This window comes from Serratia montpellierensis (assembly GCF_020858655.1).
Taxonomy (GTDB): domain Bacteria; phylum Pseudomonadota; class Gammaproteobacteria; order Enterobacterales; family Enterobacteriaceae; genus Serratia; species Serratia montpellierensis.
Genome location: NZ_VOSN01000005.1, coordinates 995,243 through 1,049,354, shown reverse-complemented (window position 1 = coordinate 1,049,354; position 54,112 = coordinate 995,243). Strand labels below are relative to the sequence as shown.

At 60.6% G+C, this 54,112-nt stretch carries 61 protein-coding genes and 1 tRNA gene (1 of these 62 only partly in view); 39 read left to right on the top strand and 23 right to left on the bottom strand.

The genetic code is table 11. The features are described 5' to 3' along the window. Positions 1-172, bottom strand: partial view of a peptidoglycan meso-diaminopimelic acid protein amidase gene (gene dpaA, locus FUU19_RS10485; protein WP_060432495.1) — the beginning only. 596 nt of this gene lie to the left of the window's left edge; only the first 172 of its 768 coding nucleotides appear in the window; the start codon lies at positions 170-172; the stop codon falls past the left edge of the window. A 554-nt stretch (positions 173-726) separates the two neighbouring features. Between dpaA and FUU19_RS10480 the strand changes: the two genes are divergently transcribed. The 10 genes from FUU19_RS10480 to FUU19_RS10435 all read left to right on the top strand — a co-directional run bounded on the left by FUU19_RS10480 (position 727) and on the right by FUU19_RS10435 (position 9,264). After that, the gene (locus tag FUU19_RS10480; RefSeq protein WP_230490035.1) at positions 727-2,076 is read left to right on the top strand and encodes a Na(+)-translocating NADH-quinone reductase subunit A; all 1,350 of its coding nucleotides are present in this window, start codon (positions 727-729) and stop codon (positions 2,074-2,076) included. A gap of 4 nt (positions 2,077-2,080) precedes the next feature. Further along, positions 2,081-3,322, top strand: coding sequence for an NADH:ubiquinone reductase (Na(+)-transporting) subunit B (locus FUU19_RS10475; protein WP_060432499.1), 1,242 nt, complete (start codon positions 2,081-2,083; stop codon positions 3,320-3,322). Next, on the top strand, positions 3,312-4,106 hold the full coding sequence (locus FUU19_RS10470) for a Na(+)-translocating NADH-quinone reductase subunit C (RefSeq protein WP_025301668.1): 795 nt from the start codon (positions 3,312-3,314) through the stop codon (positions 4,104-4,106). Before FUU19_RS10475 ends, FUU19_RS10470 begins: the two co-directional genes overlap by 11 nt. Continuing rightward, positions 4,099-4,728, top strand: a complete 630-nt coding sequence (locus FUU19_RS10465) for an NADH:ubiquinone reductase (Na(+)-transporting) subunit D (protein WP_004930232.1) — start codon at positions 4,099-4,101, stop codon at positions 4,726-4,728. Before FUU19_RS10470 ends, FUU19_RS10465 begins: the two co-directional genes overlap by 8 nt. Before the next feature lie 6 nt (positions 4,729-4,734). Continuing rightward, positions 4,735-5,331 carry an NADH:ubiquinone reductase (Na(+)-transporting) subunit E gene (gene nqrE / locus FUU19_RS10460; protein ID WP_004930235.1) on the top strand — a complete coding sequence of 199 codons (597 nt, stop codon included), beginning with the start codon at positions 4,735-4,737 and terminating at the stop codon, positions 5,329-5,331. 15 nt (positions 5,332-5,346) lie between these two features. Further along, positions 5,347-6,570: an NADH:ubiquinone reductase (Na(+)-transporting) subunit F gene (gene nqrF, locus FUU19_RS10455; protein WP_060447681.1), complete on the top strand. Its 1,224-nt coding sequence runs from the start codon at positions 5,347-5,349 to the stop codon at positions 6,568-6,570. Beyond that, entirely contained in the window at positions 6,571-7,602 is a 1,032-nt protein-coding gene (locus FUU19_RS10450) for an FAD:protein FMN transferase (protein ID WP_230490036.1), read from the top strand. It abuts the gene before it with no gap. A gap of 7 nt (positions 7,603-7,609) precedes the next feature. Further along, complete coding sequence (nqrM, locus tag FUU19_RS10445; RefSeq protein ID WP_004930244.1) at positions 7,610-7,837, top strand: (Na+)-NQR maturation NqrM; 228 nt, start codon at positions 7,610-7,612, stop codon at positions 7,835-7,837. A gap of 469 nt (positions 7,838-8,306) precedes the next feature. Next, on the top strand, positions 8,307-8,840 hold the full coding sequence (locus tag FUU19_RS10440; RefSeq protein WP_206196042.1) for a type IV secretion protein Rhs: 534 nt from the start codon (positions 8,307-8,309) through the stop codon (positions 8,838-8,840). Between the two features lie 4 nt (positions 8,841-8,844). After that, entirely contained in the window at positions 8,845-9,264 is a 420-nt protein-coding gene (locus FUU19_RS10435) for a putative T6SS immunity periplasmic lipoprotein (protein WP_230490037.1), read from the top strand. A 66-nt stretch (positions 9,265-9,330) separates the two neighbouring features. Here FUU19_RS10435 and FUU19_RS10430 read toward each other — a convergent pair whose 3' ends face one another. Beyond that, entirely contained in the window at positions 9,331-10,227 is an 897-nt protein-coding gene (locus FUU19_RS10430; RefSeq protein WP_230490038.1) for a glycerophosphodiester phosphodiesterase family protein, read from the bottom strand. A 183-nt stretch (positions 10,228-10,410) separates the two neighbouring features. Here FUU19_RS10430 and dinB point away from each other — a divergent pair, with 183 nt between their 5' ends. Then, a complete protein-coding gene (dinB, locus tag FUU19_RS10425) occupies positions 10,411-11,472 on the top strand; it encodes a DNA polymerase IV (RefSeq protein ID WP_141970804.1) in 1,062 nt (353 codons plus the stop codon). 41 nt (positions 11,473-11,513) lie between these two features. Here dinB and pepD read toward each other — a convergent pair whose 3' ends face one another. Next, positions 11,514-12,974, bottom strand: a complete 1,461-nt coding sequence (gene pepD / locus FUU19_RS10420) for a beta-Ala-His dipeptidase (protein WP_197790738.1) — start codon at positions 12,972-12,974, stop codon at positions 11,514-11,516. Between the two features lie 338 nt (positions 12,975-13,312). Between pepD and gpt the strand changes: the two genes are divergently transcribed. From gpt to FUU19_RS10385, 7 genes are all read left to right on the top strand, one after another. After that, positions 13,313-13,771, top strand: coding sequence for a xanthine phosphoribosyltransferase (gpt, locus tag FUU19_RS10415; protein WP_025301674.1), 459 nt, complete (start codon positions 13,313-13,315; stop codon positions 13,769-13,771). 141 nt (positions 13,772-13,912) lie between these two features. Further along, complete coding sequence (frsA, locus tag FUU19_RS10410; RefSeq protein WP_230490039.1) at positions 13,913-15,160, top strand: esterase FrsA; 1,248 nt, start codon at positions 13,913-13,915, stop codon at positions 15,158-15,160. 60 nt (positions 15,161-15,220) lie between these two features. Continuing rightward, on the top strand, positions 15,221-15,622 hold the full coding sequence (gene crl, locus FUU19_RS10405; RefSeq protein WP_004930258.1) for a sigma factor-binding protein Crl: 402 nt from the start codon (positions 15,221-15,223) through the stop codon (positions 15,620-15,622). Between the two features lie 239 nt (positions 15,623-15,861). After that, entirely contained in the window at positions 15,862-16,965 is a 1,104-nt protein-coding gene (gene proB / locus FUU19_RS10400; protein WP_047572529.1) for a glutamate 5-kinase, read from the top strand. Between the two features lie 9 nt (positions 16,966-16,974). Continuing rightward, entirely contained in the window at positions 16,975-18,228 is a 1,254-nt protein-coding gene (gene proA / locus FUU19_RS10395; protein WP_060425303.1) for a glutamate-5-semialdehyde dehydrogenase, read from the top strand. A gap of 182 nt (positions 18,229-18,410) precedes the next feature. Further along, positions 18,411-18,486: transfer RNA gene (locus FUU19_RS10390), tRNA-Thr, on the top strand. A 194-nt stretch (positions 18,487-18,680) separates the two neighbouring features. After that, a complete protein-coding gene (locus tag FUU19_RS10385) occupies positions 18,681-18,899 on the top strand; it encodes a TM2 domain-containing protein (RefSeq protein WP_015376761.1) in 219 nt (72 codons plus the stop codon). A gap of 51 nt (positions 18,900-18,950) precedes the next feature. Here FUU19_RS10385 and FUU19_RS10380 read toward each other — a convergent pair whose 3' ends face one another. Further along, on the bottom strand, positions 18,951-19,484 hold the full coding sequence (locus FUU19_RS10380) for a hypothetical protein (RefSeq protein WP_063990859.1): 534 nt from the start codon (positions 19,482-19,484) through the stop codon (positions 18,951-18,953). Positions 19,485-19,983: 499 nt separating this feature from the next. Between FUU19_RS10380 and FUU19_RS10375 the strand changes: the two genes are divergently transcribed. After that, positions 19,984-21,081 (top strand): hypothetical protein, encoded by a 1,098-nt coding sequence (locus tag FUU19_RS10375; protein WP_230490040.1) that lies wholly within the window; start codon positions 19,984-19,986, stop codon positions 21,079-21,081. 3 nt (positions 21,082-21,084) lie between these two features. Here FUU19_RS10375 and FUU19_RS10370 read toward each other — a convergent pair whose 3' ends face one another. The 5 genes from FUU19_RS10370 to FUU19_RS10350 form a co-directional block, all read right to left on the bottom strand. Further along, a complete protein-coding gene (locus FUU19_RS10370) occupies positions 21,085-21,789 on the bottom strand; it encodes a hypothetical protein (RefSeq protein WP_197833129.1) in 705 nt (234 codons plus the stop codon). A 16-nt stretch (positions 21,790-21,805) separates the two neighbouring features. Further along, complete coding sequence (locus FUU19_RS10365; RefSeq protein ID WP_230490041.1) at positions 21,806-22,981, bottom strand: hypothetical protein; 1,176 nt, start codon at positions 22,979-22,981, stop codon at positions 21,806-21,808. Next, entirely contained in the window at positions 22,978-24,264 is a 1,287-nt protein-coding gene (locus tag FUU19_RS10360) for a hypothetical protein (RefSeq protein ID WP_230490042.1), read from the bottom strand. The genes FUU19_RS10365 and FUU19_RS10360 overlap by 4 nt, the downstream gene beginning before the upstream one ends. A gap of 53 nt (positions 24,265-24,317) precedes the next feature. Further along, a complete protein-coding gene (gene cybB / locus FUU19_RS10355; RefSeq protein ID WP_230490343.1) occupies positions 24,318-24,842 on the bottom strand; it encodes a cytochrome b561 in 525 nt (174 codons plus the stop codon). A 269-nt stretch (positions 24,843-25,111) separates the two neighbouring features. Next, positions 25,112-26,713: an ABC transporter substrate-binding protein gene (locus tag FUU19_RS10350; protein ID WP_060659907.1), complete on the bottom strand. Its 1,602-nt coding sequence runs from the start codon at positions 26,711-26,713 to the stop codon at positions 25,112-25,114. A 174-nt stretch (positions 26,714-26,887) separates the two neighbouring features. Between FUU19_RS10350 and FUU19_RS10345 the strand changes: the two genes are divergently transcribed. Next, positions 26,888-27,469, top strand: coding sequence for a flavin reductase family protein (locus FUU19_RS10345; RefSeq protein WP_049295110.1), 582 nt, complete (start codon positions 26,888-26,890; stop codon positions 27,467-27,469). Here FUU19_RS10345 and FUU19_RS10340 read toward each other — a convergent pair. Continuing rightward, positions 27,466-27,846: a winged helix-turn-helix transcriptional regulator gene (locus FUU19_RS10340; protein ID WP_230490043.1), complete on the bottom strand. Its 381-nt coding sequence runs from the start codon at positions 27,844-27,846 to the stop codon at positions 27,466-27,468. The two genes, FUU19_RS10345 and FUU19_RS10340, sit on opposite strands and share 4 nt — an antisense overlap. A gap of 84 nt (positions 27,847-27,930) precedes the next feature. Between FUU19_RS10340 and FUU19_RS10335 the strand changes: the two genes are divergently transcribed. After that, positions 27,931-28,698: an NAD(P)H-dependent oxidoreductase gene (locus FUU19_RS10335; protein ID WP_230490044.1), complete on the top strand. Its 768-nt coding sequence runs from the start codon at positions 27,931-27,933 to the stop codon at positions 28,696-28,698. Here the strand turns inward: FUU19_RS10335 and FUU19_RS10330 are convergent. Beyond that, entirely contained in the window at positions 28,695-28,943 is a 249-nt protein-coding gene (locus FUU19_RS10330; protein WP_019454278.1) for a hypothetical protein, read from the bottom strand. The two genes, FUU19_RS10335 and FUU19_RS10330, sit on opposite strands and share 4 nt — an antisense overlap. A gap of 193 nt (positions 28,944-29,136) precedes the next feature. Here FUU19_RS10330 and FUU19_RS10325 point away from each other — a divergent pair, with 193 nt between their 5' ends. Further along, positions 29,137-29,541: an Exc2 family lipoprotein gene (locus FUU19_RS10325; protein ID WP_230490045.1), complete on the top strand. Its 405-nt coding sequence runs from the start codon at positions 29,137-29,139 to the stop codon at positions 29,539-29,541. Between the two features lie 108 nt (positions 29,542-29,649). Beyond that, positions 29,650-30,291, top strand: a complete 642-nt coding sequence (locus FUU19_RS10320; RefSeq protein ID WP_230490046.1) for a DsbA family protein — start codon at positions 29,650-29,652, stop codon at positions 30,289-30,291. A gap of 35 nt (positions 30,292-30,326) precedes the next feature. Here the strand turns inward: FUU19_RS10320 and FUU19_RS10315 are convergent, their stop codons facing one another. Beyond that, positions 30,327-31,049 carry an acid phosphatase gene (locus FUU19_RS10315; protein WP_230490047.1) on the bottom strand — a complete coding sequence of 241 codons (723 nt, stop codon included), beginning with the start codon at positions 31,047-31,049 and terminating at the stop codon, positions 30,327-30,329. 222 nt (positions 31,050-31,271) lie between these two features. On the opposite strand from FUU19_RS10315, the gene feaR reads away from it, so the two are divergent. Continuing rightward, positions 31,272-32,171 carry a transcriptional regulator FeaR gene (gene feaR / locus FUU19_RS10310; RefSeq protein WP_025301689.1) on the top strand — a complete coding sequence of 300 codons (900 nt, stop codon included), beginning with the start codon at positions 31,272-31,274 and terminating at the stop codon, positions 32,169-32,171. 33 nt (positions 32,172-32,204) lie between these two features. Here feaR and FUU19_RS10305 read toward each other — a convergent pair whose 3' ends face one another. Further along, on the bottom strand, positions 32,205-33,704 hold the full coding sequence (locus tag FUU19_RS10305) for an aldehyde dehydrogenase family protein (protein WP_141970780.1): 1,500 nt from the start codon (positions 33,702-33,704) through the stop codon (positions 32,205-32,207). 159 nt (positions 33,705-33,863) lie between these two features. After that, positions 33,864-34,502, bottom strand: a complete 639-nt coding sequence (leuE, locus tag FUU19_RS10300) for a leucine efflux protein LeuE (RefSeq protein WP_004940625.1) — start codon at positions 34,500-34,502, stop codon at positions 33,864-33,866. A 237-nt stretch (positions 34,503-34,739) separates the two neighbouring features. On the opposite strand from leuE, the gene ada reads away from it, so the two are divergent. Further along, positions 34,740-35,795 carry a bifunctional DNA-binding transcriptional regulator/O6-methylguanine-DNA methyltransferase Ada gene (ada, locus tag FUU19_RS10295; RefSeq protein ID WP_127146290.1) on the top strand — a complete coding sequence of 352 codons (1,056 nt, stop codon included), beginning with the start codon at positions 34,740-34,742 and terminating at the stop codon, positions 35,793-35,795. A gap of 78 nt (positions 35,796-35,873) precedes the next feature. Then, the gene (locus tag FUU19_RS10290; protein WP_230490048.1) at positions 35,874-36,494 is read left to right on the top strand and encodes a 2OG-Fe(II) oxygenase; all 621 of its coding nucleotides are present in this window, start codon (positions 35,874-35,876) and stop codon (positions 36,492-36,494) included. On the opposite strand, the gene tehB is transcribed toward FUU19_RS10290, so the two are convergent. After that, positions 36,489-37,352, bottom strand: coding sequence for an SAM-dependent methyltransferase TehB (gene tehB, locus FUU19_RS10285; RefSeq protein WP_230490049.1), 864 nt, complete (start codon positions 37,350-37,352; stop codon positions 36,489-36,491). The two genes, FUU19_RS10290 and tehB, sit on opposite strands and share 6 nt — an antisense overlap. A gap of 178 nt (positions 37,353-37,530) precedes the next feature. Between tehB and FUU19_RS10280 the strand changes: the two genes are divergently transcribed. Further along, entirely contained in the window at positions 37,531-38,634 is a 1,104-nt protein-coding gene (locus FUU19_RS10280; protein WP_304622310.1) for a DUF1615 domain-containing protein, read from the top strand. A 53-nt stretch (positions 38,635-38,687) separates the two neighbouring features. On the opposite strand, the gene FUU19_RS10275 is transcribed toward FUU19_RS10280, so the two are convergent. Next, complete coding sequence (locus FUU19_RS10275; protein WP_173889192.1) at positions 38,688-40,367, bottom strand: alpha-keto acid decarboxylase family protein; 1,680 nt, start codon at positions 40,365-40,367, stop codon at positions 38,688-38,690. A gap of 673 nt (positions 40,368-41,040) precedes the next feature. Here FUU19_RS10275 and FUU19_RS10270 point away from each other — a divergent pair. The 4 genes from FUU19_RS10270 to FUU19_RS10255 all read left to right on the top strand — a co-directional run bounded on the left by FUU19_RS10270 (position 41,041) and on the right by FUU19_RS10255 (position 43,197). Then, on the top strand, positions 41,041-41,469 hold the full coding sequence (locus tag FUU19_RS10270; RefSeq protein ID WP_197833120.1) for an adenine nucleotide alpha hydrolase family protein: 429 nt from the start codon (positions 41,041-41,043) through the stop codon (positions 41,467-41,469). Between the two features lie 208 nt (positions 41,470-41,677). Next, the gene (pagP, locus tag FUU19_RS10265; protein WP_141970761.1) at positions 41,678-42,268 is read left to right on the top strand and encodes a lipid IV(A) palmitoyltransferase PagP; all 591 of its coding nucleotides are present in this window, start codon (positions 41,678-41,680) and stop codon (positions 42,266-42,268) included. Between the two features lie 126 nt (positions 42,269-42,394). Continuing rightward, positions 42,395-42,883, top strand: coding sequence for a YjjA family protein (locus FUU19_RS10260; RefSeq protein ID WP_148875740.1), 489 nt, complete (start codon positions 42,395-42,397; stop codon positions 42,881-42,883). A gap of 50 nt (positions 42,884-42,933) precedes the next feature. Next, on the top strand, positions 42,934-43,197 hold the full coding sequence (locus FUU19_RS10255) for a putative hemolysin (protein ID WP_019454261.1): 264 nt from the start codon (positions 42,934-42,936) through the stop codon (positions 43,195-43,197). Between the two features lie 35 nt (positions 43,198-43,232). On the opposite strand, the gene FUU19_RS10250 is transcribed toward FUU19_RS10255, so the two are convergent. Together FUU19_RS10250 and FUU19_RS10245 are read right to left on the bottom strand one after the other, a co-directional pair. Then, positions 43,233-43,850: a hypothetical protein gene (locus tag FUU19_RS10250; RefSeq protein WP_230490050.1), complete on the bottom strand. Its 618-nt coding sequence runs from the start codon at positions 43,848-43,850 to the stop codon at positions 43,233-43,235. 105 nt (positions 43,851-43,955) lie between these two features. After that, a complete protein-coding gene (locus FUU19_RS10245; protein WP_197833116.1) occupies positions 43,956-44,645 on the bottom strand; it encodes a ZIP family metal transporter in 690 nt (229 codons plus the stop codon). Between the two features lie 138 nt (positions 44,646-44,783). Between FUU19_RS10245 and FUU19_RS10240 the strand changes: the two genes are divergently transcribed. Together FUU19_RS10240 and FUU19_RS10235 are read left to right on the top strand one after the other, a co-directional pair. After that, positions 44,784-45,566, top strand: coding sequence for a DeoR/GlpR family DNA-binding transcription regulator (locus FUU19_RS10240; protein ID WP_230490051.1), 783 nt, complete (start codon positions 44,784-44,786; stop codon positions 45,564-45,566). 2 nt (positions 45,567-45,568) lie between these two features. Beyond that, complete coding sequence (locus FUU19_RS10235; protein ID WP_197833114.1) at positions 45,569-45,958, top strand: VOC family protein; 390 nt, start codon at positions 45,569-45,571, stop codon at positions 45,956-45,958. Here FUU19_RS10235 and FUU19_RS10230 read toward each other — a convergent pair whose 3' ends face one another. Beyond that, positions 45,959-46,867: a LysR family transcriptional regulator gene (locus FUU19_RS10230; RefSeq protein ID WP_033634044.1), complete on the bottom strand. Its 909-nt coding sequence runs from the start codon at positions 46,865-46,867 to the stop codon at positions 45,959-45,961. Between the two features lie 125 nt (positions 46,868-46,992). Here FUU19_RS10230 and FUU19_RS10225 point away from each other — a divergent pair, with 125 nt between their 5' ends. The 5 genes from FUU19_RS10225 (at position 46,993) to FUU19_RS10205 (ending at position 49,965) form a co-directional block, all read left to right on the top strand. Further along, a complete protein-coding gene (locus tag FUU19_RS10225) occupies positions 46,993-47,874 on the top strand; it encodes a pirin family protein (protein WP_141970749.1) in 882 nt (293 codons plus the stop codon). A 114-nt stretch (positions 47,875-47,988) separates the two neighbouring features. Next, positions 47,989-48,615, top strand: a complete 627-nt coding sequence (gene ycaC, locus FUU19_RS10220) for an isochorismate family cysteine hydrolase YcaC (protein ID WP_025301704.1) — start codon at positions 47,989-47,991, stop codon at positions 48,613-48,615. Between the two features lie 154 nt (positions 48,616-48,769). After that, positions 48,770-49,099 (top strand): hypothetical protein, encoded by a 330-nt coding sequence (locus FUU19_RS10215; protein ID WP_230490052.1) that lies wholly within the window; start codon positions 48,770-48,772, stop codon positions 49,097-49,099. 75 nt (positions 49,100-49,174) lie between these two features. Continuing rightward, positions 49,175-49,627, top strand: a complete 453-nt coding sequence (locus FUU19_RS10210; RefSeq protein ID WP_141970746.1) for a thiol-disulfide oxidoreductase DCC family protein — start codon at positions 49,175-49,177, stop codon at positions 49,625-49,627. Positions 49,628-49,713: 86 nt separating this feature from the next. Continuing rightward, positions 49,714-49,965 (top strand): hypothetical protein, encoded by a 252-nt coding sequence (locus FUU19_RS10205; protein WP_025301707.1) that lies wholly within the window; start codon positions 49,714-49,716, stop codon positions 49,963-49,965. On the opposite strand, the gene FUU19_RS10200 is transcribed toward FUU19_RS10205, so the two are convergent. From FUU19_RS10200 to FUU19_RS10190, 3 genes are all read right to left on the bottom strand, one after another. Continuing rightward, the gene (locus FUU19_RS10200) at positions 49,956-50,504 is read right to left on the bottom strand and encodes a GNAT family N-acetyltransferase (RefSeq protein WP_141970744.1); all 549 of its coding nucleotides are present in this window, start codon (positions 50,502-50,504) and stop codon (positions 49,956-49,958) included. The two genes, FUU19_RS10205 and FUU19_RS10200, sit on opposite strands and share 10 nt — an antisense overlap. 94 nt (positions 50,505-50,598) lie before the next feature. Then, positions 50,599-51,345 (bottom strand): DUF2076 domain-containing protein, encoded by a 747-nt coding sequence (locus FUU19_RS10195; RefSeq protein ID WP_141970741.1) that lies wholly within the window; start codon positions 51,343-51,345, stop codon positions 50,599-50,601. Positions 51,346-51,470: 125 nt separating this feature from the next. Next, positions 51,471-52,256, bottom strand: a complete 786-nt coding sequence (locus FUU19_RS10190; protein ID WP_230490053.1) for a helix-turn-helix transcriptional regulator — start codon at positions 52,254-52,256, stop codon at positions 51,471-51,473. 117 nt (positions 52,257-52,373) lie between these two features. Here FUU19_RS10190 and FUU19_RS10185 point away from each other — a divergent pair, with 117 nt between their 5' ends. Next, positions 52,374-53,144, top strand: a complete 771-nt coding sequence (locus FUU19_RS10185; RefSeq protein WP_141970737.1) for a class I SAM-dependent methyltransferase — start codon at positions 52,374-52,376, stop codon at positions 53,142-53,144. A gap of 57 nt (positions 53,145-53,201) precedes the next feature. On the opposite strand, the gene aqpZ is transcribed toward FUU19_RS10185, so the two are convergent. Then, a complete protein-coding gene (gene aqpZ, locus FUU19_RS10180) occupies positions 53,202-53,897 on the bottom strand; it encodes an aquaporin Z (RefSeq protein WP_033647364.1) in 696 nt (231 codons plus the stop codon). Positions 53,898-54,112 lie beyond the last annotated feature (215 nt).

Here is a 54,112-nt window from a genome sequence, read left to right as displayed (position 1 = left end):
TTCGGGCATACAATTCCAGCTTGCGTTCCTCTTTGAAGATCTGAATATAGACCGGCGAACCCAATAATTGCTGTTTAACTACCGGCGCTTCGGGTACCTGCTCGCTGGCGCTGCAGGCCGTGATCATCGGCATAGAAACAAGCATCGCAAACAACAGCGCGATTTTGCTCATTATTATTCCTGCTTATATTTATCTGCCGGCGCAATTGAGCTTGGCCAGCATGCCACTGATTATTGTTTTTACTGCTGCAAAACACCGCCAGATTACCAGCGCGTTTATTTTTAGCAATACGTGATATGTATAAAAAAACGACAAAGCTCGATAAAAGTGAAATGACCGGCAGATTTTAACGATAAGTAGTGAAAAACAGGCGAAATTTAATTGCGTTTGCTTGACCCAAGTCACGACGGAACGCAGAACAATGTTGCGAACAATGTTAATATTCTCTCTTCAATTTAACGCACTGTGGCGATTGAAGCGGCAAGAGTTATTGCATATAACCCGGCCGTTTTGATGGTTATTTGGCTACAGGCCGTTAACACATCGACTGTCGCGCAAACAACGGAAAAGGGGAATCAAGGGAATGCGCGTTACCCCGTATTTTCACTGCGAGAAAGTTCATGTTGGGCGTGCCGCCGTGCGCACTGCCCGGCAATCCTGGCATCGTCAGCACCCGCCTCTGGGGCCGGGCAGACGTGTAAACCCAACTACATCGTATAAATCCTATGATTAAGATCAGAAAAGGGTTAGATCTGCCGATAGCCGGGGCTCCGGTTCAGGCGATCCAAGATGGCCCGAATATTCAGCATGTCGCCCTGCTTGGGGAAGAGTATGTCGGAATGCGTCCCTCCATGCTGGTGCAGGAAGGCGATACCGTTAAGAAAGGCCAGGCGTTGTTCGAAGATAAGAAAAACCCCGGGGTTTTCTTCACGGCTCCCGCCAGCGGCCGCATCGCTGCGATTAACCGCGGCGAGCGGCGCGTATTGCAATCGGTGGTGATTGCGCTGGAAAACGGCGGCGACGATCAGCTCGAGTTCGCGCACTACCCGCTGGGGGAATTGGCCCAGTTGCCGCGCGAACAGGTCGAGAGCGAACTGATCGCCAGCGGCCTGTGGACCGCGCTGCGCACCCGCCCATTCAGCAAAACGCCGAGCCCCGGCAGCGAACCGCGCGCCATTTTCGTCACCGCGATGGATACCCAGCCGTTGGCCGCCGATCCGCAGGTGATCATCGCCGAGCAGCAGGCGGCGTTCAACGCCGGGCTGGTGGTCTTGGCGCGTCTGACGGCGGGCAAGGTACACGTATGCCACGCCGCCGGCGCCTCCGTTGGCCAGCAGAGCGGCCCGCAGATCGCCTACAGCGAATTTGCCGGCCCGCATCCCGCCGGGCTGGTGGGCACCCACATTCACTTCCTTGAACCGGTTAGCCTGAAGAAAACCGTTTGGCACATCGGCTACCAGGACGTCATCGCCATCGGTACGCTGTTCACCACCGGTCAGCTCGATACCCGCCGGGTCGTGGCGCTGGCCGGGCCTCAGGTGGCGCAGCCGGCGCTGCTGCGTACCCGCCAGGGGGCCAGCCTCGAGGAGCTGACCGCCGGCCGCCTGAAAGACGGTGAGAACCGGGTGATCTCCGGTTCGGTGCTGAACGGCATGCACGCCGCCGGGCTGAACGCCTGGCTCGGCCGCTTCCACTCGCAGGTGTCGGTGCTGGAAGAAGGGCGCGACAAAGAGCTGTTCGGTTGGATCGTGCCGTCGCCGAACAAGTTCTCCATCACCCGCACCACGCTGGGCCACTTCCTGAAGAACAAACTGTTCGCCTTCTCGACCACCACTAACGGCGGCGAGCGCGCCATGGTACCGATCGGCAACTACGAGCGGGTGATGCCGCTGGATATTCTGCCGACGCTGCTGCTGCGCGATCTGCTGGCGGGCGACAGCGACAGCGCGCAGGCGCTGGGCTGCCTGGAGTTGGACGAGGAAGATCTGGCGCTGTGCACCTTCGTTTGCCCCGGCAAGTATGAGTACGCGCCGGTGCTGCGCGAGGTGCTGACCAAGATTGAGCAGGAAGGATAACCCGATGGGCCTGAAGAATTATTTTGAGAAGATAGAGCATCACTTCACGCCGGGCGGCAAACTGGAAAAGTGGTATCCGCTGTATGAAGCGACTACCACGGTGTTTTACACCCCCGGTACGGTGACGCGCGGCGCTTCGCACGTGCGCGACGCCATCGATTTGAAACGCATGATGATCCTGGTGTGGCTGGCGGTGTTCCCGGCGATGTTCTGGGGCATGTACAACGTCGGCCAGCAGGCGATCCCGGCGCTGCACCATCTGTACAGCGGCGACGCGCTGCAACAGGTGCTGGCGGGTGACTGGCATTATCGCCTGGCGCAGTGGCTCGGCGCCTCGCTGGCGGCTGACGCCGGCTGGGTCAGCAAGATGGTGCTGGGCGCCTGTTACTTCCTGCCGATCTACGCCGTGGTGTTTGTCGTCGGCGGCTTCTGGGAAGTGCTGTTCGCCATCATCCGCAAACATGAGGTCAACGAAGGTTTCTTCGTCACCTCTATCCTGTTCGCGCTGATCGTGCCGCCGACCCTGCCGCTGTGGCAGGCCGCACTGGGCATCACCTTCGGCGTGGTGGTGGCCAAAGAGATCTTCGGCGGCACCGGGCGCAACTTCCTCAACCCGGCGTTGGCCGGCCGCGCCTTCCTGTTCTTCGCCTATCCGGCGCAGATCTCCGGCGATCTGGTGTGGACCTCTGCGGACGGTTTCTCCGGTGCGACGCCGTTGGCGCAGTGGAGCGCTGGCGGGGCGCACAGCCTGAGCAACGTGGCCACCGGCCAGTCCATCAGCTGGATGGACGCCTTCCTCGGCAACATTCCCGGCTCCATCGGTGAAGTCTCCACGCTGATGATCCTGATCGGCGGGGCGATAATCCTGTTCGGCCGCGTGGCCTCCTGGCGCATCGTCGCCGGCGTAATGCTCGGCATGGTGGCTTCCGCCCTGTTGTTCAACGCCATCGGTTCGGACACCAACCCGATGTTCGCCATGCCGTGGTATTGGCATCTGGTGCTGGGCGGCTTCGCCTTCGGCATGATCTTTATGGCGACCGACCCGGTTTCCGCCTCCTTCACCAACAAGGGGAAATGGTGGTACGGCATTCTGATCGGCGTGATGTGCGTGCTGATCCGGGTGGTCAACCCCGCCTATCCGGAAGGCATGATGCTGGCGATCCTGTTCGCCAACCTGTTCGCACCGCTGTTCGATTACCTGGTGGTGCAGGCCAACATCAAGCGGAGAAAAGCCCGTGGCGAATGAAGCGAAAAACGACGGCATCGGTAAAACGCTGCTGGTAGTGCTGCTGCTGTGTCTGGTGTGTTCAGTGGTGGTGGCGGGCTCCGCCGTCGGCCTGAAGTCCAAACAGCAGGAGCAAAAGCTGCTCGATAAGCAGCGCAATATTCTCGACGTAGCCGGCCTGTTGCAGCCGAAAATGGAGAGCGAGCAGGTCAAGCGCTTATACAGCGAACGCATCGAACCGCGCCTGGTGGATCTGAACAGCGGTGAGTTTGTCGCCGGCAAGGCGGCGGCGTTCGATCTGGGCGCCGCGCTGCGCGACGACGCCAAAAGCGTGGCGTTGCCCGCGGGCGACGATCCGGCCGGCATCAAGCGCCGCAGCAACCAGGCGGAAATCTACCTGGTGCGTGACGAAAGCGGCCAGGTGAACAAGCTTGTGCTGCCGGTATACGGCACCGGCCTGTGGTCGATGATGTACGCCTTCGTGGCGCTGGATAACGACGGCAACACGGTCAAGGGCATCACCTACTACGACCAGGGGGAAACGCCGGGGCTGGGCGGTGAGGTCGAGAACCCGTCCTGGCGCCAGCAGTGGGTCGGCAAGCAGCTGTTCGACGACAACGGACAGCCGGCGATCCGCGTGGTGAAAGGCGGTGCGCGTCAGGGGGATGTGCACGGGGTGGACGGCCTGTCCGGCGCCACGCTGACCTCCAACGGCGTGCAGCATACGTTTGATTTCTGGTTGGGCGAGCACGGCTTCGGCCCGTTCCTGAAAAAAGTTCGTGAAGGAGCGCTGAAAAATGGCTGATTCCAAAGAGATAAAGCGGGTCCTGTTGGGGCCGCTGTTCGACAATAATCCGATCGCCCTGCAGGTGCTGGGCGTCTGTTCTGCGTTGGCAGTGACCACCAAGCTGGAGACGGCGGTGGTGATGACCATTGCGGTGACGCTGGTCACGGCATTCTCCAGCTTCTTCATCTCGCTGATCCGTCACCATATTCCCAACAGCGTGCGCATCATCGTGCAGATGGCGATCATCGCCTCGCTGGTGATCGTGGTCGATCAGCTGCTGCGCGCCTATGCGTTCGAGATCTCCAAGCAGCTGTCGGTGTTCGTCGGCCTTATCATCACCAACTGTATCGTGATGGGGCGCGCCGAGGCTTATGCCATGAAGTCGCCGCCGATCGAGAGCTTTATGGACGGCATCGGCAACGGGCTGGGCTACGGGGTGATCCTGGTGCTGGTCGGTTTCCTGCGCGAGCTGATCGGCTCCGGCAAGCTGTTCGGCGTCCCGGTGCTGGAAACGGTGCAGAACGGCGGCTGGTACCAGCCGAACGGCCTGTTCCTGCTGGCGCCGAGCGCGTTCTTCATCATCGGCCTGCTGATCTGGGTGCTGCGCACCCTGAAGCCGGCGCAGATCGAAAAGGAGTAAAGGCCGATGGAACACTATATCAGCCTGTTTGTGCGCGCGGTGTTCGTCGAGAACATGGCGCTGGCGTTCTTCCTCGGGATGTGTACCTTCCTGGCGGTGTCGAAGAAGGTTTCGACCGCCTTTGGTCTGGGCATCGCGGTGACCATCGTGCTCGGCATTTCGGTGCCGGTGAACAACCTGGTCTACAACCTGATCCTGCGCGACGGCGCGCTGGTGGAAGGCGTCGATCTGAGCTTCCTCAACTTCATCACCTTCATCGGCGTGATCGCGGCGCTGGTGCAGATTTTGGAGATGATCCTCGATCGCTTCTTCCCGTCGCTGTATAACGCGCTCGGCATCTTCCTGCCGCTCATCACCGTGAACTGCGCCATCTTCGGCGGCGTGTCCTTCATGGTGCAGCGCGACTATAACTTCGCCGAATCGGTGGTGTACGGCTTTGGTTCCGGCACCGGCTGGATGCTGGCGATCGTCGCCATGGCGGGGATCCGCGAAAAACTCAAGTATGCCAACGTGCCGGCAGGGCTGCGCGGCCTGGGCATTACCTTTATCACCACCGGACTGATGGCGCTGGGCTTCATGTCCTTCTCCGGTGTTCAGTTGTAAAGGCGGGAAGAATTTATGGAAATTATTTTAGGCGTAGCCATGTTCACCACCATCGTGATGGTGCTGGTGTTGCTGATCCTGTTCGCCAAATCGAAGCTGGTGAACACCGGCGACATCGCGGTGGAGATCAACGGCGATCTGGATAAGAGCTTCCATGCGCCGGCGGGCGACAAGCTGCTCAACGTGCTCTCCAGCCAGGGGATTTTCGTCTCCTCGGCCTGCGGCGGCGGCGGTTCCTGCGGCCAGTGCCGGGTGGTGATCAAAGAGGGCGGCGGCGATATCCTGCCGACCGAGCTTTCGCACATCAACAAGCGCGAAGCGAAAGAGGGTTGCCGCTTGGCGTGCCAGGTGAACGTGAAGCAGAACCTGAAGATCGAGCTGCCGGAAGAGATCTTCGGCGTGAAGAAATGGGAGTGCGAGGTTATCTCCAACGATAACAAAGCCACCTTTATCAAAGAGCTGAAGCTGAAGATCCCCGATGGCGAGGACGTGCCGTTCCGCGCGGGTGGCTTCATCCAGATCGAAGCGCCGGCGCACGACATCAGCTACGCCGACTTCGAGGTGCCGCAGGAGTATCGCGGCGACTGGGACAAGTTCAACCTGTTCCGCTACCGTTCGACGGTGAACGACACCACGGTGCGCGCTTACTCGATGGCCAACTACCCGGAAGAGAAGGGCATCATCATGCTCAACGTGCGTATCGCCACGCCGCCGCCGAACAACCCGGACGTGCCGCCGGGCATCATGTCTTCCTATATCTGGTCGCTGAAAGCCGGTGACAAGGTGACCATCTCCGGGCCGTTCGGCGAGTTCTTCGCCAAGGACACCGACGCCGAAATGATCTTCATCGGCGGCGGCGCGGGCATGGCGCCGATGCGTTCGCACATCTTCGACCAGCTCAAGCGCCTGAACTCGAAGCGCAAGATCACCTTCTGGTACGGCGCGCGTTCGCTGCGCGAGATGTTCTATGAAGACGACTTCAACCAGCTGCAGGCGGAGAACGAAAACTTCACCTGGCACGTGGCGCTGTCGGATCCGCAGCCGGAAGATAACTGGACCGGCTACACCGGCTTTATCCATAATGTTCTGCTGGAGAACTACCTGAGGAACCACCCGGCGCCGGAGGACTGCGAGTTTTACATGTGCGGGCCGCCGATGATGAACGCCGCGGTGATCAAGATGCTCAAAGATCTGGGCGTCGAAGACGAAAACATCATGCTGGATGACTTTGGTGGCTAAATGCACGCATTGGCGATGAAGAACTGGCTGACGGGCGTGGCGCTGAGCGCCACCCTGCTGCTGACCGGCTGTGGGCCGGAACAGGTGGACCTGACGGGTAAAACCATGGGCACCTCGTATTCGATCCGTTACGTGACCGGTGATGATACGCCGTCGGCGCGCGAGATGCAGGCGGAGATCGACAAACGGCTGGAGCAGGTGAACGACCAGATGTCCACCTACCGGCCGGACTCCGAGCTGAGCCGCTTCAACGCCAGCCGCGACATTGACCGGCCGTTCCCGGTTTCGCCGGCCACCGCTGAGGTGGTGCGCGAAGCGCTTCGCATCAACCGCGTCACCGACGGTGCGCTGGACGTGACCGTCGGGCCGCTGGTCAACCTGTGGGGCTTCGGCCCGGAAGGGCGGCCGGATAAAGTGCCGAGCGAGGCGGAGCTGGCGCACCGTCGCGCCTGGACCGGGGCCGATAAACTGTCGGTGCAGGGCAACGCGCTGGTGAAAAACATCCCCGAGCTGTATGTCGACCTGTCGTCGATCGCCAAAGGATACGGCGTGGACGTGGTGGCGGAGTACCTGCAATCGCAACACGTGCAAAACTACATGGTGGATATCGGCGGTGAAGTCCGCACCCGCGGGCGCAACGGCGAGCAAAAGCCGTGGCGCATCGCCATCGAGCGCCCGACCGCCGGCACGCAGCAGCAGGCGCAGCTGGTGATCCAGCCGGGGGAGATGTCGATCGCTACTTCGGGTGACTATCGCAACTACTTCGAGCAGGACGGGGTGCGCTATTCGCACACCATCGATCCGATCACCGGCCGGCCGATCAACCACCGCCTGGTGTCGATCACCGTGCTGAGCCCGACCTGCATGACCGCCGACGGCCTGTCCACCGGACTGAACGTGATGGGGCCGGAGCGCGGCCTGGCGCTGGCCAATCTGCTCGGCATCCCGGTGTTCATGATCGTGAAAACCGCCGACGGGTTTGAGGAGCGTTATTCGGACGCGTTCAAACCCTACCTGAAAAAGCGTTCGTGAGGTTGCTATGCTGACGGTATTCGCCGCCACCTTCGTGTTGTTCCTGCTGATCGTCGGCGGGATGTCGCTGGGTTACGTGTTCAAACGCAAAAGCCTGCAGGGCAGCTGCGGCGGCATCACCGCATTGGGGATGGAGAAAGTCTGCGACTGCCCGGAGCCGTGCGATGCGCGCAAAAAGCGCGAAGCCAAGGCGGCGCAGCGGCGCGAGCAGCTGGACAAGCACCGCATTCTTTAGCTGTAGCGAAAACCCGGCCTTGGCCGGGTTTTTTATTTGGGGGGGTATTTGATTTTGAATAGGCCAGATTACCGAGTGAACCTCCCACGGAACAGCACAACACCAGGCCAATCGCCAGCAACTCAAAGTTAGCCGACATCTGATCCTCGCCCTCAACGTGGCCAAAAATCCAGTCTGAGAGAAAGGGAAAAGCCATGAGCATGAGGCCAATACCTATTATCGCACCGACAATAATTGCTGCTATCCGTTTCATATCACCTGCCAGAACCAGACTTCTTTTGATTTAAAGAAATCGCTAAAACGCCCATCGTAATCTTTAATTTTGCTCAGGATTAAATCGTAAGGTTGATACATCTCTCATTTTAGAATTATTCGGATCTTCCTGATAGTTCTCAGCAGGTTAGTCTGTTGACCCGGTTGGTTAAAATATCGTCTCATTAGGTTTATTTTGGATTTAGGGAGTTCCAGGATGGGACAACAACAAGAAGGGATAAAACGGGTGTTAACGGTGGGTGAAATTAATTTGGCCCGTTCCGTGTTTGGCAGGTCAGTTTTCTATGAGAAAGTGTTTGTTCACTGCGATAGCTATCTGCCGTTTGGGCTGCAAGCCAGCAGAACGGCGATGGCACCCAACGGAGAAGTCTGGTTTAGACAAGCCTTATATAAGGCTGATTTTTCCACGGCCGCTGCAGGTTTCCAGCATGTATTTATCCACGAAATGAGCCATGTCTGGCAGCACCAAAAAGGCATGTGGGTGAGAACCCGAGGGTTATTGAGTTGGGCTGCTGAATACAAATATCGACTCGATGGTAAACAGCTGTTGCATAACTACTCCATGGAACAGCAGGCTTCAATCATCGCTGATTATTGGTTCCTGAAGAAGTATGGTTACACTATCTGGCTGGGCGCGATTAACAATGGCGTGAATTTTCAGGGCGTAACGGATAAAACGATCGCCAGAAAATACGAATATGCGCTTTCTCAGTTTCTTAAGCAGAGGTAACAGGATGAACCGCATTATTTTGGCTGGAACGCTAACTTTGTTGCTCGCCGGCTGCATGCACATGAACGATCCGAGGCCAAAAAACTACGCGGCCAACGTCACTGTCGTTGATAACCACGTTTGTGTGCGGGTTCAACCAGAAGGGGACGAGCGGTTGGCCGGCGTCGTTATCGAAGAAATCGGCAACGCCAATGCTATCTTCGGCAAGCACTTCGCGGATAACGAGATGCCTGCGGTCACCGCGGCTACGTGCATTCCCGACGATAACTATAAATTCGAAGGCGGGAAGTCTTACGGGGTATCGGTGACGCTGTTGTCGCGGGATAAACGAAGTAATGGTCTTGAGCCTGCCGCCCGGCTATTCGGCGCTGGGTTTAGTGTTCGCAATGAAAATAGCACCATCCAGGTGGTTCCTGCTCGCTAACGGATGTTGAAAGCCATACGGGCATAAGGTGGGATGTCGAACCGCCTTATGCCGTAGCCGGGTTTTTTATTTCGCCTTGCGGAAGCTTTTCGCCTCGGCCGGTGAGTTGACCATCACGCCGTCGGCGCCCAGCGCCAGCGCCTGCTGATACTCTTGCGGCGAGTTGACGCCGAACAGGATGATGTGCGCCGGGCCCTGCGAGCGGAAACAGTCCATCGACTCTTTATCCCAGGTCAGAAACGCCTTCGAACGCCCTTCGCCGAGGGTATATTTCTCCACCACCTCCACCTCGCGCTTCAGCTCCAGTCCGTACCAGCGCGGCTGGCGGTTGTCCGGTTTGACGTCGCACTGGTGCGCCATGGTGATATTGGCCAGCAGCGTGCGGGTTTCGTCGCGGCTTTCGAAGCGCGGGACGGCCGGCGGCAGCGCCTGCAGGTATTTGGCGTCGGTAGAGTAGACGCGGGTGCGATTCAGGCTGTCGGTGCTTTCCAGCGTCGCCAGCAGCGCCTGGCCAAACTGCGCCGGATCGGCGTCCGGGGATTTGATGTCCAGATAGAAGGTGACGTGCGGAAACGCTTTAAGCACGTCGTCGAGCCGTGGAATGCCGATGCCCTGGCCGCGGAACGGGTGCGCATCACCCTTGGCGAAGGCCCAACCGGCGTCGATCTCGGCCAGCTGCGCGGCGGTATAGGCAGAGACCGGGCCCTGCCGGTTGGTCAGCGCTTTCAGGTCCGAGGGGCGATACAGCACGATGACGCCGTCTTTGGATTCTTGCAGGGTGATCCAGATGGCGTCGGCGCCGTTTTTCAGCGCGGTTTCGATGGCGATGCGGGTGTTCTCCGGCGCATCGGCGGTGCCGCCGCGGTGGGCGACGATCGCCGGCGCATGACCGGCGGTGGCGCTGGCCGCCAGCGCGCTCAGCGACAGCGCGGAAGCCAGCAGCAAAGAAGAAAATCTGATCATGTAGGGTACCTTGTCGTTATCGTTGTGGTGAGCCGCACGGGATGGCGGAAATCATACTATTGAAAAATTAAGCTTTTTTAACAACGCGGAAATATCTGGCGGAAACGGTGCTTTCGTCGAATCCTGCGGCCTTGAGCTTTCGGTATCTGACTGTATACTTATACAGTGTTACTGGAGGGTGCGATGCGTAAAATCATTCATGTCGATATGGACTGCTTCTTCGCAGCGGTGGAAATGCGCGACGATCCCAGCCTGCGCGATATCCCGCTGGCGATTGGCGGCAGCGCCGATCGCCGCGGGGTGATCAGCACCGCCAACTATCCGGCGCGGCGCTACGGCGTGCACAGCGCCATGTCCACGGCGATGGCGCTCAAGCTGTGTCCGCATCTCACCCTGCTGCCGGGGCGCATGGCGGCCTACAAAGAGGCCTCGCTGCACATCCGCGAAATCTTCGCCCGCTATACCCCGCTGATCGAGCCGCTGTCGCTCGATGAAGCCTATCTCGACGTGACCGACAGCCCGCAATGCAACGGTTCGGCGACGCTGATCGCCCAGGAGATCCGCCAGGCGATCGCCGACGAACTGAACCTCACCGCGTCGGCCGGCATCGCGCCAATCAAGTTTCTCGCCAAAATCGCCTCCGAGATGAACAAGCCGAACGGGCAATACGTGATCACGCCGGCGCAGGTGCCGGCGTTTTTGCAGCAGCTGCCGCTCAGCAAGATCCCCGGCGTCGGCAAGGTGACCGCCAAGCGGCTGGAGGAAGTGGGGCTTATCACCTGCGCCGACGTGCAGCAATACGATTTGGCGCAGCTGCTCAAGCGCTTCGGCAAGTTCGGCCGGGTGCTGTGGGAGCGCTGTCAGGGCATCGATCGGCGCGAAATCTCTCCTGAGCGGCTGCGCAAATCGGTGGGGGTGGAGCGCACGCTGGCGGAGGATATTCACGACTGGGAAGACTGCGAAACGCTGATTATCGACAAACTCTATCCCGAGCTGGAGATGCGGCTGCGCAAGGTGAAGCCGGATCTGCAGATCGCCCGGCAGGGCGTGAAGCTGAAGTTTCAGGATTTTCAGCAAACCACCCAGGAGCACGTGTTCCCGGTGCTGAACCGGCAGGATTTGCTGGAGGTGGCGCGGCAGGCGTGGCGCGAGCGGCGCGAAGGGCGCGGCGTGCGGCTGGTGGGGTTGCATGTGACGCTGCTCGATCCGCAGCTGGAGCGGCAGCTGGCGCTGTCGTGGGAATAAAAAAGCCGGCGGTCGCCGGCTTTTTGCGTTAAGCGTGCAGATTACGCGCGCTCAGGGATTGCTTTCAGCAGCGAGGTCAGCAGCTTCCAGTACAGGCCGACGCTTTCGATATGCACCTGCTCATCCGGCGAGTGCGGGCCGGTGATGGTTGGCCCGATCGATACCATGTCCATGTTTGGATACGGCTTTTTGAACAGACCGCATTCCAGACCGGCGTGGATCACCATGATGTTCGGCGTCTTGTCGAACAGATCCTGATACAGCTCGCGCACCAGGTGCATCACCGGCGAGTCGGCGTCCGGCTGCCAGCCCGGGTAGCCGCCCTTCGGCGCCACCTTGGCGCCGGCCAACTGGCCCAGCGCGGTCAGCATCTCGACCACGTAGTCTTTGCCGCTGTCGATCAGGGAGCGGATCAGGCAGATGATTTCCGCTTCGTTTTCGCTGGTGGTGACCACGCCGACGTTCAGCGAGGTTTCCACCACGCCTTTCACCGCGTCGCTCATGCGGATCACGCCGTTCGGCGTGCCGTTCAGCAGCGCCAGGAAGCGCTGCTGGCTGTCGGCGCTCAGCGCCTGCGAAGCGCTGGTGGTCGGCTCCAACAGCACGGTGATGTTCTTCTCTTTGGCGGAGAGTTCGTTCTGCAGCACGGTCAGGAACTCCTGGCTCAGCGCTTTCAGCGCGTCGGCCTTGTCTGCCGGTACCGCAACCACCGCGGAGGCTTCACGCGGGATGGCGTTGCGCAGGGTGCCGCCGTTCAGATCCAGCACGCGCAGGTTCAGCGCTGCCGCATGGGCGAACAGGAAGCGCGCCAGCAGTTTATTGGCGTTGCCCAGCCCGACGTGGATCTCGGCGCCGGAGTGGCCGCCTTTCAGGCCCTTGAGGGTCAGCTTCAGGGTTTGGTAACCGGCCGGCACCGCTTCGCGCTGCAGCGGCAGGGTGGTGATGAAGTCGATACCGCCGGCGCAACCCATGTAGATTTCGCCTTCTTCTTCGGAGTCGGTATTGATCAGGATGTCCGCCTGCAGCCAGTTCGGCTGCAGCCCGAAGGCGCCGTCCATACCCGCTTCTTCGGTCATGGTCAGCAGCACTTCCAGCGGGCCGTGCTCAACGCTGTCGTCGGCCAGCACCGCCAGGGCGGAGGCCATGCCGATGCCGTTGTCGGCGCCCAGCGTGGTGCCGCGTGCTTTCACCCACTCGCCGGCGATATAAGGCTGGATCGGATCCTTGGCGAAGTCGTGCACGGTGTCGTTATTCTTTTGCGGCACCATGTCCAGGTGCGCCTGCAGTGCGACCGGCTTGCGGTTTTCCATGCCTTTGGTGGCCGGTTTGCGCAGCAGGATATTGCCGACCTGATCACGCTCGGCGTGCAGGTTCTTTTCTTTGGCCCAGGTGAGGATGTGCTGCGCCAGCGCTTCTTCATGATAAGAAGGGTGTGGGATAGAACAGATCTTGGCGAAAATATCCCACAGCGGCTGTGGCGAAAGCTGAGACAATTCAGACACTATAAGTCTCCTGTGACGGCAGGCTCCGACAGGACGGGCGTGCCGCGCGGTTAAGGTGAGTGGGCATCTGTGCGTCGTGGCACGATCATCAGAGAATATCACTTTATTTCCGGCGGTGCGCGCCCCGTATTGTGCGGTTTAAGCGCTTGATCACACGGCTTCGCGGCGGGAACGTTCGTTTTTTCAGCATCAATCACCGGAAAGCCGCGTGGCGGAAATCACGAGGTTTTCCTCGGTACAGCTGGAATTCAATGCGGCCAGTCTCTATAATCTCGCGCAACCTTTTTTCCCCTGAACTATAAAATAAGCCGCTTCACCGCCGGCTGGGACACGATTCTATGAGCGAAAAATACGTTGTTACCTGGGATATGCTGCAAATGCACGCACGCAAGCTGGCGCACCGCCTGCTGCCTGCCGACAAATGGACAGGCATCATTGCCGTAAGCCGCGGCGGTCTGGTACCGGCGGGCCTGCTGGCGCGCGAACTGGGCATCCGCTATGTGGATACCGTCTGCATTTCCAGCTATGACCATGACAACCAACGCGAAATGAAAGTGCTCAAGCGCGCCGAAGGCGACGGTGAAGGCTTCATCGTGGTGGACGATCTGGTGGATACCGGCGGCACCGCGAAAGCGATCCGCGATATGTACCCGAAAGCGCATTTCGTCACCATCTTCGCCAAACCGGCGGGCCGTCCGCTGGTGGACGACTATGAGGTCGACATCCCGCAGGATACCTGGATCGAACAGCCGTGGGACATGGGCGTCAGCTTCGTTCCCCCGATCGGCGGCCGCTAAGCCTAGCCAGTTCTAAGTCAACGCCCGGTTATGCCGGGCGTTTGCGTTATCTTGGTTTATCCTGCCAGAGTTAGGTACACTACCTCCAGTTAAGTAGGCCTTTTGCGGCCTATCGCCAGATTTACGGAGGCTGTTGTTACCATGGCACAGGCCAACCTTTCTGAAATTCTTTTCAAGCCCAAATTCAAACACCCCGAAACCTCGACGTTGGTGCTGCGCGCGCGCAACAAAGTGAGCGCCGCCATGCATTCCGCATTGGAAGGCGACACCACCGGCAGCTGGTACCGCATGCTGAATCCGCTGCTGTGGGCCTGGCGCGGCGTCAGCCCGATCGAAATCCACGAAGTGCTGGCGCGCATCGCCGCCTCCGACGCCGAGCGCAGCAATCCGCAGCGGCTGGATACCGTGGTGGGCTACCGCAACGGCAACTGGATCTACGAGTGGATCCATCAGGGCATGCAGTGGCAGCAACGGGCGACGGAGCAGCAGGATCCGCTGCTCGGCGGCGAATACTGGCTGAAGGCCGCGAGCCTGTACAGCATCGCCGGTTACCCGCACCTGAAGGGCGACGAATTGGCCGAACAGGCGGAGATGCTCGCCAACCGCGCTTACGAAGAGGCGGCGCTGCTGCTGCCGTATCAGCTGAAAGAGCTAGAGTTTCGCATCGAAGGCGGCGGCAGCGTCACCGGCTTCCTGCACATGCCGGAGAAGGGCGAGGCGCCGTTCCCGACGGTGCTGATGTGCGGCAGCCTCGACACGCTGCAGACCGACTACCACCGTCTGTTCCGCGACTACCTGGCGCCGCACGGCATCGCCATGCTGACGCTCGACATGCCGTCAATCGGTTCTTCGTGCAAATGGAAGCTGACGCAGGACTCCAGCTACCTGCACCAACAGGTGCTGATCCAGCTGGCCTCGGTGCCGTGGGTGGATCATCAGCGGGTGAGCGCCTTCGGCTTCCGCTTCGGCGCCAATGTGGCGGTGCGGCTGGCCTACCTGGAGCCGCAGCGGCTGCGCGGCGTAGCCTGCCTGGGGCCGGTGGTGCATCGCCTGCTGTGCGACAGCAGCACCCAGCTGAACGTGCCGGACATGTATATGGACGTGCTGGCCAGCCGCATGGGCATGGCCAACGCTTCCGACAACGTGCTGAAGGTGGAGCTGAACAGCTACTCGCTGAAAATGCAGGGGCTGCTGGGGCGCCGCTGCCCAACGCCGATGATCTCCGGCTACTGGGAGCGCGATATGCTCAGCCCGAAAGAAGAGTCGCAGCTGATCGTCACCTCCTCGGTGAGCGGCAAGCTGGTCGCCATCCCGCGCACCCCGGTTTACGACAGCTTCCACCGGGCGTTGCTGCAGATGTCCGGTTGGCTGAGGGACAAAATGCGTTAATTAGTTGCTAAATTTTAACAGTTTGTTAAAAAGAGTGGTCTACATTGAGGAGGTTAGAGAATGACGTTACCGAGTGGTCACCCTAAAAGCCGACTAATGAAACGTTTTGCCAGCTTGGGGCCGTACCTGCGTGAAGGGCAATGTGAGAACGACCGGTTTTTCTTTGATTGTTTGGCCGTCTGCGTCAATGTAAAGCCTGCTCCGGAAAAGCGTGAGTTCTGGGGCTGGTGGATGGAGCTGCAGGCGGAAGAGGCGCGCTTCACCTATTCGTACCAATTCGGCCTGTTCGACAAGGAAGGCGACTGGACGGCGCAAAACATTAAGGATGATGAAGTGAACGCCAAGCTGGAAGACACCCTGCGCGACTTCCATCGCCGCCTGGGCGAACTGCTGGCGACCATGGAACTGGGGCTGGAACCCGCCGACGATTTCAAAGAAAAACTGATCAAACTCTCCGCCTGACCCCGTTTGACCACGTATTGTGCTGATTTCGCGTTGTGCCTGTTGGCATAACGCGTCTCTCCTGTTACAAAGACCTTTGCACCCTTATTCTCATCATACCCTATAGCTTTCGAGTTGCGGCTAGGCGGCAAGCGCGGGAATCCCCAGGAGCTTACTGAGGTAAGTGACTGGGGTGAGTGCGTGCAGCCAACAACGCTGCGGCTTGAAAGATGACGGGTATATTATACGGCAGAAATACTATGAACGGCAGCCAGACATTGGTTGTGAAATTGGGCACCAGCGTGTTGACCGGCGGATCGCTGCGTCTGAACCGCGCCCACATCGTCGAATTGGTGCGCCAGTGCGCGCAGCAACACGCCGCGGGCCACCGCATCGTCATCGTCACCTCCGGCGCCATCGCCGCCGGGCGCGAACACCTGGGCTACCCCGAGCTGCCCGCCACCATCGCCTCCAAGCAGCTGCTGGCAGCGGTAGGGCAGAGCCGGCTGATCCAGCTGTGGGAACAGCTGTTCTCCATTTACGGCATTCACGTCGGGCAGATGCTGCTGACGCGCGCCGATCTGGAAGACCGCGAGCGCTTCCTCAACGCGCGCGACACCATGACGGCGCTGCTGGACAACCGCATCGTGCCGGTAATCAATGAGAACGACGCCGTCGCCACCGCCGAAATCAAGGTGGGCGACAACGATAACCTGTCGGCGCTGGCGGCCATTCTGGCCGGGGCCGACAAACTGCTGCTGCTGACCGATCAGCAGGGCCTCTACACCGCCGATCCGCGCAACAACCCGCAGGCCGAACTGATCCGTGAAGTGCACGGCATCGACGACGCGCTGCGCGCCATCGCCGGCGACAGCGTCTCCGGTCTGGGCACCGGCGGCATGGGCACCAAGCTGCAGGCAGCCGACGTGGCCTGCCGCGCCGGCATCGACGTGGTGATCGCCGCGGGCAGCAAGCCGGGCGTGGTGGCGGACGTGATCGAAGGCAAGCCGGTGGGCACCCGTTTCCACGCGTTGGAAACCCCGCTGGAAAACCGCAAGCGTTGGATCTTCGGCGCGCCACCGGCCGGTGAGATCACCGTCGACGACGGCGCGGTGGAAGCGATGATGGCGCGCGGCAGCTCGCTGTTGCCAAAGGGCATCCGCGAAGTGAAGGGCGACTTCTCGCGCGGCGAAGTGATCCGCATCCGCAACCTGACGGGGCGCGATCTGGCGCACGGCGTCAGCCGCTACAACAGCGATGCGATGCGGATGATCGCCGGGCACCACTCGCAGGAAATCAGCGAGATCCTCGGTTATGAATACGGTCCGGTGGCAGTGCACCGCGACGATATGATTGTCAGTTAAGGAGTGAGCATGCTGGAGCAGATGGGGAAGGCCGCCAAGCAGGCCTCCTGGCAGCTGGCGGTGCTGAGCACGGCGAAGAAGAATCAGGTGCTGTCGGTGATGGCCGACAGGCTGGAAGCCAACAGTGAAGCGATCCTGCTGGCGAATGAACAAGACATGGCGCAGGCGCGCGCCACCGGCATGAGCGAAGCGCTGCTTGACCGCCTGCTGTTGACCCCGGCGCGGCTGGCGGCGATCGCCAACGACGTGCGCCAGGTGTGCCGCCTGAACGATCCGGTCGGCCACGTGTTGGACGGCAACCTGCTGGACAGCGGGCTGAAGCTGGAGCGCCGCCGGGTGCCGCTCGGCGTGATCGGCGTGATTTACGAGGCGCGGCCGAACGTCACCATCGACGTCGCCAGCCTGTGCCTGAAAACCGGCAACGCGGTGATCCTGCGCGGCGGTAAAGAGACGCATAACACCAACCAGGCAACGGTGAAAGTGATCCAGCAGGCGCTGGAGCAGTGCGGCCTGCCGGCGGCGGCGGTGCAGGCGATCGACAGCCCGGATCGTGCGCTGGTGAACGAACTGCTGCGCCTGGATCGCTATGTCGACATGCTGATCCCGCGCGGCGGCGCCGGCCTGCACAAGCTGTGCCGCGAGCAATCGACCATCCCGGTGATCACCGGCGGCATCGGCGTGTGCCATACCTACGTGGATGCCGACGTCGATTTCGACAAGGCGCTGACGGTCATTGAAAACGCCAAGATCCAGCGCCCGAGCGCCTGTAACTCGCTGGAGACGCTGCTGGTGAACCGCAGCATCGCCACCGAGTTCCTGCCGGCGCTGAGCGCTAAAATGGCGGCGGCGGGCGTGACGCTGCACGCGGCGGAAAACGCGCTGCCGCTGCTGCAGGGCGGCCCGGCGACGGTGGTGCCGGTGAACGCGGAAGATTACGACGATGAATGGCTGTCGCTGGATCTGAACGTGCTGCTGGTGGACGATATCGATCAGGCCATCGACCACATCCGCACCCACGGCACCAACCACTCCGACGCGATCCTCACCCGTTCGCTGAGCAGCGCCGAGCACTTCGTGCGCGCGGTGGACTCCTCGGCGGTGTACGTCAACGCCAGCACCCGCTTCACCGACGGCGGCCAGTTCGGCCTGGGTGCGGAAGTGGCGGTAAGCACCCAGAAACTGCACGCCCGCGGCCCGATGGGCCTGGATGCGCTGACCACCTACAAGTGGATTGGCTACGGCGACGATCTGGTGCGCAGCTAAGGCCGCATTGCGGTAGTAAAGACGTCAGGGCGCAGCGGGCTGCGCCCTGATTTTTTTTGCAGCGTAGCTGCAGTGCGGCTGTTTGCAAAACAACCAAACGCCCCGGCGGCTATTGACTCATTTCACGCACAGGTCTACCTTGTTCAACGCACTTCCGGCTTGCCCCGCAGGCCCGGCTCGATGCCGATATAGCTCAGTTGGTAGAGCAGCGCATTCGTAATGCGAAGGTCGTAGGTTCGACTCCTATTATCGGCACCACTCCCTCTCCAGACTCCATTTGCTTACCCTTTCGCCGGTTAAACAACCGTTTAATTAATCACTGTTATAATTACCCCTGTTGAGCCTTGATGGGTGAATGTTTTCTCCTCAAGCATTGCGATGCGGCGCTCTGTGGAGCGGCATCCGTTTTTGGACATGCCGGTGGTTCGGTGAGAAGTAAGGAGAAGTGCACTATGAGCAGAAAAGACAAGCTCGCGGCGGCCCTGCTGGCCATCTTCCTGGGTGGGCTGGGCATTCACAAGTTTTACTTAGGGATGAAGTGGTGGGGGCTGTTCTACCTGCTGTTCTGCTGGACGGGGATCCCGGCGATTGTCGGCTTTATCGAAGGCATTATTTATCTGTTCCAATCGGAAGAGAAGTTCAATCAGAAATACAATCCGGGTCTGATTTAACGCGTTTTCTGGCGGCGCCTCCTGTTAAGGGAAGCGCCGTTTTTCATTCCGTTACTGTTTCTTCATCATCATCTTGCCGCGCATCTCTTTGCTCATCATTTTATTCGAGCTGGAAATGACGCAGTTATATTGCTTACCTTGGTTAATGATCATAAAGGTGCTGACCGGATCTTTAAAATTCTTGTCGATGGTGAAATAAATATAGGCCTGCGGCAACGCGGCCGGTTTAAAGGCGCCGAAGGCATACACATCCGCCAGGCCCAGCGCGGAGAGATCGACCGTCAGCTCCATCGGTTTCATAGAGTCCGGCGATGGGAACATCGACTTCGCTGACATCATCATGGTGCTGCTGTTGATGGTGTAATCGGTTTTGACCTTCATGCCCATATATTTCGATTCCGGCATGGAAAGTTCTTTTTTGCAGGCGGCGTCGTGCTGCGGCGCCGGGCTGCCGTTTTCCATCACGGCATGCACATGTTCCAGCATCACCGCCGCGCTGCCGGTGGTAGGCTGCGCATCAGCCGCGTAAGCCGCGCCGCTGAAGGCGGCCACAGAGGTAAGGATAATGCCTGTAACGATTTTCATTGTCGCTCTCCGGAATGCTAATAATGATATTAATTGCGGTGTGTAGCCTATTGGCTTGATAAAACGCAAGGTTACCCGTTCCGTGGAAATAAAATCCCCTCGGAATATTGCTATGAAATGGTTTTTCACCCTCGCGGATAACGGGGTTGATTTAACTTCCTAAACGCCTTTCTTTTTTTATTCGGCGTTTTACCTGCATATAAATAGTATGTCTAAACATAGTCAATGTTTAGAATATACACAAATTATTGCGGTTTTTTTCCCCTTTTATCTTTTTGGTTTTAATAAGGTTGCGAATATTGCATTGAGATACAGAGGGTTATCTTTTTATGTTGAAATTACTCTGTGAAGCGTTATTTATGTGATCTCTGTAGTCACAGAAATAACGCTGAAATTATTACCTTTCTATTGAATGGCTAATTATCCATGGCATAGGCTTCAACCCCTTGCGTTTCCTGCGCTAGAATCAGGCGGTTTTCTCGTGGAAAAGGATATCGCTATGGCCGCCTGGGCCCTTTTGATCGTCGGTTGGGGGTTGATTTGGCAGGATCACCCGATTTTCGGCGTGCTGTGCATCGCGCTGTTTGCCGTGCTGCAATGGGTGAAGTACGCCGCTAAAGGCGCGCAAGATCCCGAAGCGGCCGCAGAGTGGCGCAAGACCGACTGGCGCTCGCAGCCGATTGAAATGGCGCACGCCGGCGACAGCGATCGGCGGATTGGCGGCGTGGGGGAGCTGGGCATGGGCGGCCCCAATTTTTGGACGCTGCTGCTGCGTGACGGGGCGATTGTGCATGGCGCCTGTGCGGCGGCGCAGGACGTGGACGATGGCAAGCTGCGCCTGATCCCGACCCGCAGTCGTGAGGGTGAGGGGCTGACGGTGTACGAGCCTGCCGCCCGGATGATGTACGCGCTGCCGGCATTGACCGATCGCGAGCAGGCGGCGTTGGCCGCCGGTGCCGCCGAGGCGCTGGCGCGGCTGCGGGCGAGGTGTCGACAGGCGGAGGCCACGCCGTTGCATCCGGTGCGCGGTCTGTGGGTGCCGCCGTGGACAGAGGATCCGGCCGATCGTCTGGAGATCGCCTTGCCCAACGGCCGCGTGCTGGCGGCGCGCTCGATGTTGCCGGCGGATCTGCGCCAGGCGGACGATCCTGCCGCGCTGCTGCACGCGCCGCCTTATGAGCTGTTGCTGGATAACAGGCCGACCGATCGCTTCGTGCGCGATCTCGAGCGCGTGGCGGGATCCCCGGCGGGCTGCGGCTTGAGCTTCGGCGGTTGCCAGTTCCGCGGCGAGCATATCGTCGATGGTCTGTACCATCTGTACTTCGCCGGTGAGTGGTTCAGCCTGCTCGCTTACGCGCATAAACCGGCGGGCGGGCGTGGTTCCGACACCACCTTTTTCGTCGAGCGGGTCGAGCCGCAAGACGGCGGGGTGTTTGTGATTGAATGGGATGCCTACAGCGTGGGGCCCGACGGGCGTGAGCCGCGCGTGCCGGCCCCGCCGGTATTGGTTATCGCGGTGAGCTGGCAGGAAACGCCGCTGCAGCTGCCCACGGCCAATAACCGCGTGACCGTGCGTTTGCCCAACGCCACGGCGTAAGGCTTAGGGCAGCACCCTGACTTCGCCGTTGTGCAAGGTCAGCACCGCGATCGGGCTGCCGGAGAAGCACTCCCTAAAGATCCAGTCGCTGGGCCGAAACGCCGCCGCAGGCAGCCCGGCCTGCCACTCCTCCCACTGCGGGGCTGGCCGATCCGGCGGCAACAAGAAGGTGACCAGCCAACCGGCTTCGCAGTGCACCCTTTGGCCGCTCGGGCGGGTAAAGGTGTGCGCGCTCGCCAGCTCCATCACCGGCGGTAAAACCTCGAAGGCGATGATCGGCACGCCGGCCACGCTCTGCGGCTGAGGAAAACGCACGGCGGTCACGCCGTTCATCGTGATGGGGCTGTCTTCGGTGCCGGGCAGGCGTGGCTCCTGGCGGTTTACCCAGCTGCCTTTCGGCAGCGTCGTTTCACCGAACGGCTTTGCTTCGTCGAGCGTCAGGTAGCTGCGTTGATTCCAACGATCTTCCGCCCGCTGGCTCTTGATGTCCTGGATGGCCATGCCGATAAGCATCAGCGCGCACGCCACCGGGTAGACCGCCAGCGCCGAGGCCAGCAGATAGCCGCCCCAGGAGAGCGGCGGTCGCGGTCGGCCGCAGCGGGCGGCGATGTAGCGCCGGCCCCACCAGGCGATCAGGATGCCGGCGAGCAGCAGGGCCAACAACAGCGCCAGCAATCCTGCGGCGCCGGCGCCATAGCCTAACAGCATGGCAAGCTCCTTATGTTCACGGCGTGGTGGAACGATAGCGAACGAAGTAGGGCAGTGGCGGGGTCTTCCCGTCATCGCCATAGTGGCTTTCCGGTTCGATCACAGTTTGGCGTGCGTCGTCGCGCCCGTTGTAGCGGTATTCCAACGGCTGTCGGTAGCGCACGTCGGATGAGCGCAGATCGAAAATCAGCGAAAGGCGCGCATCGCCGTTATCCGTTTGGGCGACCAGCTTGTCGTTGCCCGCCCACAGCTGATACAGCGATTTATCGCCGTTTTCCAACAGCACCGCCAACTGCCCGTCGGATTGATAACGCAGGAGCTGATACAGCCCTCTGTCCAGCGTTTGCGCGATCAGGTAGATGCCGCCATCCGGAGCCTGCGCGCTTTCCTTCACGCGTACCGGTAGCCAATGCAGTTCGGCCACCTCGCCGGTTTTGCCGTTAACGGCAATGTGCAAGGCGCCGGAACCGAGCACCGGGTTCATCCAGAACAGCACGCGTTCGCCATCAACGCCGGTAAAGATCTCGGGCATGGATTTGCGCTTTCCGGCGGCGTTAGCCGTCGGTGAGTCCTCCTCGCCGCGCTCAAAGCCCAGCAGCTGCCGCGCGTCCAGCTGCGCCGGCAGATCCAGCGTTTGCCGCCAATGGGCGCCAAAGTCCGGGCTGTAGAATACGCCTTCGGTGCTGATGAAATACAGCGCGCGTTGCCCCGGCAGCGCCACCAGTTTGCCGCCGATAAAGGAAGGCTGGTTGTCGTCGCCCTCCGGCCAGGGGATCAGCGCCCCGAGGGTGCCCCGTTGCACATCGACCAGCCGGCGCCCCTTGGACAGAAAAAGCGCGCACTCCTGCTCGACGCAAACCGCATCGTAGATCGATTCGTCGAGTTGCCCCAGCATCTGCAACCCCTTCGGGCCGGTGAATAACACCTGGCTGAGGTAGCTGGCCGCCCAGCCGTAAAAGCTATTGTAGGCCCCGCGTTCACTCCTTTTGCTGATGAGCAGCAGAGCGCCGTCCTGCGCCGGGTAGCTGTGGATGAGATCGTAACGGGCTATCGTCGGCAAGGCTTCGTCGCTCTGGGTCCATTGCCACTGTGCATAGCGTTGTTCAGGGGCGAGGAAATAGACGCCCAGCGCGCTGGCCAAAAACAGCATCAGGATAATAAGGGGTCTTTTATAAAGCGCTAACGTCATCATTTCAGCTCCGTCACCTGTTCCTGCCGCCATAGCCTGCGGCGCAGATGGCGCAGGTATTTGAACGTTTTAAACGTGCGGTGCTGGTCAAACGCATAGAGGCGGCAGATCTGGGCGAAGCCCTCGATCAGCAGCGCCAGGCCGCTGATCATCAGCATCAGCAGCAGCAGAATCGGCGGCAATTCACTGCCGAGGCGCTTCAGGGTCCAGGCATCCAGGTAAAAGCCCGCTGGGGTATCGGCGTTATCCCACACGATCATGCCGAGCATCAAACACATCATGATCGCGCCGAGGATGAAGACGACGCGCGCGCTCAGGTTAAGGCCGGCTTCGGTGAAGTAGCGGCTGCCGCCGATGAGATAGGTCTGGCGGTCGCGGTGATTGATGATCCCACGCACCGTCGGCAACTCGGGGACGGTGTCGTTTTCGCAATACAGCACCTGCAGCGGATCGCCTTTGGCGATGAAAAGCGGATGTTGCCGACGAAATACCGGATGCAGTTTGGTATTGGGGACGTTGAGCGCGCGGGTCGTCAACGCGAAGTGCGTCTCCTTCTGGCGCCACGCATAAGTGTCCAAATACTGCACCTGCCGCGGGAGCTTATAGTTGCGGAGTTTGTAGCTCAGGGCGTTGACCGTCTCGATGCCGGAGGCCTCGACGCCGTTCGGGAGGGGAGGCGCGGTCTGCAGCGGTGCGGTCGCCGGCACGGCGTCTGCACGGACGGCCCGATATCTGATACCGGGGATGTTCAGGCTGAGCGAGCCGGGCGGCGTGACGTCTTGCCCCTGCAGCACGCGATCCAGCGCCCTGAGCAGGCGCCTGCGGCCGCGGTGCGCAATCAACAGGAGCTCCGAACCGACGAACAGCACCAGGCCGATGCCGATAAGGCCGGCGATGATGGCGATAAAAAACAGGACGAGGGTCAGCCAGGAATCTTCCCGGTCCATGATGAAAAAGCTCGCCGGGAAACCACCGGCCAGCACGATGCCCAGCAGCAGCAGGGCAAAGTATTTCAGCTTGTATTTCAGCGTTCTGTCGGGCTCCAGGCGGCCTTTCGTGCCGTGCAGCAGCCAGTGCAGCCAGTAGCTGCCGTCCCGCAGGCGGTGGGCGCCGATCTTCACCCGATCGCCGGCGGCGAGCGTGGCCAGCAGGTTTTCGCTGTCGCTGAAGTCGTCACGGTAAAAAAAGAACGTCTGGCCGGAAGCGATGAGCCTCACCAGATTGTCGGGCGCCGTCTGTTGGCAAGCGCATTGCTCGACGGTCACATGAAAAAATTGGGTTTGCATGTCATTCCCTGTCAGCGGGCGTGGCCCGAAAATTCATCCCTGGCGCCGGGTGGTCAGCGCTTTTTCAGCAACGGCAGCATGCGCACCAGCGCATTGTCCTTGACGATATAGTGGTGGAACAGCGCGGCGGCGGCATGCAGGCCGATCAGCCAGTAGCCGAATGATGCCAGCGTTTTGTGCCAGCCGATAATCGCCCGCGCCTGCGGCCGATCGGCCACGTCAGCAAACGGCATCGGCAGGCCGAATAGATACCACTCTTTGCCCCCCAGATAGCGCGAATAGACCCCCAGCACCGGCAGCGTCAGCAGCAGCAGGTAGATCAGGGTGTGCGTCAGGTGCGCCAGGCCGGTTTGCCACTTCGGCGGTTTGGGCGCGATGGCGGGCGAGGGGTGGCGCCAGCGCAGGAACAGGCGGGCGATCATCAGCGCAAATACCGTTACGCCGCAGCTGAAGTGGGTGACAACCAGCACGTACCAGGGGGCGCTGCCTGGTTCGGCCAAGCCGCGCAGCTCGATGGTGACGCAGGCGATGACCAGCAGGATCGCCACCAGCCAGTGCAGGCGAATTTGCCACGGCATGTAGGTGTTCTGCACCGGGTTACCTTTTGATGTTAAAGGGTCTGTGCGTCGATGGTAACGAAATGTTACATCGGAGGAAAGCGCGTGCGCGCAATTTAGGCAAAACGCCAGGCTCAACTCACTTATTAAGCTATTGGTTTAGTGGGGTATGCGCCAGGCGGTAGAGGGGCATCGTAAGTTGTGAAGCTAATGGACGACAGTTTCAGAGGCTGGCAGCTTATTAAGTGATGAAGCGGGTTGCGCCGCAGCCCGCGCTGCGGCGCCTGACATCAGTTCAATTTGGCCTTGGCGAAATCGCTGCCGTTCACGTCCACCACATAGCCGCTCAGGTTGCTGCGGGTGGCGTAGAACACCTTGCCTGTGGCCAACGGCAGCCACGGCGCCTGTTTGGCGAAGATCACCTGCGCCTGTTGATACAGCTTGGCGCGCGCCTGCGGCTGGTTCTCCTGGATCGCCTGCTGGATCAGCCGGTCATAATCCTTATCGCACCAGCGCGCTACGTTGGCGCCGCTCTGCACGCCGGCGCAGCCGAGCAGGGTGGCGAAGTTGTCCGGATCGCCGTTGTCCGACACCCAGCCGTACAGCGCGCTCTGCTGCTCGCCTTTGCGCAGCCCGGCCAGGTACTGACCCCACTCCCAGGTGACGATCTTGGCCTTCACGCCCACCTTCGCCCAGTCGCTTTGGATCATCTCGGCGATGCGCTTCGAGTTCGGGTTGTAAGGGCGCTGTACCGGCATCGACCAGATGTCGGTCTCAAAGCCCTGCTCCAGCCCGGCCTGCTTCAGCAGCTCGCGCGCCTTCTGCGGATCGTAGGCGTACTCCGGCAGTTTATCGTTGTAGCCCAGCATGCCCGGCGGCAGCAGCGAATTGGCCGGCGTGCCGCTGTCTTTGAACACCGCGGCGACGATCGCTTTCTTGTCTACCGCGTAGCTCAACGCCTGGCGCACCAGCAGGTTGTCGAACGGTTTTTTCTGGGTGTTGAACGCCAGATAGCCGACATTCAGCCCGGTAATGTCGTGCAGCTGCAGGTTGCCGTCGGCCTTGATGGCGGCGAACTGTTCCGGCAGCGGCGCGGGGATGATCTGGCATTCGTTGGTTTTCAGCTTGGCCAGCCGGGTTTGCGGATCCGGCGTGATGGAGAAGATCAGGTGCTTGCTGGCCACTTCGCCCTGCCAGTAGTGCGGATTGGCGATGTAGCGGATCAGCGAATCCTGTTTGTACTGCTGCAGCGCAAACGGCCCGGTGCCGATCGGCCAGTTGTCGACGTATTCCGGCGTGCCCTTTTTCAGCATGGCGTCGGCGTATTCGGCGGACAGGATCGAGGCGAAATCCATCGCCCAGTCAGCGACGAAGGCGGCGTTGGGCTGGCTCAGCGTGAAGCGCACGTGATGCTCGTCCACCGCTTCCACCTGGGTGATCAGCTTATCCAGGCCCATGTCGGTGAAGTATTCATAGTTGCCGCCGGAGACCTTGTGATAAGGGTTAGCGGGATCCTTCTGCCGCATCACGGTGAACACCACGTCTTCGGCGTTGAAGTCGCGTGTCGGGGTGAAGTATTTGTTGCTGTTGAATTTCACGCCCTGGCGCAGGGTAAAGGTATAGGTCTTGCCGTCCGGGCTGACGCTCCACTCGGTGGCCAGCGAAGGGGCGGGGGTTTTATCGCTTTCGCGCAGCGTCACCAAGCGGTTGTACAGCACCTGCGAGGTGGCGATAAAGGTCGGCCCGGAGCTGGAGAGCTGCGGGTTGAACGATTCCGGCGAGGCGACGGTGCAGTACACCAGCGCATCGGAAGCGGCCAGCGCGCCGCCCGCCGACAGCAGGCCGCAGCCGGCCAGCACCAATCCGGCGATAGGGTGTTTTAAAAACGTCAAGGCAAGATCCTCAGGTGGAGTGGGCCGTTACCGGCGAATTGATTTAACTATAGATAACGGATGGCGAGACGGGGAACAAGCATCTCACCTGCGCATTCTGTGCGCCCCGCGTTGCCTGCCGCCGCAGCGCAGATCTACACTGCGGGACAATCAGTCACTCGCAAGGATTTCCCGATGAGCCACTTTCGCCCTGTCGCCCTCGAACACGCCAGCCGCCTGCTGAACCACGGCCCGACGGTATTGATCACCAGCCGCAGCCGCGACGGCGCTAAACGTAACGTGATGGCCGCCGCCTGGTCGATGCCGGTGGAGTTCAGCCCGCCGCGCATCGCCATCGTGGTGGACAAAGGGGCGCACAGCCGGCAAATGATCGAGGAGAGCGGCGCATTTGGCATTTGCGTGCCGGCGGCCATGTTCATCGACGCCACCTACGCGGTCGGCAGCGTGTCCGGGCTGGATGACGACAAGTTCGCCCGCTTTCACATCGCCGCAGCGCCGAGCGCTACGCTGCAGGTGCCGCTGATCGAACAGGGTTGCGTGGCGTGGCTGGAGTGCCGCTTATTGCCGGAAAGCGGCGCCCAGGAAAAATACGATACCTGCTTCGGCGAGGTGCTGAGCGCGGCGGCGGACGAGCGGGTGTTCCAGCAAGGGCGTTGGAACTTCACTGCCGCCAATGCGGATCTGCACACCATTCATCATCTGGGGGCGGGCAACTTCGTGCGCAGCGGCGAGGCGCTGCGAGCCAAACCGCTTTAATCGGCCTCGCGCCCGCGGTCGGCATCATAGCGCTCGCGGGCGGCGTCCAGCTCCGGGAAATGGTATTCCGCCCACTTATCGAGCGCCGTCAGCGTCTCGACCAGCGAGCAGGCGACGGTGCTGAGCCGGTATTCCACATGTGCCTGATTCTTTTCACTTAAATCCAGCCGCTCGAGCAACCCGTTGCGTTCCAGCTGGCGCAGCGTTTGCGTCAGCACCTTCTGCGAAATGCCGTCGATGCGGCGCAGCAGCTCGCCGTTGCGCATCGGACGCTGCGCCAGTGCAGGCAGGATCAGCATCACCCACTTGCCGGAAATCAGCGCCAGCGCATCGCGCGCGGAACACTTGCTCGAGTAGACGTCGCCGGGATAAGCCATTGGGGGTTACCTTCAGGTGCGTAATTGCCAAGGGGGCGATAAAGCCACAGCATAACAGCACCACCTTACAACGGGAGACACAGGATGAACGTGCTGATTGTGCTGGCTCACCCCGAGCCGCATTCTTTCAATGCCCATTTGGCCGAACAGGCGCGGCAGGCCTGGCTGGCGCAGGGGCATCAGGTGAAAACGGTCGATCTGTATCAGGAGGGGGTTGATCCGCGCGAGGGCGCCGGCCATTACCCCAGCAGAAAGCAGGCGGACCGGTTCGATGCGATGCAGGAACAGCGCCATCACTGGACGATCCAGGCGCTGCCGGCGGAGATCCGGCGGCATATCGAACTGCTGCACTGGGCGGATACGCTGGTGCTGCAGTTCCCTTTCTGGTGGTTCGGCGCGCCGGCCATCATCAAGGGCTGGATGGATCGGGTGTTCGTTTACGGCGGGCTCTACGACAGCCGCCACCGCCATGAGAACGGCGTGATGCGCGGTAAGCGGGCGCTGCTGACCGTCACCGCCGGCGCTTCCGCTCAGGCCTGCGCCCCGGACGGGCGCGACGGCGATATGCGGCTGATGCTGTGGCCAATCATGCATGCGCTGCACTATATCGGCTTTAGCGTGCTGGAGCCGTTCCTGGTTTATGGGGTACGCGGCGGGTTGGCGGACGAGGCTCTGCAGGCGCAGAACGCCGCTTTGGCGCAGGTGACGCAGGCGTATCGGGCTGCCTTAAGCGATATTGCCGCCTGGCCGGCGGTGCCGTTCAACCGCAATGAAGATTTTGACGCCGATCTGGCGCTGAAGCCCGGTGCGCCGGTCTACAGCCCGTTCGTGCGGCACCGCGATCCGGTTTAGAACCCGGCCTTCAGCAGTTCCTCGCGCAAGTCGTCGATAATCGCCGGTTCGATGTCGGGGAACTGTTGCTGGATATCGGCGATGGCTTCGGCCACGCTGGGGCCGGCGAAGGTACCGGAGAAGGGCAGCAGCGGCAGGTTGGCGTCGCTGTCCGGCAGTTCGCCGCGGATGGTGCCGGTGATCATGCCCGCTTTTTTTTCCGCCGTGAGGTCGTACTCCCCCACGTTTTTGTCGATCGGTTTCATTGGCCGCCTCGCAGTCGGTGAGTGTTTACCCTGTTCTGTTAAAGCATAGTGTTTCAGGCAATGAATACCAATCAATGTATATAATATTAATATAAAACAATGTGATGCGATTTTTGTCGTTTGACGTTCGCCGGGGGGCGGCGTTATGCTCGTGTCGCTAAAGGGACCTTCCTCACTGACAGGGACAGACGACATGAAAAAAATGAAAAGCGCGGCGTTGTTGTTGCCGCTGTTGGCGCTCAGCGCCTGCACCCATCATCTCAGCAGCGCCGAGCAGCATGCCAAGCACTACATTTATCAAACGCGCGACGACTTCGATCCGCAATTCCGCACTGATGTGAACGGCAGCATTAAAAACGCCGTGCCGATGTTCGAACAGTTCTACCAATGGGGGAAAAAGGATCGCGTGGCGGGCGTGGCGCGCAGCGAGGCGCAGAAAAAGGCCGATTATCTGGCCAGCGCGGAGTTCCAGCAGAACATGGAACACAAAACCATTTTCATTAATCGCGCCTACAGCAGCGCCGACAATCCTAAACGCCGTCAGGTGCTCTCGCAGGAGGCGGTAGGCGCCTACTGGGACGGTTACGAAGGGCGCTGAACATAATCCCTCACAAATAGAAGGTAATAAAAACTGGTCTTCTGGTGGTTATTTGATTATAAAAACCGCCGCTAAGGACGATGTTCATAGATGAAACCAGGAGTGTTTATGTTGGCAAAAGTTAAGCGTTCGTTCGCCGCCGCCGTCGTATTGATGTTGGCGCTGCCTGCGGTTCAGGCCGCGGATTACCGTGCGGGCGAGCAATACACCCGGTTGGATAAGCCGGTAGCCGCCGCGCCGGCGGTGGTGGAGTTCTTCTCCTTCTACTGCGGCCCTTGCTATCAGTTCGCCGAGACCTATCGCGTAGGCAGTAACGTGGCGCAGGCGCTGCCCGCCGGTGAGAAAGTCACCAAATATCACGTCAGCCTGATGGGCAAACTGGGCAATGAGCTGACCGAAGCCTGGGCGGTGGCGACGGTGCTGGGCGTGGAAGACAAGATTGAAGGGGCGATGTTCGACGCGGTGCAGAAACAGCGCGCCGTCAACGGCGCCGACGATATTCAGCGGGTGTTTACGGCGGCCGGCATCGATGCCGCTACCTATGAAAACGCGCGCCACAGCCTGCTGGTCAAAGGATTGATCGCCAAGCAGAACGAGGCGGTGAAAGCATTCGAGGTGCGCGGCACCCCGTCGTTCTACGTGGCAGGCAAATACAAGATAGACAATGCCGGCATGGCCAGCACCAGCGTTGAAGGCTACGCCAAAGAGTACGCCGCGGTGGTGCGTTACCTGTTGGACAAACAGCCGTAAACCGGGCCGTCAGGGCCCGGTGTTAGCCGCCGGGTCTATTTATCCGCAGGCAAATCCAGCGCCTGGCGCAGCTCGTCGCGCGCTTGCCGGTACTGCTGCTGGAAATCCTGCTGCTGTGAAAGCTGCTGGCTGATGACGCTGCCGGCGATGCGGCCCATCTCGATATCGGAAGGGTAGTGGATCCCTGCTACCACTCGGTTGTCACCGTATTGCCAGGCGCGCGTCATAATGGCGGCGCGCTTTTCCGGCACCATATTGGCTAAGGTGATACCCATCAGCGTGCCCAGCGTGGTGTGGCCGGAAGGCCAGGAGCCGGAGCTGGAGCGCTTGACGATCGGCTCGATGCGGCTGTCCAGCATATGCGGGCGCGGGCGCTTCCAGAAATCTTTCGCCGGATCCACCACCGCCGCCTCGGTGGCGACGATGCGATCGAAGAAGGTGCTCACGGCCGGCAACGCTTTGGCGTTGAACTTCGGCCCCATCACGTTGCTGTACACCCAGACGTTCTCTTCCGCATCCGCCTTGGCCTGGCTGGCCATTGCCGGCGTGCGTTTCTGCTGCATGTCGAGCACTTCCCGCAGTTCGCGCTGGGTCTGCGCCGAGTCGTTGGCCGGCGGCGGCGGCAGGATGTGGGTCAGATCCACCTGCTGCGCGGTGGTGAACGGTTGGGCTTCCTCTGCCGCCTGCGCGTGGAACGCGCCCAGGGCGCTGGTGGTAAACAAACACAGCGCTAAAACGGATTTTTGCAACGATTTCATCGGGTCATGTCCAGGGTGTCAACGTGAAGGGGAGATCAGCCTGTATTTTTGGCGAGGCCTGTGACGATGAGATGACGGTTTCGTGGCGGATGAATGACAGCGCCCGATGATCTGTGATCGCGACGCCAAATCCCCCGTTCGCCATTGATTGTGTGTTAACGGATTGTTATGGTGTTTTTCTGTTCAACGGCGCAGCACCGCCGGCGTTTGAAGGGAGAGATCATGACGGCATTGGCAACGCTCCGGGACGCCGGCTTTGAAGAGTGGCTGGGGAAAATCAACACCGCCTGCGGCCGATTCTGCGCAAAAACGCTGGGGCCCGGCTTCAGCGGGGCGATGCAGGAGTTTCGCGCTCATGCCCTGCGTCTGAGCGTGGTCGACGTGTCTCAGGCCCGGCTGTACCGCACGCCGAGCGAGATCGCCCGCAGTGACGGTGCGCACTTTTTCACCGTTTTCCAGCTGCGCGGCAGCGCGTTGATGGAGCAGGGCGATCGCCAAACGGTGCTCTCTCCCGGCGATATGACGCTGATCGACGCCTCACGGCCCAGCAGCTTCACCTTCCAGCGCGATTCGCGCCAAATCTCACTGCTGTTGCCGCGCGGCTGCCTGCCGGTGCCGCCGCCTTGCGCCCAGCGTCTCGGGGCCGAGCTCAGCGCGGTGCGCCTCAGCCGCCAGCTGGTGCTGAGCAGTATGCAGGATCCTCAGCTCGCCGCGGCGGAAAGCGAGGCGGTGCTGAATGCGCTGGCGGCGTTGCTGCGCCCGGCGCTGGCGCTCGAACAGGCGCGCCCGGAGGGGCAGCAACCGGTCTTCGACAAGGCGCTGGCATTGATCGACAGGCATATTCAGTCGGCGCAGCTGCGCCCTGAGTGGGTGGCGGCCGAGTTGGGGGTGTCGTTACGCAGCCTGTATCGGGTGTTCGCCCGTCAGGGGCTGGTGGTGGCGCAGTACATCAGGAACCGCAGGCTGGATCTGTGCGCGCAGGCGCTGCGCAGCGCCGCCGGGCAGGAAAAACTGGCCGGCGTCGGCCTCGACTGGGGCTTCACCGATCACAGCCATTTCTCGACCGCTTTCAAGCAGCGTTTCGGCATGTCGCCGAGCGAATACCGTCGGCAGTATCAGTAAGTCAGGGCGCGGGCCAGGCCCGCGCCGCTTCACTCAATAGCGGATGCAGACCGATTTCGATTCGGTGTAGGCATCCAGCCAATCCGGGCCGAAGTCACGGCCGCTGCCAGACTGTTTAAACCCGCCGAACGGCATATTCGGATCGATCAGCGTATGGGTGTTGACCCACACGGTGCCGGCCTGAATGCGCGGCGTCAGCGCCATCGCCTGCTGCAGGCTGGTGGTCCACAGGCTGGCGGTCAGCCCGAAGTCGGTGTCGTTGGCCTTGCTCAGCGCTTCTTCGGCGCTCGCCACCCGAATCAGGTTGACCACCGGGCCGAACACTTCCTCGCGCGTCAGGTTCAGCCGATCGTCCGGGTTGATCACCAGGGTCGGCGGAATGTAGAAGCCGTTGGCGTCCGGCCCGGCCGCGCCGCCGATAAGCTCGGCGTTTTTCGCCCGGGCGTCGTCCAGGTAGGCCGCCACCTTGTTGCGGTGCGCGAGCGACACCAGCGGGTTGATTTGCGCGCCGGTATCCATCCCCGGCCCGACCGACAGCGATTTCACCGCCTGTTCGAATCCGGCCACCAACCGATCATAAATCGGCGCTTCAATATAAATTCGCGAGCTGGCGGCGCACACCTGCCCCTGGTTGAGGAAGCTGCCGAGCATCAGGCCTTCGATCACCTGCTGTGGATCGGCATCTTTCAGCACGATGGCCGGGTTTTTGCCGCCCAGCTCCAGCGTTACGCGGGTCAGGCGATCCGCCGCCGCGCGCGCGATGCTTTTACCCACCGGCGTGGAGCCGGTAAAGCTGACTTTGGCGATCAGCGGATGTTCGGTCAGCGCTTTGCCGCACACGGTGCCGCGGCCGGTGACCACGTTGAACACGCCCGGCGGCACGCCGGCTTCGCTCGCCAGTTCGGCGATGCGCAGCAGGGTGAGCGGGGTGGTTTCCGACGGCTTGATGACGATGGAGCAGCCCGCGGCCAGCGCCGGCATCACTTTCCACATGCCGATCATCAGCGGGAAGTTCCAGGGCACGATGCCGGCGACCACGCCGATCGGCTCTTTACGGGTATAAACCTGATATTTGGCGCCCGGCGGCATCGGAATGGACACGTCCAGCGTCTGGCCGGTGATTTTTGTCGCCAGCCCAGCGGTGTAACGCATCCAGTTCAGGGTGCTACCGACTTCGAAAGCGCGGGCGATGTTGATGGATTTGCCCTGCTCCAGGGTTTCGAGCTGTGCCAGCTCTTCGGCGTGTTGTTCCACCAGATCGGCGAAGCGCAGCAGGATGCGTTCGCGCTCAACCGGCAGACGCTGCGCCCAGACGCCTGCGCTGAAGGCTTTGTGGGCGGACTGCACCGCCAGCGCGACGTCGTGTTCATTGGCGTCGGCGGTGGTGGCGATCTGCTGCCCATTGGCGGGGTTATACACCGCCAGGCGGCCTTCCGCGGCGGACGCGCGCCACTGGCCGTCGATATACAGCCCATGCTGACGATCGAGAAAACGCGATACGCTATCCAGCACGGCTACGGTATTGTCAGACATACATCCTCCGATCAGGCTCATCAGGTTATCGTTAACCCTGCAAGTCTAGATCAGCGGGAAAGCGGCGGCTTTGGTCTGCCTGACATTCGGTTTGTCCTGCGTGTCATTTTGCCGTGACGGAAGGGTAAACCGCGGCCGGCGGGCGCCGGCCGGGAGGGCTCACGAGCTCAGGGTCGCCAGACGGGTGGCGAAGCCGAGGAACAGCAGGCCGATGAGGCCGTTGCCGAGCTTCGCCAGGCCTTTCTTGTGATTGAAGAAATGCGCCAGCATCGCGCCGGAGAAGATCAGCGTGCTCATGTAGATAAAGCTGACGGCTTCGAGGATCAGCGCCAGAATGGTGAACGACAGTCCGGTGTGAGCGTAGTTGAAATCGATGAACTGCACGAAGAACGACACGTAAAACAGGATAGCTTTTGGGTTGGTCAGGCTCAGCGTCAGCGACTTGCGCAGAATGCTGTGGCCGCCCTCAATTTGCTGCTGTTGCGCCTGCGCCTTCTGCACGAAGGTGGCGTAGAGGATTTTTGCGCCGAGGAACAGCAGGTAAATCGCGCCGAGAAAACGCACCAGGGTAAACAGGAACGGCGTGGTGCGGATCAGCGAAGCCACGCCGATATAGGCGCAGAAGATCAAAATCGCATCACCGATAAATACGCCCAGCGCGGCGGTATAGCCGGCGCGCACGCCGCGCGATATGCCGGTTTTCAGCACGTACAGCGTATTCGGCCCCGGCAGAATGATGATGAAGACCACCCCGGCCAAATAGGTCCATAAATTCAGGACGCCAAAACTCTCTAACACAATAACCTCTCCATGCGCGCAACTAACAGGCAAAAACACTGGCCACGCCCGTGGCCGGCCGCGATCCTAACGCTGTGCAACCGGGTTGGCAACGTAATAAACTTCATGTTGTTGGTTAAAAATTGTCGAAACATTGCTGAAAACGTCGGCGCCGAATTAAAAAGCAAGAGTCGGCGTGTTTCGCCAACGGCCCGTCACTATGCTGGTTAACACCGAAACCGCAGTGAGGAACGGATGATGAAAAACGTAATCGACAGCGCCGATCCGCGCTGGCTGGCGATCGTCAGCCGCGACAAACACGCCGACGGCCGCTTTATCTACGCGGTGAAAACCACCGGCGTGTATTGCTCACCTTCTTGCCCGTCACGCCAGCCGAACCGGCAAAACGTGGAGCTGTTCGACGACGCCGAGCAGGCGGAGGCGGCCGGTTATCGGCCCTGCAAACGCTGCCGCCAGGGGCTGACGCCGTTGACGGAGCAGCATGCGCGGCAGATAGCCGAGGCCTGCCGCTATATCGAACGGGCGGAGAAAGCGCCGTCGCTGCAGACGCTGGCGCGCCACGTCGGGTTGAGCCAATACCATTTCCACCGGCTGTTCAAAGCGATCACCGGCCTGACGCCGAAAGGCTACGCCGATGCGCAGCGCAGCCAACGCTTGCGCACCGGCCTTACGCAGCAGGAGACGGTGACCGACGCGATCTTCGACGCCGGCTATGGCGCCAACGGCCGTTTCTATCAGCAAGCCAACGCCGCGCTGGGCATGACGCCGAAGGCCTACCGGGCCGGCGGCAAAGGCATGCGCATCCATTTCGCCGTCGGGCACTGTTCGCTGGGCGAGATCTTGGCGGCGCAGAGCGAGGTAGGTATCTGCGCCATTCTGCTGGGGGACGATGCACAGCAGCTGGTGCAGGATTTGCAGGATAAATTTCCCCATGCCGAGCTGATCGGCGGCGACGCGCAGTATGAAGCGCTGATGGCGCAGGTGGTGGGCCTGATTGAAGCGCCGGAGAACGGCTTGGCGCTGCCGCTGGATATTCGCGGCACCGCGTTTCAACAGCGGGTCTGGCAGGCGCTGCAGGCGATACCGGTCGGGGAAACCGTCAGCTATGCCGATATCGCCCGGCGCATCGGCGCGCCCAAAGCGGTGCGCGCGGTGGCCGGTGCCTGCGCCGCCAACGTGCTGGCGGTGGCGATCCCCTGTCACCGGGTGGTGCGCAACGACGGCGCCTTGTCCGGCTATCGTTGGGGCGTCGAGCGCAAGAAAGCCTTGCTGGAAAAAGAGGCGCAGCGATGAGCGGCGCGGCTGGCCGAATTGGACTGGGCGGCAATTGAACGTGAACTCGATGCGCAGGGTTGCGCGCGGTTGCCCAGCGTGCTCAGCCAAGAGCTGTGCCGTGAGCTGGCGGCGCTCTACCCGCAGGATGCGCACTTCCGCAGCCGCATCGTGATGGCGAAGCACGGTTTTGGCCGCGGCGAGTACCGCTACTTCGCCTATCCGCTGCCGCCGCCGGTGGCCGAAGCGCGCAGCCTGATGTATGCGCGGCTGGCGCCGGTGGCCAACCGCTGGAACGCCTTATTGGGCCTGGCAGCGCGCTATCCCGCCGAACACGAGGCCTACCTGGCCGAATGCCACCGGGCCGGCCAACGGCGGCCGACGCCGCTGCTGTTGCGTTACGAAGCGGGGGATTATAACTGCCTGCATCAGGATCTGTACGGCGAGCGGGTGTTTCCGCTGCAGGTGGCGTTTTTACTTTCCGCCCCCGAACGGGATTTCACCGGCGGCGAATTCGTGCTGACCGAACAGCGGCCGCGGATGCAGAGCCGGCCGGAGGTGGTGCCGCTGCAGCAGGGCGACGCGGTGGTGTTCGCCGTGCATCACCGGCCGGTGGCGGGAGTGAAAGGCTACTATCGGGTCAATCTGCGCCACGGCGTCAGCCGGATACGCACCGGCCAACGCCACACGCTGGGGGTAATCTTTCACGACGCGCTATAGCTTGCGCGCCAGCAGGGTGGCGAAGCGCAGCGAGATGCGGTTGCCGGCGGCGTCGGTCTTGTGCAGTTGGCCGACGTCCTCGTTGTATTTGAGGATCTCCCAGTCGCGATAATAATGCTTCAGCTCACCCGGGCTGAAGGTGAACGGGAACGGCAGCGGACAGGGATAATCCTCGGTATCCATCGCCGCCACGATCAGGTTATGGCCGCCGCGCACGGTGCTGTCCTGCATGTTTTGCACGATAGGCGGGATTTGCTGGCGTTCGAGGAACATCATCACCACGGTGGACAGGATGAAGTCGTATTTGCCGCTGAAGCGGTGGGTATTGAGATCCTGCACCCCGGCGCTCAGGTGGGTCAGCTGCTCGGCGTCGATGATCTGATTGAGGCGGTCTATCGACGGCGCGTGCTTGTCCCAGGCGGTGACGTTGAAACCTTTCAAATTGAGATAGAGCGAATTGCGCCCGCCACCGCAGCCCAGATCCAGCGCCTTGCCCGGCGCGATGCGCGCTGCCGCCTCGATCACTTCAGAGTGGGTGCGCGTCAGTTCGTATTTCTTGTGGTAGTAATCTTCCGGCGTGCAGTAAAACGCCAGCCGGCAGGTCATGTCGTCCGAGAAGGAAACGATGCGATGCCACTGCTGCGGCGCGATAAACGGTGGCTGGCTTTCGGGGCTGAACTGCCAGGTCTCGGTGGTGGCGCCGTCTTCGGTCATCATGGCGAACGTCAGGCTGCCGCTCAGTACGGTGAGCTTCGCCCAGGTGCCGCTCTGGGTATTGTGGCGCTGGCGGAAGGCTTCCGGCAGCGTGTCGCTGTTCCATTCCGGCAGGGTTTTATAGCAAAGCAGCTGCTGCTCCATAGGGGGCTCCTCTGGCTGGGTGAGCAAAGTGATTTATATGATGCATATAAAATACATCTTTATCGATCGTTTGAACATAGTGGCCTGACGGAAAGGCGCGGCGGTATCTTTATACTGGATTGTGCGCGGCGGCTGGGCTAATTTCAGTGCTGTTCATGTCATCACGTTCAGGGAAAAGATGCCGATACCTCGTTTATTCCACCCGATGCCCTTTCGTTGGCTGAGCCTGGCCGCGCTGCTGGCGCTGGCGGGCTGTACCAGCAAAATCACCACCACGGCGCCGGCGGCGCGCCCCGCCGACGTCAAAGCCCGGCTGATGACGCTGATCCCGGCCAACGCCGGCGATCGTCAGGGCTGGGCTACCGATATTACCGCCGCCTTCGCCGCGCAGGGCATCGAGCCGAGCGATGACAACCTGTGTTCGGTGCTGGCGGTGACCGAACAGGAGTCGACGTTCCAGGCTAACCCGCAGGTGCCGGGGCTGCCGAAGATCGCCTGGAAGGAGATCGACCGCCGCGCCGATCAGATGCACATCCCGAATTTTTTGGTGCACACCGCATTGAAGATTTCGTCGTCGAACGGGCAGAGCTACAGCGAGCGGCTGGATAAGGTGCGTACCGAGAAGGATCTGAGCGATATCTTCGATGACATGATCGACCGCGTGCCGATGGGGCAGAAGCTGTTCGGCCATTTAAATCCGGTACATACCGGCGGCCCGATGCAGGTGAGCGTTGCTTTCGCCGAGGCGCACGCCAAAGGGTACCCTTATCCGATCGACGGCTCGATTCGCCGCGAAGTCTTCAGCCGGCGCGGCGGTATGTACTTCGGCATTATGCATTTGCTGGGGTATCCGGCCGATTACAGCCGACCGATTTACCGCTTTGCCGACTTCAACGCCGGCTGGTACGCCAGCCGTAACGCGGCGTTCCAAAACGCGGTCAGCCGGGCGAGCGCTATTCCGCTGGCGCTGGACGGCGATCTTATCGACTTCAGCAGCGACAAGCCCGGCTCGACCGAGCTGGCGGTGCGCACGCTTGGCAAGCGCCTGAACATGAGCGACAGCGCCATTCGCCGGGCGCTGGAAAAAGGCGACACGGCCGGCTTTGCCGACACCGACCTGTATAAGAAGGTCTATGCGCTGGCGGGCGGCAAGCTGCCGCGCGAGATGCTGCCGGGTATCCAGCTGGAAAGCCCGAAAATCACCCGCAAGCTGACTACCGCCTGGTTCGCCAAGCGGGTGGACGAACGCCGCCAGCGCTGCATGGCGCGCGCCGGCGGGTAGCGGCATAAAAAAACGCCGCCGGTTTCCTGAACCACCGGCGGCGCGATCGCGCCTCAGGCGCTGCGGCGCGGGTTGGTCAGGCCGAAGTTAAAGCTGTTGCAACGGTTGCAGAACTCTTTCATCACCGGCGGCGTATCCATCATCGGCACTTTCACCTCGATAAACGCCAGCCGATCCTGCCGCGAGGCGTGTTCCAGGGCCATTTCCAGCTGCTGCGTGGTTTCCACTGCCACGCTGAACGGCTGCGCCTGGGTATTCAGCACCGCCGGCAGTTTGGCATAGTCCCACGGGCTGATGTCGTTGTAGGACGAGTTTTCGCCGAGGATATAACGTTCGATGGTGTAGCCATCGTTATTGATCAGGAAGATGATCGGCTTTTGTTCGCAGCGCAGCAGGGTAGACACTTCCTGCGCGGTGAGCTGGAAGGAGCCGTCGCCGATGAACAGCAGGTGACGGCGCTCCGGCGCTGCCATCAGGGTGCCGAGCAGCGCCGGCAGGGTATAACCGATCGAGCCCCAAATCGGTTGGTTGACCACCTTGACGCCGCCCGGCATACGCATGCCGCCGATGGCGGCGCCTGAGGTGCCGTTTTCCACCACCACCACGTCATCCGCCTGGATGAAGCGTTGGATGCGTCGCCACAGATAGGCCTGGTCGATAGGCGCGTCGCTCGGCGTCACCAGCTTCTCACGGGGATCGGCCAGCGGCGATAAACGCTGCGCCGGCGCGTCTTCGCTCAGATCCAGCAGCGCCTGCAGCAGATCCGTCGTCGCCACCGCCGGGTAGGAGGTATTGTCCAGCTTCAGCGAGAACGGCTGGATATCCACCTGAGCGGCGACGGGAATTTGCTGCGAGAAATAACCGGTGGTGGAGTCTACCAGACGTACGCCGAAGCTCAGCACGCAGTCTGAGTGGGCCATGCGTTCATACAGTTCGGGACGCGACAGGTTGCCGCTGTAGCCGCCCATCCAACCGGCGGTATCTTCCGGAATAATGCATTTGGCGGTCGGCATATTGGTCAACGGAATGGCAAAACGATGAGCGACGGCGATAACCTGCTGCTGCAGCTGATAGCGATCCACCATTTGGTCGACCAACATGATCGGACGCTGTGCGCGTTTTATTTTGGTTAACAGCGCCATCGCCGCTAATTGCACATTGTATTTATCGCTGGCCGGCAACTGCGGCGCCGCTGCGGCTGCGGCGACTTCAATTTCGACGTCGCAAATATCGGAAGGCAGCTGTAAATAGACCGGTTTCTTCTCTATCCAGGCGCGGGAAATAACGCGTGGGATTTCCTGCGCGGCATTTTCCGGCGTAATCAAAGCTTGAGCAACGGTGAATTGTTTAAAACAGTTCATGACGTTGTCGAAATTGCCGTCGCCCAAGGTATGGTGCAATAGCTGATGATTCTTCATCGCGTGCAGCGGCGGCGTGCCGGCGATGCAGACCACCGGCGAGGATTCGGCATAGGCTCCGGCGATGCCGGACAACGCGGCCAGATCGCCGACGCCGTAGGTGACGATCAGCGCGCCGGCGCCCTTCATTCGGGCGTAGCCGTCGGCGGCGTAGGAGGCGTTCAATTCATTGCAGTTGCCGATAAACGCCAGCCGGTCGTCGCTTTCCAGCAGCTCCAGCAGGCTGAGGTTATAGTCGCCGGGCACGCCGTAAATACGATCGACGTTCAGGGCGTGAAGCTGTTGCAGAATGAATGACCCGATAGTTATTTTCATTGATTGCTCCGGATTATTTATCTTTATTTTGTCAGGCGAAAATCAGCAAAAATAAATTGCTGGCGATGTTGTGTCGTTAGCTTTAACAGTTATTTAAAGCGTCCACTTGTTCAAGATAGGGTTGGCAGCCGGTAAATTGGCGCTTTGTATTCGGCGCTTTACGCGATTGAGTAATACATAAAAAGTAGGGTTATTGCGTGTTGGCGTGCAGCGGTATTTTTCCTTGATGGAATATCGACAGAGAAATGGCGGCATGTCGGCATTTATCATAATGCAGGGGGAGTTACCCGGTACTTTTGACGCCGCGTTAAATCCTGCCTGGCGACACCCGGCAGTGAGTCTGAGAAAGAAAAACCGACGCTGACGTAAAGGGGGATTTTGGTGATCCGCCGCACGCTTATTTCAAGAAACCATCCTGTAACCAATTAAAAACAAAAAATTAACAACGATTGTTTTTTAGTCGTCGGTTTTCGTCAGCTTTGCTTTACGGGGCCGCAGTGCGCGTCACGTCGGGCCGGCGTTAAAATATGCCGTCACGGGCGCTAATATAACGTGGTGGCCATCACATTCCGTGGGAACTGATACGTAAACTTTTCTCTACGTGCGCGCAGATGGCGTATACCTACCAGAGAGGGCGGTGCCCCAGTGGCACAGGCTGACGGGGGGAAGAGCGATGAAAAGCTATCGACATATTCTGGTACTGATTCACGATGAGCGCGATGGGCTGCTGCTATTGCGTCAAACGGTGGCGATGGTGCGCGGGCTGCCGATCGCCATCACCGTTGGCCACCTTAACGCCGACTATGCGGAGCTGGAGTACGGCAGCGATGCGCTGGTCAAAGACCGCCAGGCGCAGGAGGTGATTGCCGCCAAGGCGATGCTGAGCCGGTTGGTGAGCGCCGTCGATGCGCCGGTTGCGGTCAAGGAAATCGTCACCATCCGGCGCTTTAAGGACGTCAGCGATTTCATTCATCAGGCCGATATCGATCTGGTGGTGGTCGGGCACCAAAACCGCCTGTTCGGTCTCTATTCCTCTTATTCCCTGGAGTTTGTGAACCGTCTCGATGTCGATGTGTTGGTCAAGCACCTTGCCCGTGAGTAGCGTGCGACAAAGCGGACTTTTCCCACGGCTTTGCCGCTCGAAAGGCGATAGCATAGGGGAAACCGGTGCAACCTGTTAAAAAATATTGGGAATTTTCCGGTGCTAAACTTAACCAAAGCACAACGGGCGTTGGATAAATTAGATACAGCTTGATCTTGCCTGGGCTATCGGTAAGAATCTTCGGCCGTATTTTTACAGGAGCTTTACGATGTTTCTCAAACGGACTCTTTTGGCATGTTCTCTGGCGTTGATATTTCCTGCACTGCCTTCTTACGCTGAGGTTGGTACAGAAAGTGGCAATACCGCGCAGGCTGAAAAACCGGGTCTATGGCAGCGGTTTACCCATAACGTAGCGGAGACCTGGAACAACTCGCCTAACCACGATCTCTATATCCCGGCCATCACCTGGCACAACCGTTGGACTTACGATGATGAACATATCGATAAGTACAACGAGCGTCCGTGGGGCGCCGGTTACGGCATCTCCCGCTACGACAGCGACGGTGACTGGCACGGCATCTACATCATGGCGTTCAAGGATTCCTTCAACAAGTGGGAGCCGATCGGCGGCTACGCCTACGAGAAGATCTGGCGCCCGCTGGATGACAAGGATTTCCGCCTGGGGCTGGGCTTCACTGCCAGCGTCACCGCGCGTGACAACTGGAAATACATTCCTGTTCCGGCGCCGCTGCCGCTGGCCTCTATCGGCTATCAGCGGCTGACGTTCCAGGCGACCTACATTCCCGGCACCTATAACAACGGCAACGTGTTCTTCGCCTGGCTGCGCTGGCAGTTCTAAACTTCCTGAATTCCGAAAAACGGCGCGGTGGCGAGATAAAAGGAACTTGTCGCCGTCGGCGGCGTCGGAAGGGTATCCCGGCGCGCTGCGCCGATCGCATGCCGTTATTACAGGAGTTTCACCACTATGATCACCAAACATCGTTTACTGCTGGCCTTGGCGCTGTCCGCTACCCTGGCCAGCGGCGCCACCCAGGCCGCCGGGCTGATGGATTCCCTCAGCAGCGCGGCGGGCGAACTGAGCAAGTCGGGCGGCGACAGCAGCGGCGGCATGTCGCTCTCCTCGCTGACCGGCCTGCTGAACGGCGGCGACAAGGCGTTGAGCTCCAGCAGCATGACCAATGCCGCCGGTATCCTGCAGTACTGCGTGAAAAACAACGTGCTGTCGGCTAACGGCACCGAAGGGGTGAAAGATCAGTTGCTCAGCAAGCTGGGCATCACCAGCACCGAAAACGCCAAGAGCCAGGATTATCAGCAGGGTCTGGGCGGCTTGCTGCAGACCGGCGAAGGCAAGAGCCTGGATCTGAACAGCCTGGGCACCTCGCAGATCACCGAGAAGGTGAAGCAAAAAGCCTGCGATCTGGTGCTGAAGCAGGGCAAATCCTTTATTTCATGATGAGCGAACGGCGGAGTGCTCCGCCGTTCGTTTTTGCATAAGCTGGAAAAATGAAAAAAACGTTGATGCTTTCCCTGCTGGCAGGGATGACGATGTTGCAGGGGTGTTCCGTGAAATCCAACGATGCGCCGCCACCACCGCAGGTGAAACCGATCGGCATGGCGAACCCGGCCGACGTGTATTGCACCAAAATCGGCGGCAAGCTGAACGCCAAAGAGAATGCGGCAGGCCAGTATTCCACCTGTACCTTGCCGAATGGGCAGGAAATAGAAAGCTGGGAGCTGTTCCGGCGCGATCACCCGGTGAAAAAGTAATCCTCGCGGCGCCGGCTCTTCCGCTCGGCGCCCGATCAGAATTGGCGATCGCCTATCGACTGCAGCTGCAGACTGCCGTTCTTCTGTAGCGTCAGCGGCATGCGCCAATCGCTCTGTTTATCCAGGTTGAACGGCCGGGAGCGGAACATGCAGCCGGTCTTGATGTTCTTGATTTTCATGACGTGTTCCGCGTCCGCATTGATTTTTATCTCGAAGCTGCCGGCGGGGGGAATAAAGACTTCCGCCAGCTGCTGCGGCGCCGCCGGCGTTTCCAGCTTGACCAGCACCGCGAAATTGTTGCCCTGATTATCCAGCGTCAGCCGATGCAGACCGGTCGCGGGCAGCCTCGTCGGCTGATGCAGATAACCGGCTGAGGCGGGCCACGGCTGTCCGGCATTGTCGTGCAGCGGTCCACCGCACTCTTCACGCGCCTCGCGCAGCGGCATTTCGCGCTTGATAGCGCGGTTGTAATCGGTGGGGGCGGCGAGGCTGAACTCGTCATCATATTGGTGGGCGCGCAGATAGCGCTTGGCGCCGAGCACCGCGAGGGCGACCAGCATGAAGAACAAAAATATCCTCAGGCGATTTTTGAAAATCAGCCCGAACAGCTTCCCGGGGAGTTGAAACAGCCACCTTGCGATCGTCAATAACATCGTTTTCCCTTTACGCCCAAGCCGTTACGTCTGCGGTAACTTCGCCTGCCTCAGTATAGCCAAAGCGTTGCCTCCGGGCGGCATGCGCCATGAAATTCCTGTTTTTTACCCCAAACCTTCCTCTAACAGCAACAGCAGCAGGAAGCCGGCAAAGAACATCGCGGTGGCGAACGGGGTCTCTTTCCCGCCTTCATGCGCTTCGACCAGCAGCTCCTCGGTCACCAGGTAGAGCAGGGCGATCAGGCCAAAGGCCAAAAAGGCGGTCAGCCAAAATGTGCCCAGCATGGCCACCGGCGCCCCCAGCAGGCCACCGATGGGCAGCAGCAGCGCCAGGCCGACTATCGCCGCCATGGCACGCAGCCGCCTGCCGAGAAAGTCTTTCAAATCGCCGACGATCGATAATCCGAGGAACAGCACTTCCAGCGTTAACGCCAGCGTCAACAGCAGACCGGCTTTGGCGCCGGCCGCGAAGGCAATGCCCAGCACCAGCCCATCGATAAAGATATCGACGCCGACCGCGGCGATAAAACCGACCGGCCCCTGCGATTTTTCACCCAGCCGCCGAACCAGCAACATCAACAGCACCCCCACAGCGCCGCCCAGCAACACGGCCACAGGCGACTGCTGCTTGAGATCGGGCAGGATTTCGGTGGCGGCAGCGGCGAAAACGATGCCGGCGGTAAAGTGATGGATGACGCGCATCGTGGCGGCACCGGGGCGGCGATAGAGCGCCACCGCAGCGCCGACGACGGTGGCTGCGGCGGGAAACAGCGTATAAAGCACGGCGGAGGTCATCGCGTCATAATCCCTTATTGGTGATGTCGCTTTGAGTCTAGACGAGCGCCGCCGCTTAGGCGTGGCGAAAAAAGTGATTGTTCGATTGTGTACGTTTATGTACATTTGTGATCACTTCAGCGCCACCGGATCCACGCGATGTCCAAACTGTTACCGAATGAACGCCACCAGGCCATTCTCGACACGCTTCGCCAACAGGGGCGGGTACTGGCCCTGGAGATGGCGCAGCGGCTGAATACTACCGAAGCCACCATCCGCCGCGATCTGCGCCAGCTGGCGGCGCAGAACCTGTGCAAACGTATCTATGGCGGTGCGCTGGCGCCGACGCCGGCCGAAGGCCCCGTTGCGGCGCGCATGACGCTCAGCGGCGATGAGAAACTGGCGCTGGCGCAGACCGCGCTGGGGGTGATTGGCGAAGAACAGCTGATTTTCCTCGATGCCGGCAGCACCCACCTGCATTTGGCGGAGCTGTTGCCACGCGATCGGCGTTTGACGGTGGTGACCAATGCGTTGAGCATCGCCGGTAAAATGCTGGAGCGGCCGGGGATCCGCACCATCCTGATCGGCGGCGAGCTGGATGCGCAGGTCGGTGGCTGCGTGGACACCAAGGCGGCGGAAGAGATCGACGGTTTCCATTTCGATCTGGTGTTCACCGGCATCTGCGCCTACGACCCGGCCGGCGGTTTTTCGGCGCTGAGCTATCAGGACGCCACGTTCAAAAAGCGGTTGCTGACGCGCGCCGGCAGCGTGGCGGTGCTGTGTACCCGCGACAAACTCAATACCTATGCCCCTTACCCCTTCCTGCCCGCCGGGCGGGTGGATCATCTGGTGACGGCTCGCGGCGCGCACCCTCAGCTTGAGCTGCAGGTGGCGCAGGGCGGCGGCCAGGTCTGGCACAGCGACTTATCGACCGGAGAATGATGATGAAAATTGCCCATGTTGCCCTGTGGACCCAGGACATCGACGCGCAGCTGGCGTTCTGGCAGCGCTATTTCAACGGTGAAGCGGGGGAGGAGTATGTCAGCCGCAACCGGCCGGGGTTCGTTTCACGTTTCGTCAGCCTGGCGGCCGGGCCGTCGCTGGAGATCATGCGCGTGCCGACGCTGTTGCCGGCGCAGGCGCAGGAGCAGGAGGAGCGGGTCGGTTGGGCGCACATCGCGCTGTCGCTGGGGGATGAGCGGCAGGTCGATAGGCTGGCGCAGCGCGCACAGCAGGAGGGCATTTTGCTGTCCGCGCCGCGCTGGACCGGCGACGGCTTCTATGAGGCCGTCATTCGCGATCCGGACGGCAACGCGATCGAAATTACCGCCTGATCACTCTTCTTCGATGCTGGCGAACTGCTCACCCAGATAGTCGAGCAGCAGCCGCACCGCCGGCAGCAGGCCGCGGCGCGACGGGTAGACTGCGTGCACCACGCCGCCCTGCGGCTGCCAGCCCGGCAACAGTTGCACCAGCTCGCCGCGCAGCATGTCGTCGCGCATCATCATCGCCGGTAGCTGAACGATGCCGGCGCCGGCGATGGCGGCGGTGCGCAGCATCAGCATGTCGTCGGTGACCAGCCGCGGCGTGTGTTCCCACTCTACCCGTTCACCCTGTGGGCCGGTCAACCGCCATTGGTGCTGACCGCGCGCCGGGCCGAGATCGAGCGTCGGGTATTTACGCAGGTCTTCCGGCGTGTGCGCCGGCCCGAGGGTGCGCACCAGCGCCGGGCTGGCGGCGACGCACCAGGTGCGCTGCGCCAGGATCTTCAGCACCAGATCGCTGTCTTCCAGCGGCGGCGGCCGCACGCGGATCGCCAGATCCAGCCCTTCCCCCACCACGTCCACCCGGCGGTTGGTGGCTTCCAGATGTACCGTCACCTTGGGGTAATCGGCCATAAAAGCCGCCACCATGCTGCCGACGCGGGTGTGCAAGATCGCCACCGGGCAGGACATGCGCACCGTGCCGCAGGGCTCGGCGCGGGTCTGCTCGATCGCTTGCTGCGCCGCTTCCGCTTCCACCAGCATCGCCTTGCAGTGTGCGTAATAGGTTTGGCCGACCTCGGTCACCGAGAAACGCCGCGTCGAGCGCTGGATCAGGCGCACGCCCAACCGCTCCTCCAGCAGCGCCACGCGGCGGCTGAGCTTGGATTTGGGAATGCCCAGCGCCCGGCCGGCGGGGGCGAATCCCTGGTGATCGACCACGCTGGCAAAGAAAAACAGATCGTTCAGATCGGTCAGCATCGTATCCCTTATCGTTCTACCAGTAGAACGCTGAGTGTACATCTTGCCTACTACTGCAGCAAACCCCGACGGATTAAACTTCTGACATCAACTTAAGGCCGTGAGGCCTGAAACGGGAGTTCAAGATGAAAAAAATCCTCGGTATTCACAACAGCCCGGAAGCACATTGGGTCGGTAACGGTTTCCTGGTGAATTCGCTGTTCTCTTATAACGATTTGGGGGCGGAAATGAGCCCGTTCCTGCTGCTGGATCACGCGGCGCCAACCAAATTCCGTTCCGCCTCCGGCACCCGCGGCGTGGGTCAGCACCCGCATCGCGGGTTTGAAACGGTGACCATCGTCTATCAGGGCGAAGTGGAACACCGCGACTCGACCGGCAGCGGCGGGGTGATTGGCCCCGGCGACGTCCAGTGGATGACCGCCGCCTCCGGCATTCTGCACGAAGAGTTCCATTCACGGGATTTCTCGCGCAAGGGCGGCACCATGGAAATGGTGCAGCTGTGGGTCAACCTGCCGGCCAAAGACAAAATGGCCGAGCCGGGTTACCAGACGCTGTTGAACGCCGATATTCCGGTGGTTCCGCTGGCGGACGGCGCAGGGCAGGTGCGGGTGATCGCCGGTGACTTTGGCGGCCACGCCGGCCCGGCACGCACTTTCAGCCCGCTCAACGTGTGGGACATGAAGCTGAATGCCGGCCACACCACCACGCTGACGGTGAAAGAAGGCCATACGCTGGCGCTGGTGATGCTGCACGGTGCCATCCTGGTCAACGGCGAAGACGTGGTGCGCGAAACCCAAATGGTGCGTTTCGACCGGGCGGGGGATTCGATCACTATCGAAGCCAACAACGACGTCGCGCTGCTGGTGCTGAGCGGCGAACCGATCGATGAGCCTATCGTCGGCTACGGCCCGTTCGTTATGAACAGCGACGCGGAAATCCAGCAGGCGTTCCGCGATTTCAACAGCGGCAAGTTCGGCAGCATGAACGCCGAAGCGACCGTCGGTTGACCTTGGCGCCTGGGGCGGGACGTGTTCCCCGGCTCAGGCGCTACACTTAAACCTCGACGTCCCGCTCAGGCGGGGCGTTTCATCCGCAACATCAACCCCCACAGGAGTAAAACCATGACTGCAAATTACAAACGCCTCGACAAGGACCAGGCCGCCGTATTGCTGGTGGATCATCAGGCAGGGCTGCTTTCGCTGGTGCGCGATATCGATCCCGATCGGTTTAAAAACAACGTGCTGGCGCTGGGTGATTTAGCGAAGTACTTCAATCTGCCGACCATTCTCACCACCAGTTTCGAAAACGGCCCCAACGGTCCGCTGGTGCCTGAACTGAAAGCCCAATTCCCCGATGCTCCCTTCATTCCTCGCCCTGGCCAAATCAACGCCTGGGATAACGACGACTTCGTCAAGGCGGTAAAAGCCACCGGCCGCAAGCAGCTGATCATCGCCGGCGTAGTGACCGAAGTGTGCGTGGCATTCCCGGCGCTGTCTGCGCTCAATGAAGGTTTCGAGGTCTTTGTGGTGACCGACGCCTCCGGCACCTTCAATGAGCTGACGCGTCAGTCGGCCTGGAGCCGCATGGAAGCCGCCGGCGCGCAGTTGATGACCTGGTTCGGCGTCGCCTGCGAGCTGCACCGCGACTGGCGCAATGACATCGAAGGGCTGGGCGCGCTGTTCTCCAACCATATCCCGGACTACCGCAACCTGATGACCAGCTATAACACGCTGACGAACGGTAAGTAACGCGACGGCCCTTTACCCAACCTTTCGCCTTTCATCACGTTAGACGCGGGATGTAAGCAAAACGTAGCGGGGCGAAAAGGTAGCGAAAAGCGGCTTTCTCATGGGCCGGGGGCGGGGTAGCGTAATCCCGAACCCGGCAAATGAGGCTAATTCAATGAAACAAGCAATCAAGATCCTGGCGCTGCCCTGCATGGGCATGGCGCTGTTGTTCAGCGCGAGCGCGATGTCGGCCCCCGAGGCGCCTGCGGCCAAAGCGTTGCCGCCTGTGGCGGATGAACCGATGCGCATGCCGCCTTTCCCGGGGGGGCACCCGCCCAAACCGGGGTTCTGCCACGGCGGCGAACTGTTCTGCGCCACCTCGGCCAGCGACAATCCGGTGGAAACCATCAACAAACTGACGGCGGTGATCCCGGCGGGTAACGCCAAGCATTACGAGGTGCGCGTCGCGGTGGTAGCCGTGCCTGACGCCCCGCCTGCGCGTTAACGGGCCACATCATCCCGCTCTGGTTCGCATGCCCAAGGCGCGTTAGGCTAAGGCGAGCGTTTATCGGGAGGCGGGATGACCCTTTTAGCACAACTGCCTTATCTCCAGCCCGGCGATCGCGCGCTGTTGTTCGACGGCGAATGCAATCTGTGTCACGGGCTGGTGAGATACCTTATTCGCGCCGATCGGCAGCGGCGCATTCTATTGGCGACGGTGCAATCCGTCGAAGGGCAGGCGATCCTGCAGGCGCTGGGATTGCCGACCGATCGTTTCGATTCCGTGGTTTATATTGAGCAGGGGCGCTGTTGGCTGCGTTCGGCGGCGTTGTTTCGGGCGCTGCGCCAATTGGGATGGCCGTACCGCGCGCTGGCGCTGGTGCGTTACCTGCCGCCGCGACTGGCGGACAAGGTCTATGATGCGGTCGCCGGCAATCGCTACCGGCTGTTTGGTCGCAACGATGGCACCGGTTTGCCGGGCGCCGACCAGCCCGGGCGCTATCTGCCCCGGCGGCAGGAACCGCCGGCCTGAGCTTTACGCTTCTTTACCATCCAACCGCTTGAAATATCAACACTCCAGCTCCATATAATGGAACGTTTAGCCAACAAGGAGCGCGTATGGGAATCAGTGAAGAAGAGCACATCCGCCGTTTGACCCAGGAGAAGAACGACATGGGCAATACGGCGAAATGGGTGGCGATCGTTTCCGCCGTGTACTTTGCCTTGATGGTGTTTTACGGCCATCCGACCGGCGTATTGGCGATGTCGGGCGCGGTGTTCATCGTGTCTACCACCACCTGGCTGAAAAAGCGTCAGAAGGTCAAGTCTTACCGCATGGCGTTGGCCAAAATCAGCGACGATCAGCCCTGATAGTCGCCGCGCTTTAGCGTATACACCAGGCTCGGCGCTGCGCCGGGCACGTCATCCAGCGTATCCACCCGCCGTAAACCGACCTTTTCCAGCACCCGCCACGAAGCCTGATTCTCCGCGCGCACAATGGCGGAAATTTCACCCACTTCCAGCCCGATAAAGCCGTACTGCAGTGAAGCCCACGCCATCTCGGTGGCCAGCCCCATGCCCCACACCCGGGTATCGAAGCGATAGCCGAGGTTAACGGTGCGCTGCGCGCCGAGCGGTTTCCAGGACAAGCCGCCAAAGCCGATAACCCAATCCGGCCGTTCGCGCAGGGCGATCGCCCAGGAGCCGTAACCGTGCTGCCGCCAGCCGGCGAGCCGATCCTGCAGCGCCGAGGCGGCCTGCGCTTCGCTGGTCAGCGGGCCGGCGGGGTTGAAGCGTTGGGTTTGCGGATCGCCAAAGATGGCGTAGAAACGTTCGAGGTCCGCCATTACCGGCGGCCGCATCTGCAGGCGTTCGCTGAAGAAGGGGGATGAAGGATTAAAGCTCGGCATCGTTTCTCCCGGCCGGATAAATGAACAGCGTTCACTGTAGTCCAGATCGGCGAAACGGGAAATCCCCCTCTCCAGGTGAGAGGGGGAGAGGGCATTACAGGAAGGAGTCGTCGTCGTCGTTGTAATCGTCGTCGGCGTAGTCCGTGTCGTCCTGATAGTTGGCGTTCTGGAAGCCGTTGTCCTGGTTGAGGAAGCTGCCGCCGTCGCCGTTGTTGAAGGTATCAAGGTTGTTGGAGGCGTCGAAATTACGCATCGCGCTGTCGTCCAGCGGCGCCGGGGTTTCTTCGATAATATTCACGATTTCCTGCGGCTGCGAATGGCGGAACATGCCGGTCAGCATGTCGGCCAATACCACGCCGCCGGCGACGCCCGCCGCCGTTTGCAAGGCGCCGCCCAGGAAGCCGCCGGCGCGTGAAGGCGCCGCCTGCTGCGGTTGGGCATAGGCAGGTTGCTGCGGCTGCGCGTAGCCCCCCTGCTGCGCGTTGTTCCAGGCCGCCGTATTTTGCTGCTGCGCCTGGTACTGTTCACGCGGGCTCGGCGTATTGCGGCTGCCGCCGCCGAACAGGCCGGCCAGGAAACCACCGCTGCTTTGCTGGCCGTTGGCGGTTTGCTGCAGCTGCGCGACCTGGGCTTCCAGCTCTTTGACGCGCTGGTCCATCTGCTTGAGCGCCGCTTCCTGAATGATCATCGCCTGCGCCATGTAATAAGGGGCGGAAGGCTGCTCGCGAATATGCTGATTGATTTGCTGTTCTGCCTGGAGATCCCGTGGGCCCGTCTTGGTCTCGGCTTCTTTCAGGCGGCCAAACAGACCATCGATAAGGCGTTGTTCTTCGGATTGCATAGGCGTACCTCGGGAGATAAATAACGGTGCTGGATGATGACTATCATCGGTAACAATCACCCTAGCGCGTTTACATGAACCAATAAATAAATGGCGGGTAAACCTGTCTATGAATTTGTTACCAATTACGGCAGCGGGATCAGCATCACCAGCTTCAGACCGCCGTGTTCCGCCGGGTGGAAGGTGAGCTGGCGATAGCGCAGCGCGCCTTGCTGAGGATGTTCGAACGCTCTTTCGCCGCCTTCGCGCGCCATCACGTCATGCTGTTTCCACCAGTGATTAAAGTCCGTGCTGTTGTGCGTCATGTTGCGCACGAAGGCGCGCATCTCTTCGGTGTTTTGATGATGGCTGGTCTCGGCGCGAAACTCGGCCACCACGCGGCGAGCGCGTTCCTCCCAATCGCTGACCAGCGTTTTTGCCAATGGGTGGAAGAACATAAAGTGCAGCAGGTTGGGGCTGCTGGCCACATCCAGCCAGCCGCTGAACAACGCCGCCGCCTGTGGGTTCCAGGCGACGACGTTCCAGGTCACGTCCAGCAGGTAGCAGGGCACCGTCATTTGGTGCACGCTCTGCAGCACCGCGTCATTGGCGGTTTCGCGGTGCGTTTCCAGCTCGGGGTCGGCGATGCGCGCCAGGGTAAACAGGTAGTGGCGCTCTGCCGGGCCGAGCCGCAGCGCCTTGGCGATGCGTGCCAGCGTGTAGGGGGAAATGGATACCTCGCGGCCCTGTTCGATCCAGGTATACCAGGTGGCGCTGATGCCGCTGATTTGCGCCAGTTCTTCGCGGCGCAGGCCGCTGGTGCGGCGGCGCGAAGAGCTGGGCAGGCCGATCATTTCCGGCGTGATGCGTTCGCGGTGCGTGCGCAGAAATGCGCCGAGGGCTTTTGGCCCGGATAAGGCTTCTGATGACATAGCATGGTACCTATTTATACCAGGATAACTGCTCATATTGTACCCGTATAGTAGCCTGATTATAGTAGCCAAAAGCCTTCAGGCACAGGCGCAAGCCGGATAATAACAGGAGCAAACATGAGCAACAGCAACAGCCATAAAAACGCGGTAGACCGGCAGTTCGGCGAGCAGGCCAACGCCTATTTGAGCAGTGCGGTGCATGCGCAGGGCAAGGATTTGCAACGTCTCGCGCAGTTACTGGCGCCGTATGCCGACGCACGCCTGCTCGATCTGGGCTGCGGCGCCGGGCACGCCAGCTTCACGGCGGCGGCCAGGGTGGCGCAGGTGGTGGCCTACGATCTGTCGGCGCAAATGTTGGCGGTGGTGAAGCAGGCGGCGGCGGAAAAAGGCCTGGGCAACATTCAGCCGCAGCAGGGCGTGGCGGAGTCTTTACCCTTTGAGGACGCCAGCTTCGATCTGGTCATCAGCCGCTATTCGGCGCACCACTGGCACGATGTCGGCCAGGCGCTGCGTGAGGTCAGGCGGGTACTCAAGCCGGGCGGCAGGGCGATCTTCATGGACGTGGTCTCGCCGGGGCATCCGCTGCTGGATATCTACCTGCAAACCGTGGAAGTGCTGCGCGACACCTCACACGTGCGCAACTATGCGCCGGGTGAGTGGCTGGCGTTATTGACCGAAGCCGGGCTGGTGGTGCGCGAGGTGACGTCGGATCGGTTGATGCTGGAGTTCGGCAGCTGGGTGGCGCGCATGCGCACGCCGGCGCATTTCGTTACCGCGATCCGCGCGCTGCAGCAAAGCGTGTCGGAAGAGGTGGCAGCGCACTTCGCCATTCAGCCGGACGGCTCCTTTACCAGCGATATCATGATGTTTGAAGTGACGAAAGGCTGAAAGCAACGGGGCAGCCGATGAAGGCTGCCCCGTGAAACGCGATCGACTGCGATACGCTTATTTTTTGTCTTCCAGCAGGCAGCGGTAGATCAGGCCGCCGATAATGCCGCCGACCAGCGGCACCAGCCAGAATACCCACAGCTGCTGCAGCGCCCAGGTGCCCTGGAAGATCGCTACGCCGGTGCTGCGCGCCGGGTTGACGGAGGTGTTGGTCACCGGGATGCTGATCAGGTGGATCAGGGTCAGCGTCAAGCCGATCGCCAGCGGGGCAAAGCCTGCCGGCGCGCGCTTGTCGGTTACGCCATGGATAACGATCAGGAAGAAGGCCGTCAGCACCAGCTCAATCACGATGGCTGATTGCAGAGAATAACCGCCCGGTGAGTGTTCGCCGTAACCGTTGGAGGCGAAACCGCCTGTGGTGGCGTCGAAACCGGCTTTGCCGCTGGCGATCAGATACAGCACCGCCGCTGCGGCGATACCGCCGATCACCTGTGCGATCACGTAAGGGATCACGTCTTTCGCCGCGAAACGGCCGCCGGCGAATAAGCCGACGGTGATCGCCGGGTTAAAGTGCCCGCCGGAAATATGGCCGACGGCATAGGCCATCGTCACCACGGTCAGACCGAAAGCGAGCGCGACGCCGAGGAAACCAATACCCAGTTGTGGGAATGCCGCTGCTAATACTGCGCTACCACAACCACCAAACACCAACCAAAATGTGCCAAAAAATTCAGCAAAAAGTCGCTTTGACATAGATTCCATCCTGCGGAATTGACTAACGGGCGTTAGCACTAAAAACTATAGAACAGCTTTTTCAGTTCATGCAGATATTCTATAGAATTTTCTTAATGCACCTTGAATAACGGCGGTATTAAATCCCCGGTATTTTATTTTGTCTATGAGAAAAACACCGTTTTTTGCCGTGCTGGCGCGCGTTTGCCGATTTTTTTATCTTTGCCATAAGAATT

What these genes read in the sequence shown, in the direction of transcription:
- FUU19_RS10480 (WP_230490035.1), top strand. Translation starts at nt 727, where the DNA reads ATGATTAAGATCAGAAAAGGGTTAGATCTGCCGATAGCCGGGGCTCCG.
- FUU19_RS10475 (WP_060432499.1), top strand. Translation starts at nt 2,081, where the DNA reads ATGGGCCTGAAGAATTATTTTGAGAAGATAGAGCATCACTTCACGCCG.
- FUU19_RS10465 (WP_004930232.1), top strand. Translation starts at nt 4,099, where the DNA reads ATGGCTGATTCCAAAGAGATAAAGCGGGTCCTGTTGGGGCCGCTGTTC.
- nqrE (WP_004930235.1), top strand. Translation starts at nt 4,735, where the DNA reads ATGGAACACTATATCAGCCTGTTTGTGCGCGCGGTGTTCGTCGAGAAC.
- nqrF (WP_060447681.1), top strand. Translation starts at nt 5,347, where the DNA reads ATGGAAATTATTTTAGGCGTAGCCATGTTCACCACCATCGTGATGGTG.
- FUU19_RS10450 (WP_230490036.1), top strand. Translation starts at nt 6,571, where the DNA reads ATGCACGCATTGGCGATGAAGAACTGGCTGACGGGCGTGGCGCTGAGC.
- nqrM (WP_004930244.1), top strand. Translation starts at nt 7,610, where the DNA reads ATGCTGACGGTATTCGCCGCCACCTTCGTGTTGTTCCTGCTGATCGTC.
- FUU19_RS10440 (WP_206196042.1), top strand. Translation starts at nt 8,307, where the DNA reads ATGGGACAACAACAAGAAGGGATAAAACGGGTGTTAACGGTGGGTGAA.
- FUU19_RS10435 (WP_230490037.1), top strand. Translation starts at nt 8,845, where the DNA reads ATGAACCGCATTATTTTGGCTGGAACGCTAACTTTGTTGCTCGCCGGC.
- FUU19_RS10430 (WP_230490038.1), bottom strand. Translation starts at nt 10,227, where the DNA reads ATGATCAGATTTTCTTCTTTGCTGCTGGCTTCCGCGCTGTCGCTGAGC.
- dinB (WP_141970804.1), top strand. Translation starts at nt 10,411, where the DNA reads ATGCGTAAAATCATTCATGTCGATATGGACTGCTTCTTCGCAGCGGTG.
- gpt (WP_025301674.1), top strand. Translation starts at nt 13,313, where the DNA reads ATGAGCGAAAAATACGTTGTTACCTGGGATATGCTGCAAATGCACGCA.
- frsA (WP_230490039.1), top strand. Translation starts at nt 13,913, where the DNA reads ATGGCACAGGCCAACCTTTCTGAAATTCTTTTCAAGCCCAAATTCAAA.
- crl (WP_004930258.1), top strand. Translation starts at nt 15,221, where the DNA reads ATGACGTTACCGAGTGGTCACCCTAAAAGCCGACTAATGAAACGTTTT.
- proB (WP_047572529.1), top strand. Translation starts at nt 15,862, where the DNA reads ATGAACGGCAGCCAGACATTGGTTGTGAAATTGGGCACCAGCGTGTTG.
- proA (WP_060425303.1), top strand. Translation starts at nt 16,975, where the DNA reads ATGCTGGAGCAGATGGGGAAGGCCGCCAAGCAGGCCTCCTGGCAGCTG.
- FUU19_RS10385 (WP_015376761.1), top strand. Translation starts at nt 18,681, where the DNA reads ATGAGCAGAAAAGACAAGCTCGCGGCGGCCCTGCTGGCCATCTTCCTG.
- FUU19_RS10380 (WP_063990859.1), bottom strand. Translation starts at nt 19,484, where the DNA reads ATGAAAATCGTTACAGGCATTATCCTTACCTCTGTGGCCGCCTTCAGC.
- FUU19_RS10375 (WP_230490040.1), top strand. Translation starts at nt 19,984, where the DNA reads ATGGCCGCCTGGGCCCTTTTGATCGTCGGTTGGGGGTTGATTTGGCAG.
- FUU19_RS10370 (WP_197833129.1), bottom strand. Translation starts at nt 21,789, where the DNA reads ATGCTGTTAGGCTATGGCGCCGGCGCCGCAGGATTGCTGGCGCTGTTG.
- FUU19_RS10365 (WP_230490041.1), bottom strand. Translation starts at nt 22,981, where the DNA reads ATGATGACGTTAGCGCTTTATAAAAGACCCCTTATTATCCTGATGCTG.
- FUU19_RS10360 (WP_230490042.1), bottom strand. Translation starts at nt 24,264, where the DNA reads ATGCAAACCCAATTTTTTCATGTGACCGTCGAGCAATGCGCTTGCCAA.
- cybB (WP_230490343.1), bottom strand. Translation starts at nt 24,842, where the DNA reads ATGCCGTGGCAAATTCGCCTGCACTGGCTGGTGGCGATCCTGCTGGTC.
- FUU19_RS10345 (WP_049295110.1), top strand. Translation starts at nt 26,888, where the DNA reads ATGAGCCACTTTCGCCCTGTCGCCCTCGAACACGCCAGCCGCCTGCTG.
- FUU19_RS10340 (WP_230490043.1), bottom strand. Translation starts at nt 27,846, where the DNA reads ATGGCTTATCCCGGCGACGTCTACTCGAGCAAGTGTTCCGCGCGCGAT.
- FUU19_RS10335 (WP_230490044.1), top strand. Translation starts at nt 27,931, where the DNA reads ATGAACGTGCTGATTGTGCTGGCTCACCCCGAGCCGCATTCTTTCAAT.
- FUU19_RS10330 (WP_019454278.1), bottom strand. Translation starts at nt 28,943, where the DNA reads ATGAAACCGATCGACAAAAACGTGGGGGAGTACGACCTCACGGCGGAA.
- FUU19_RS10325 (WP_230490045.1), top strand. Translation starts at nt 29,137, where the DNA reads ATGAAAAAAATGAAAAGCGCGGCGTTGTTGTTGCCGCTGTTGGCGCTC.
- FUU19_RS10320 (WP_230490046.1), top strand. Translation starts at nt 29,650, where the DNA reads ATGTTGGCAAAAGTTAAGCGTTCGTTCGCCGCCGCCGTCGTATTGATG.
- FUU19_RS10315 (WP_230490047.1), bottom strand. Translation starts at nt 31,049, where the DNA reads ATGAAATCGTTGCAAAAATCCGTTTTAGCGCTGTGTTTGTTTACCACC.
- feaR (WP_025301689.1), top strand. Translation starts at nt 31,272, where the DNA reads ATGACGGCATTGGCAACGCTCCGGGACGCCGGCTTTGAAGAGTGGCTG.
- FUU19_RS10305 (WP_141970780.1), bottom strand. Translation starts at nt 33,704, where the DNA reads ATGTCTGACAATACCGTAGCCGTGCTGGATAGCGTATCGCGTTTTCTC.
- ada (WP_127146290.1), top strand. Translation starts at nt 34,740, where the DNA reads ATGAAAAACGTAATCGACAGCGCCGATCCGCGCTGGCTGGCGATCGTC.
- tehB (WP_230490049.1), bottom strand. Translation starts at nt 37,352, where the DNA reads ATGGAGCAGCAGCTGCTTTGCTATAAAACCCTGCCGGAATGGAACAGC.
- FUU19_RS10280 (WP_304622310.1), top strand. Translation starts at nt 37,531, where the DNA reads ATGCCGATACCTCGTTTATTCCACCCGATGCCCTTTCGTTGGCTGAGC.
- FUU19_RS10275 (WP_173889192.1), bottom strand. Translation starts at nt 40,367, where the DNA reads ATGAAAATAACTATCGGGTCATTCATTCTGCAACAGCTTCACGCCCTG.
- FUU19_RS10270 (WP_197833120.1), top strand. Translation starts at nt 41,041, where the DNA reads ATGAAAAGCTATCGACATATTCTGGTACTGATTCACGATGAGCGCGAT.
- pagP (WP_141970761.1), top strand. Translation starts at nt 41,678, where the DNA reads ATGTTTCTCAAACGGACTCTTTTGGCATGTTCTCTGGCGTTGATATTT.
- FUU19_RS10260 (WP_148875740.1), top strand. Translation starts at nt 42,395, where the DNA reads ATGATCACCAAACATCGTTTACTGCTGGCCTTGGCGCTGTCCGCTACC.
- FUU19_RS10255 (WP_019454261.1), top strand. Translation starts at nt 42,934, where the DNA reads ATGAAAAAAACGTTGATGCTTTCCCTGCTGGCAGGGATGACGATGTTG.
- FUU19_RS10250 (WP_230490050.1), bottom strand. Translation starts at nt 43,850, where the DNA reads ATGTTATTGACGATCGCAAGGTGGCTGTTTCAACTCCCCGGGAAGCTG.
- FUU19_RS10245 (WP_197833116.1), bottom strand. Translation starts at nt 44,645, where the DNA reads ATGACCTCCGCCGTGCTTTATACGCTGTTTCCCGCCGCAGCCACCGTC.
- FUU19_RS10240 (WP_230490051.1), top strand. Translation starts at nt 44,784, where the DNA reads ATGTCCAAACTGTTACCGAATGAACGCCACCAGGCCATTCTCGACACG.
- FUU19_RS10235 (WP_197833114.1), top strand. Translation starts at nt 45,569, where the DNA reads ATGAAAATTGCCCATGTTGCCCTGTGGACCCAGGACATCGACGCGCAG.
- FUU19_RS10230 (WP_033634044.1), bottom strand. Translation starts at nt 46,867, where the DNA reads ATGCTGACCGATCTGAACGATCTGTTTTTCTTTGCCAGCGTGGTCGAT.
- FUU19_RS10225 (WP_141970749.1), top strand. Translation starts at nt 46,993, where the DNA reads ATGAAAAAAATCCTCGGTATTCACAACAGCCCGGAAGCACATTGGGTC.
- ycaC (WP_025301704.1), top strand. Translation starts at nt 47,989, where the DNA reads ATGACTGCAAATTACAAACGCCTCGACAAGGACCAGGCCGCCGTATTG.
- FUU19_RS10215 (WP_230490052.1), top strand. Translation starts at nt 48,770, where the DNA reads ATGAAACAAGCAATCAAGATCCTGGCGCTGCCCTGCATGGGCATGGCG.
- FUU19_RS10210 (WP_141970746.1), top strand. Translation starts at nt 49,175, where the DNA reads ATGACCCTTTTAGCACAACTGCCTTATCTCCAGCCCGGCGATCGCGCG.
- FUU19_RS10205 (WP_025301707.1), top strand. Translation starts at nt 49,714, where the DNA reads ATGGGAATCAGTGAAGAAGAGCACATCCGCCGTTTGACCCAGGAGAAG.
- FUU19_RS10200 (WP_141970744.1), bottom strand. Translation starts at nt 50,504, where the DNA reads ATGCCGAGCTTTAATCCTTCATCCCCCTTCTTCAGCGAACGCCTGCAG.
- FUU19_RS10195 (WP_141970741.1), bottom strand. Translation starts at nt 51,345, where the DNA reads ATGCAATCCGAAGAACAACGCCTTATCGATGGTCTGTTTGGCCGCCTG.
- FUU19_RS10190 (WP_230490053.1), bottom strand. Translation starts at nt 52,256, where the DNA reads ATGTCATCAGAAGCCTTATCCGGGCCAAAAGCCCTCGGCGCATTTCTG.
- FUU19_RS10185 (WP_141970737.1), top strand. Translation starts at nt 52,374, where the DNA reads ATGAGCAACAGCAACAGCCATAAAAACGCGGTAGACCGGCAGTTCGGC.
- aqpZ (WP_033647364.1), bottom strand. Translation starts at nt 53,897, where the DNA reads ATGTCAAAGCGACTTTTTGCTGAATTTTTTGGCACATTTTGGTTGGTG.